Origin of the sequence: Rhodopseudomonas sp. AAP120 (assembly GCF_001295845.1) — a bacterium.
In the GTDB taxonomy this organism is placed as follows: domain Bacteria; phylum Pseudomonadota; class Alphaproteobacteria; order Rhizobiales; family Xanthobacteraceae; genus Rhodopseudomonas.
Genome location: NZ_LJIC01000126.1, coordinates 1 through 53,264, shown reverse-complemented (window position 1 = coordinate 53,264; position 53,264 = coordinate 1). Strand labels below are relative to the sequence as shown.

47 protein-coding genes are annotated in these 53,264 nt (G+C 66.1%); 17 read left to right on the top strand and 30 right to left on the bottom strand.

All coding sequences use genetic code 11. The annotated features are described in order from the left end of the window. Positions 1 to 99: 99 nt before the first annotated feature. The 4 genes from cybH to IP86_RS19475 all read right to left on the bottom strand — a co-directional run bounded on the left by cybH (position 100) and on the right by IP86_RS19475 (position 4,479). Positions 100 to 825 (bottom strand): Ni/Fe-hydrogenase, b-type cytochrome subunit, encoded by a 726-nt coding sequence (cybH, locus tag IP86_RS19490; RefSeq protein WP_054164083.1) that lies wholly within the window; start codon positions 823 to 825, stop codon positions 100 to 102. 19 nt (positions 826 to 844) lie between these two features. Next, positions 845 to 2,638 (bottom strand): nickel-dependent hydrogenase large subunit, encoded by a 1,794-nt coding sequence (locus tag IP86_RS19485; protein WP_054164082.1) that lies wholly within the window; start codon positions 2,636 to 2,638, stop codon positions 845 to 847. Between the two features lie 18 nt (positions 2,639 to 2,656). Further along, positions 2,657 to 3,781 carry a hydrogenase small subunit gene (locus IP86_RS19480; RefSeq protein ID WP_054164081.1) on the bottom strand — a complete coding sequence of 375 codons (1,125 nt, stop codon included), beginning with the start codon at positions 3,779 to 3,781 and terminating at the stop codon, positions 2,657 to 2,659. A 284-nt stretch (positions 3,782 to 4,065) separates the two neighbouring features. Next, positions 4,066 to 4,479: a hypothetical protein gene (locus IP86_RS19475; protein ID WP_054164080.1), complete on the bottom strand. Its 414-nt coding sequence runs from the start codon at positions 4,477 to 4,479 to the stop codon at positions 4,066 to 4,068. Positions 4,480 to 4,562: 83 nt separating this feature from the next. Between IP86_RS19475 and IP86_RS19470 the strand changes: the two genes are divergently transcribed. Continuing rightward, positions 4,563 to 5,120, top strand: coding sequence for a TetR/AcrR family transcriptional regulator (locus tag IP86_RS19470; protein WP_054164079.1), 558 nt, complete (start codon positions 4,563 to 4,565; stop codon positions 5,118 to 5,120). Positions 5,121 to 5,129: 9 nt separating this feature from the next. Here the strand turns inward: IP86_RS19470 and IP86_RS19465 are convergent, their stop codons facing one another. From IP86_RS19465 to IP86_RS19435, 7 genes are all read right to left on the bottom strand, one after another. Next, positions 5,130 to 6,575: a nickel-dependent hydrogenase large subunit gene (locus IP86_RS19465; RefSeq protein ID WP_054164078.1), complete on the bottom strand. Its 1,446-nt coding sequence runs from the start codon at positions 6,573 to 6,575 to the stop codon at positions 5,130 to 5,132. Continuing rightward, positions 6,572 to 7,573, bottom strand: coding sequence for an NADH-quinone oxidoreductase subunit B family protein (locus tag IP86_RS19460; RefSeq protein ID WP_054164077.1), 1,002 nt, complete (start codon positions 7,571 to 7,573; stop codon positions 6,572 to 6,574). The genes IP86_RS19465 and IP86_RS19460 overlap by 4 nt, the downstream gene beginning before the upstream one ends. 235 nt (positions 7,574 to 7,808) lie before the next feature. Continuing rightward, entirely contained in the window at positions 7,809 to 8,855 is a 1,047-nt protein-coding gene (locus tag IP86_RS19455; RefSeq protein ID WP_054164076.1) for a sulfate/molybdate ABC transporter ATP-binding protein, read from the bottom strand. Further along, positions 8,845 to 9,762, bottom strand: coding sequence for a sulfate ABC transporter permease subunit CysW (gene cysW / locus IP86_RS19450; RefSeq protein ID WP_054164075.1), 918 nt, complete (start codon positions 9,760 to 9,762; stop codon positions 8,845 to 8,847). The genes IP86_RS19455 and cysW overlap by 11 nt, the downstream gene beginning before the upstream one ends. A gap of 4 nt (positions 9,763 to 9,766) precedes the next feature. Continuing rightward, complete coding sequence (gene cysT, locus IP86_RS19445; RefSeq protein ID WP_502694007.1) at positions 9,767 to 10,630, bottom strand: sulfate ABC transporter permease subunit CysT; 864 nt, start codon at positions 10,628 to 10,630, stop codon at positions 9,767 to 9,769. A gap of 283 nt (positions 10,631 to 10,913) precedes the next feature. Further along, positions 10,914 to 11,903 carry a sulfate ABC transporter substrate-binding protein gene (locus IP86_RS19440; protein ID WP_054164073.1) on the bottom strand — a complete coding sequence of 330 codons (990 nt, stop codon included), beginning with the start codon at positions 11,901 to 11,903 and terminating at the stop codon, positions 10,914 to 10,916. 124 nt (positions 11,904 to 12,027) lie between these two features. Next, positions 12,028 to 12,768 (bottom strand): phosphoadenylyl-sulfate reductase, encoded by a 741-nt coding sequence (locus IP86_RS19435; protein WP_054164072.1) that lies wholly within the window; start codon positions 12,766 to 12,768, stop codon positions 12,028 to 12,030. A 362-nt stretch (positions 12,769 to 13,130) separates the two neighbouring features. Here IP86_RS19435 and cysD point away from each other — a divergent pair, with 362 nt between their 5' ends. From cysD to IP86_RS19405, 6 genes are all read left to right on the top strand, one after another. Next, the gene (gene cysD, locus IP86_RS19430; RefSeq protein WP_054164089.1) at positions 13,131 to 13,925 is read left to right on the top strand and encodes a sulfate adenylyltransferase subunit CysD; all 795 of its coding nucleotides are present in this window, start codon (positions 13,131 to 13,133) and stop codon (positions 13,923 to 13,925) included. Between the two features lie 26 nt (positions 13,926 to 13,951). After that, the gene (cysC, locus tag IP86_RS19425; RefSeq protein WP_054164071.1) at positions 13,952 to 15,868 is read left to right on the top strand and encodes an adenylyl-sulfate kinase; all 1,917 of its coding nucleotides are present in this window, start codon (positions 13,952 to 13,954) and stop codon (positions 15,866 to 15,868) included. A 129-nt stretch (positions 15,869 to 15,997) separates the two neighbouring features. After that, positions 15,998 to 17,614, top strand: coding sequence for an ABC transporter substrate-binding protein (locus tag IP86_RS19420; RefSeq protein WP_054164070.1), 1,617 nt, complete (start codon positions 15,998 to 16,000; stop codon positions 17,612 to 17,614). Between the two features lie 24 nt (positions 17,615 to 17,638). Then, complete coding sequence (locus IP86_RS19415; RefSeq protein ID WP_054164069.1) at positions 17,639 to 18,616, top strand: ABC transporter permease; 978 nt, start codon at positions 17,639 to 17,641, stop codon at positions 18,614 to 18,616. Between the two features lie 5 nt (positions 18,617 to 18,621). Beyond that, positions 18,622 to 19,452: an ABC transporter permease gene (locus IP86_RS19410; protein ID WP_054164068.1), complete on the top strand. Its 831-nt coding sequence runs from the start codon at positions 18,622 to 18,624 to the stop codon at positions 19,450 to 19,452. Beyond that, positions 19,449 to 21,071: an ABC transporter ATP-binding protein gene (locus tag IP86_RS19405; protein ID WP_054164067.1), complete on the top strand. Its 1,623-nt coding sequence runs from the start codon at positions 19,449 to 19,451 to the stop codon at positions 21,069 to 21,071. Before IP86_RS19410 ends, IP86_RS19405 begins: the two co-directional genes overlap by 4 nt. 66 nt (positions 21,072 to 21,137) lie before the next feature. On the opposite strand, the gene IP86_RS19400 is transcribed toward IP86_RS19405, so the two are convergent. Beyond that, positions 21,138 to 22,028 (bottom strand): LysR substrate-binding domain-containing protein, encoded by an 891-nt coding sequence (locus IP86_RS19400; RefSeq protein WP_054164066.1) that lies wholly within the window; start codon positions 22,026 to 22,028, stop codon positions 21,138 to 21,140. A 233-nt stretch (positions 22,029 to 22,261) separates the two neighbouring features. On the opposite strand from IP86_RS19400, the gene IP86_RS19395 reads away from it, so the two are divergent. Genes IP86_RS19395 through IP86_RS19385 form a run of 3 tightly spaced genes read left to right on the top strand, consistent with a single transcriptional unit; the run spans position 22,262 to position 25,061 of the window. Next, positions 22,262 to 23,860, top strand: a complete 1,599-nt coding sequence (locus IP86_RS19395) for an ABC transporter substrate-binding protein (protein ID WP_054164088.1) — start codon at positions 22,262 to 22,264, stop codon at positions 23,858 to 23,860. Further along, positions 23,857 to 24,579, top strand: a complete 723-nt coding sequence (locus IP86_RS19390; protein ID WP_054164065.1) for a cysteine hydrolase family protein — start codon at positions 23,857 to 23,859, stop codon at positions 24,577 to 24,579. Before IP86_RS19395 ends, IP86_RS19390 begins: the two co-directional genes overlap by 4 nt. Continuing rightward, the gene (locus IP86_RS19385; protein ID WP_054164064.1) at positions 24,576 to 25,061 is read left to right on the top strand and encodes an L-2-amino-thiazoline-4-carboxylic acid hydrolase; all 486 of its coding nucleotides are present in this window, start codon (positions 24,576 to 24,578) and stop codon (positions 25,059 to 25,061) included. The genes IP86_RS19390 and IP86_RS19385 overlap by 4 nt, the downstream gene beginning before the upstream one ends. Before the next feature lie 176 nt (positions 25,062 to 25,237). On the opposite strand, the gene IP86_RS19380 is transcribed toward IP86_RS19385, so the two are convergent. After that, the gene (locus tag IP86_RS19380; protein ID WP_054164063.1) at positions 25,238 to 26,539 is read right to left on the bottom strand and encodes an NAD(P)/FAD-dependent oxidoreductase; all 1,302 of its coding nucleotides are present in this window, start codon (positions 26,537 to 26,539) and stop codon (positions 25,238 to 25,240) included. Between the two features lie 117 nt (positions 26,540 to 26,656). Between IP86_RS19380 and IP86_RS19375 the strand changes: the two genes are divergently transcribed. Then, the gene (locus tag IP86_RS19375) at positions 26,657 to 27,514 is read left to right on the top strand and encodes a VOC family protein (RefSeq protein WP_054164087.1); all 858 of its coding nucleotides are present in this window, start codon (positions 26,657 to 26,659) and stop codon (positions 27,512 to 27,514) included. A 141-nt stretch (positions 27,515 to 27,655) separates the two neighbouring features. Then, positions 27,656 to 27,847 (top strand): hypothetical protein, encoded by a 192-nt coding sequence (locus tag IP86_RS19370; RefSeq protein ID WP_054164062.1) that lies wholly within the window; start codon positions 27,656 to 27,658, stop codon positions 27,845 to 27,847. A gap of 118 nt (positions 27,848 to 27,965) precedes the next feature. Here IP86_RS19370 and IP86_RS19365 read toward each other — a convergent pair whose 3' ends face one another. From IP86_RS19365 to IP86_RS19350, 4 genes are all read right to left on the bottom strand, one after another. After that, positions 27,966 to 29,201, bottom strand: a complete 1,236-nt coding sequence (locus IP86_RS19365; RefSeq protein ID WP_245290678.1) for an MFS transporter — start codon at positions 29,199 to 29,201, stop codon at positions 27,966 to 27,968. 82 nt (positions 29,202 to 29,283) lie between these two features. Then, entirely contained in the window at positions 29,284 to 29,877 is a 594-nt protein-coding gene (locus tag IP86_RS19360; protein WP_054164061.1) for a PRC-barrel domain-containing protein, read from the bottom strand. 48 nt (positions 29,878 to 29,925) lie between these two features. Beyond that, on the bottom strand, positions 29,926 to 32,124 hold the full coding sequence (locus IP86_RS19355; protein ID WP_054164060.1) for an amylo-alpha-1,6-glucosidase: 2,199 nt from the start codon (positions 32,122 to 32,124) through the stop codon (positions 29,926 to 29,928). Positions 32,125 to 32,163: 39 nt separating this feature from the next. Next, positions 32,164 to 33,921 (bottom strand): ABC transporter ATP-binding protein, encoded by a 1,758-nt coding sequence (locus IP86_RS19350; protein ID WP_054164059.1) that lies wholly within the window; start codon positions 33,919 to 33,921, stop codon positions 32,164 to 32,166. A 255-nt stretch (positions 33,922 to 34,176) separates the two neighbouring features. On the opposite strand from IP86_RS19350, the gene IP86_RS19345 reads away from it, so the two are divergent. Beyond that, positions 34,177 to 35,244 (top strand): glycosyltransferase family 4 protein, encoded by a 1,068-nt coding sequence (locus IP86_RS19345; RefSeq protein WP_054164058.1) that lies wholly within the window; start codon positions 34,177 to 34,179, stop codon positions 35,242 to 35,244. A gap of 226 nt (positions 35,245 to 35,470) precedes the next feature. On the opposite strand, the gene IP86_RS19340 is transcribed toward IP86_RS19345, so the two are convergent. The 6 genes from IP86_RS19340 to IP86_RS19315 form a co-directional block, all read right to left on the bottom strand. Beyond that, a complete protein-coding gene (locus tag IP86_RS19340) occupies positions 35,471 to 36,457 on the bottom strand; it encodes a branched-chain amino acid ABC transporter permease (RefSeq protein ID WP_054164057.1) in 987 nt (328 codons plus the stop codon). Next, positions 36,454 to 37,317, bottom strand: coding sequence for a branched-chain amino acid ABC transporter permease (locus IP86_RS19335; protein ID WP_054164056.1), 864 nt, complete (start codon positions 37,315 to 37,317; stop codon positions 36,454 to 36,456). Before IP86_RS19335 ends, IP86_RS19340 begins: the two co-directional genes overlap by 4 nt. 10 nt (positions 37,318 to 37,327) lie before the next feature. Then, on the bottom strand, positions 37,328 to 38,032 hold the full coding sequence (locus IP86_RS19330) for an ABC transporter ATP-binding protein (RefSeq protein WP_054164055.1): 705 nt from the start codon (positions 38,030 to 38,032) through the stop codon (positions 37,328 to 37,330). Continuing rightward, positions 38,025 to 38,744, bottom strand: coding sequence for an ABC transporter ATP-binding protein (locus IP86_RS19325; RefSeq protein ID WP_054164054.1), 720 nt, complete (start codon positions 38,742 to 38,744; stop codon positions 38,025 to 38,027). Before IP86_RS19325 ends, IP86_RS19330 begins: the two co-directional genes overlap by 8 nt. 3 nt (positions 38,745 to 38,747) lie before the next feature. Next, on the bottom strand, positions 38,748 to 39,947 hold the full coding sequence (locus IP86_RS19320; RefSeq protein WP_245290677.1) for an ABC transporter substrate-binding protein: 1,200 nt from the start codon (positions 39,945 to 39,947) through the stop codon (positions 38,748 to 38,750). Positions 39,948 to 40,157: 210 nt separating this feature from the next. Then, positions 40,158 to 41,024, bottom strand: a complete 867-nt coding sequence (locus tag IP86_RS19315; protein ID WP_054164052.1) for a MaoC/PaaZ C-terminal domain-containing protein — start codon at positions 41,022 to 41,024, stop codon at positions 40,158 to 40,160. Between the two features lie 127 nt (positions 41,025 to 41,151). Between IP86_RS19315 and IP86_RS19310 the strand changes: the two genes are divergently transcribed. Continuing rightward, on the top strand, positions 41,152 to 42,048 hold the full coding sequence (locus IP86_RS19310; RefSeq protein WP_082364121.1) for an IclR family transcriptional regulator: 897 nt from the start codon (positions 41,152 to 41,154) through the stop codon (positions 42,046 to 42,048). Positions 42,049 to 42,207: 159 nt separating this feature from the next. Here IP86_RS19310 and IP86_RS19305 read toward each other — a convergent pair whose 3' ends face one another. Then, positions 42,208 to 43,764: a class I adenylate-forming enzyme family protein gene (locus IP86_RS19305; RefSeq protein WP_054164051.1), complete on the bottom strand. Its 1,557-nt coding sequence runs from the start codon at positions 43,762 to 43,764 to the stop codon at positions 42,208 to 42,210. A gap of 116 nt (positions 43,765 to 43,880) precedes the next feature. On the opposite strand from IP86_RS19305, the gene IP86_RS19300 reads away from it, so the two are divergent. Further along, positions 43,881 to 44,672: an enoyl-CoA hydratase/isomerase family protein gene (locus IP86_RS19300; RefSeq protein ID WP_054164050.1), complete on the top strand. Its 792-nt coding sequence runs from the start codon at positions 43,881 to 43,883 to the stop codon at positions 44,670 to 44,672. Positions 44,673 to 44,681: 9 nt separating this feature from the next. On the opposite strand, the gene IP86_RS19295 is transcribed toward IP86_RS19300, so the two are convergent. Together IP86_RS19295 and IP86_RS19290 are read right to left on the bottom strand one after the other, a co-directional pair. Next, positions 44,682 to 45,422: a thermonuclease family protein gene (locus IP86_RS19295; RefSeq protein WP_054164049.1), complete on the bottom strand. Its 741-nt coding sequence runs from the start codon at positions 45,420 to 45,422 to the stop codon at positions 44,682 to 44,684. Positions 45,423 to 45,548: 126 nt separating this feature from the next. Continuing rightward, on the bottom strand, positions 45,549 to 45,869 hold the full coding sequence (locus tag IP86_RS19290; protein WP_054164084.1) for a hypothetical protein: 321 nt from the start codon (positions 45,867 to 45,869) through the stop codon (positions 45,549 to 45,551). A gap of 168 nt (positions 45,870 to 46,037) precedes the next feature. Between IP86_RS19290 and IP86_RS19285 the strand changes: the two genes are divergently transcribed. Both IP86_RS19285 and IP86_RS19280 read left to right on the top strand, forming a co-directional pair. Then, positions 46,038 to 46,973, top strand: a complete 936-nt coding sequence (locus IP86_RS19285) for a PaaI family thioesterase (protein ID WP_054164048.1) — start codon at positions 46,038 to 46,040, stop codon at positions 46,971 to 46,973. A gap of 168 nt (positions 46,974 to 47,141) precedes the next feature. Continuing rightward, positions 47,142 to 48,356, top strand: a complete 1,215-nt coding sequence (locus tag IP86_RS19280; RefSeq protein ID WP_082364117.1) for a GGDEF domain-containing protein — start codon at positions 47,142 to 47,144, stop codon at positions 48,354 to 48,356. On the opposite strand, the gene IP86_RS19275 is transcribed toward IP86_RS19280, so the two are convergent. The 4 genes from IP86_RS19275 to IP86_RS19260 all read right to left on the bottom strand — a co-directional run bounded on the left by IP86_RS19275 (position 48,353) and on the right by IP86_RS19260 (position 52,746). After that, entirely contained in the window at positions 48,353 to 49,555 is a 1,203-nt protein-coding gene (locus tag IP86_RS19275; RefSeq protein ID WP_054164046.1) for an acetate/propionate family kinase, read from the bottom strand. The two genes, IP86_RS19280 and IP86_RS19275, sit on opposite strands and share 4 nt — an antisense overlap. After that, positions 49,552 to 50,970, bottom strand: a complete 1,419-nt coding sequence (locus tag IP86_RS19270; RefSeq protein ID WP_054164045.1) for a bifunctional enoyl-CoA hydratase/phosphate acetyltransferase — start codon at positions 50,968 to 50,970, stop codon at positions 49,552 to 49,554. The genes IP86_RS19275 and IP86_RS19270 overlap by 4 nt, the downstream gene beginning before the upstream one ends. Positions 50,971 to 50,988: 18 nt before the next feature. Then, positions 50,989 to 51,750: an enoyl-ACP reductase FabI gene (gene fabI, locus IP86_RS19265; protein WP_054164044.1), complete on the bottom strand. Its 762-nt coding sequence runs from the start codon at positions 51,748 to 51,750 to the stop codon at positions 50,989 to 50,991. 129 nt (positions 51,751 to 51,879) lie between these two features. Next, positions 51,880 to 52,746, bottom strand: a complete 867-nt coding sequence (locus IP86_RS19260) for an ADP-polyphosphate phosphotransferase (RefSeq protein WP_054164043.1) — start codon at positions 52,744 to 52,746, stop codon at positions 51,880 to 51,882. Between the last annotated feature and the right edge of the window lie 518 nt (positions 52,747 to 53,264).

The following is a 53,264-nucleotide window of genomic DNA, read 5'->3' as shown; positions in this document are numbered from 1 at the left end:
TCGCCACCCCACCCCGCTCGCTGCGCGAGCGACCCTCCCCCTCCGGGGGAGGGTGAGGTGCTCGCGGATCGCGATGTGCCCTCATCCTCACTTCGTCACTCAATCCGGCAGATCGTCGCGGAACAGGCGTTCGCCGGAGACGATCGAGGAGATCATGCTCTGGCGGCTGAGGATGTCCTCGCGCACTGCCGCGTAGATGTGGACGATGACGAACACCACGATCGCCCACATGCCCAGATGGTGCAGCGTGTGCAGCGTCTGGCTGGTGAAGAACGAGAACATGAAGCCGAACACGGCGTACTGCCAGCTGTCGATGCCGTGGCCTTCGGAATACAGCGCCATGCCGCTGAGCATCATCAGCACCATGAACACCATGAAAGAGAACATCGCCACATGTGCCAGCGGGTTGTGGCCGATGTACTTCTTCGGGTCCTTGACCAGGAACGCGTACCATTTGAATTCATACAGCATGCCCCACCACCAGGTCTTGTTGGTGAGCGGCAGCCAGAAGATCTGGCGGGAATATTTGTTGCCGACGAACGCCCAGTACACCCGCAGCAGGAAGAACACGACCAGCAGCTGCCCGGCGGCGAAATGCACGAAGCGGATGTAGCCCATCTGGTAGCTGGCGGATGCTTCGCCCGGCACCGACGGCAGCGGCGTGCCGATGAAGTAACCGGTGACGCACAGCACCACGATCAACAGCGCGTTGACCCAGTGCCACAGCCGCACCGGCGCCTGATACACATAGACGGTCTGCAGCGACCGGGCCCGTTCGCCGGCCGAGTCGAGCGCACCCTGAACCCGTGCGATCTGTGTGTTCATGATCGTCTCCCTGGGGCGCTCAGCGCACGGTGACCCTGGTCATTTCCCGACCGTCCTCGCTGATCACATGCGTCGAGCAGGCGAGGCACGGGTCGAACGAATGCAGCGTACGGAGGATTTCCAGCGGCTTCTCCGGATCGGCCATCGGGGTATCGAGCAGCGACGCCTCGAACGCGCCGATGCCGCCCTTCGGATCGCGCGGACTGCCGTTCCAGGTGGTCGGCACCACCGCCTGATAGTTGTCGATCTTGCCGTCCTTGATCTTGACCCAGTGACCGAGCGCGCCGCGCGGCGCCTCGGTGAAGCCGACGCCCTTGACGTCCTTGGGCCAGCTCTCCGGACTCCATTTGTCGACATTGGCGGTGGCGCTGTCGCCGGCCTTCAGGGTGGCGACCAGCTTGTCCTGGAAGTAGCGCAACTGGTGCGCCGCCCATTGCGCCTCGAGGGCGCGCGCCGCGGTGCGGCCGAGTGTCGAGAACAGCGCCGGCAGCGGCAGGCCGAGATCTTTCAGGAGCTTGTCGGTCGGCTCCTTGAACTCGGCCTTGTTCTGCGCGTAGCCGATGATGTAGCGCGCCAGCGGCCCGACCTCGACGGCGTTGCCCTTCCAGCGCGGCGATTTGATCCAGGAATACTTCGCCTCCTCGTCGAGCGCCTCGATCCGGGTCTTGGTGCCCTTGGCGTTGGGGCCGAGCTTGAAATTCGGCTCGGTGACGCCGTCCCACGGATGCAGCCCCTTGGTCTCGTCGGGATATTTGTACCAGGAATGCGCGACGAACTCCTGCACCTGCGACGGATCGGTGAGATCCACCGGATAGACCTCGGCGAGATTGCCGTTCAGGATCACGCCGCAAGGCAGCTTCAGCGACGCTGCCGAGTAGTCGTTGGCATGCTCGGGGATGTCGCCGTAGCTCATCACCGACTTGCCCGACAGCCCGCCCCCATAGGTCCAGTCCTTGTAGAACGAGGCGATCGCCTGCAGGTCGGGCAGATACACCTGATCGACGAAGGTCACCATCTGGTCGATGATCGACGAGACGAGGTTGAGCCGCTCCATGTTGACGGCGCCGACCGCACCGACGCCGTCGATGTTGATGGCGCAGGGCACGCCGCCGACCAGCCAGTTCGGATGCGGATTCTTGCCACCGTAGATGGCGTGGATCTTGACCATGTCCTTCTGGAAATCGAGCGCTTCCAGATAATGCGCCACCGCCATCAGATTGGCTTCGGGCGGCAGCTTGTAGGCGGCGTGGCCCCAATAGCCGTTCTTGAACGGGCCGAGCTGACCGCTCTCGACGAACTTCTTCAGCCGGGTCTGGATTTCCTTGAAATAGCCGGGGCTCGACAGCGGCCAGGCCGAGATCGACTGCGCGAGCGTCGAGGTCGCCTTCGGATCGGCCTTCAGTGCCGACACCACGTCGACCCAGTCGAGCGCGTGCAGATGATAGAAATGCACGACGTGATCGTGCACCTGCAGCGTCAGCTGCATGATGTTGCGGATAGTGTTGGCGTTTTCGGGGATGGCGATCTTGAGCGCGTTCTCGACCGCGCGCACCGAGGTGAGCGCGTGAGTGCCGGTGCAGACGCCGCAGATGCGCTGGGTGAAGGCCCAGGCGTCCCGCGGATCGCGGCCCTTCAGGATGGTTTCGATGCCGCGCCACATCGTGCCGGTGGACACCGCGTTGCGGATGACGTTGCCGGAGTCGAGATTGACCTCGACCCGCATGTGCCCCTCGATCCGGGTCACCGGATCGACCACGATGCGGCGGCCGGCATTGTCGAGCTTGAAGCCGTTGGGTGTCGTAACGTTGGTCATGATGCTGGTATCCCGGGCTTAGGCGGAGGCGCTGGGCGAATTGCCGTTGGATTTGCCGTTGCCGTTCGGCACTTCCTTGCGCCGCGACAGGTTGCGCACGGTGGTGACCGCGGCGTGCGCGGCGATCGCCGCGCCGACCACGCCAGCCGCAGTGGCGCCGATCTTGTCGGCGTTGGCCTCGATGCCGAACTGATTGATCGTGGTGAGGCGATCGTAGAACGAGCCCTGATCCCAGAAATTGTCTTCCGAACAACCGATGCAGCCGTGGCCGGACTGGATCGGGAACGACACGCCGCCGTTCCAGCGCACGGTCGAACACGCGTTGTAGGTGGTCGGGCCCTTGCAGCCCATCTTGTACAGGCAGTAGCCCTTGCGCGCCGCGTCGTCGTCCCATTGCTCGACGAACTGGCCGGCATCGAAATGCGGCCGGCGGTAGCATTTGTCGTGAATGCGCTGCGAGTAGAACATCTTCGGCCGGCCCTGGCGGTCGAGTTCGGGCAACCGGCCGAAAGTGGTGACGTAAGTGACGACGCCGGTCATCACTTCGGCGATCGGCGGACAGCCGGGCACCTTGATGATCGGCTTGTTGCGGATCACCTTGTCGATCGGCGTCGCCTGGGTGGGATTTGGCTTCGCGGCCTGGACGCAGCCCCACGACGCGCAGGCGCCCCAGGCGATCACCGCCATCGAATCCTCGGCCATCTCCTTGAGCTTCTCGACGAACGGCCGGCCGCCGTCGATGCAGAACATGCCGTCTTCATTGAGCGGCGGATTGCCCTCGACCGCGAGGATGTACTGCCCTTTGTACTTGGCGCGTGTCTCTTCCAGGATCGCATCGGCCTGATGGCCGGCGGCCGCCATGATGGTGTCGTCGTAATCGAGCGAGATCATCGACAGCACCGCGTCCTTGGCGAGCGGATGCGCCGAGCGGATGAAACTTTCCGAGCAGCAGGTGCATTCCAGCCCGTGCATCCAGATCACTGGCACGCGCGGCTTGGTTTCGAGCGCATGCGCGATCTGGCTGGTGCCGATCGGGCCGAGGCCGAGGCTGGTGGCCGTCAGGCTGCAGAACTTGATGAAGCTGCGGCGGGTGATGCCCTGCCGCCTGATCACCTCGTAGAAGGTTTCGGTCGCTGCGCCCATGATGGCTCCTCGGTGTCCTCGCCGCGTGCGAAGTCTTTTCAGCTTCGCGTTGAGGCCGGGATCGCAAGAACCATGCCAGCGGCGCCGCAAGTCGCGCGCCGTGCCCCAAGTGATTGAAAGCAACTGGTAAAGGTGCGAGGGCGGCGGTTCGTGCTGCAGCGCCGCGCCGCCGCCGCGAGTGATAACTCCGTTGCTACGCTGCAAAGGCCGTGACCGCGGACCGATGATCCGCAATCAGGATGCGTCCGCTTATCGTGGAGCATGGGTGCAGGCGCGCACCCGGCTCACTTGCTCTTCGTCGCGAAGAATCGCCAGTTTGCGATCGCCGCCAGCCGGTGCGGCTGGGCTGTTTCCTGATAGGCTTTGGTTTCCACGATCCGCCTCAGATCGTCGAGGCTGCGATACCGGACGATCGCGATATCATCCCAATCCTCGTCGGGACCGGCCAGCAGGCCGCTGAGGCGATCGCCCGCATAGACGAGCTCCATCTCGATCCCGAGGTCCGCCGCGACGGCGCGGATCGCGCCCGCATAGCCCTGGTAGTAAGCCTCGCGTGAACTCTCTTTGGCGCCGGCAAACCCGTGGGGATAGTGCGGACGCTCGTGAAACCACAGCAGGTTGACCATGACGACAGGGCCGTCTCCGATCGTCTTGCGCGCGGCGTCCAGCGCCTGCGGCGTCAGTTCGTTCAAGATCATGGGCTCTCCGATTTCTGACGGAATGGCAATTTTTGTCAGAATGACAAGTTGACGAATTTCGATATTTTGTCAACAAGGACCCGGTGAGTGAAAAGCGAAGCAAAGAGCTGATCGCAATCGAGAGCGCGACGGACGTGTTCTCGCGATTCGGCTATGCCCGGACCACGATGGGCGACATCGCCGCGAAAGCCGGCATGTCGCGGCCGGCGCTGTATCTGCTGTTTCCCGACAAGCAGGCCGCATTCGATCGCGTCATCGCCGAGATGGACCGGCGCACGCTCAGCGAGATCGCCGCGGTGTTGCCGACGCTAAAAGGTCTGGAGGCCAAGCTGCTGCACGCCTGTGAGGCCTGGGGCCTTCACGGCGTCGAGCTCGCGGCGGTCCATCCGGATTCCGCCGATTTGTTCGACCTGCGATTCCCGGCGGTGCAGCGGGTCTATGTCAACTTCCAGACGCTGATCGCAGAGCTGATCGCCGACGCGGCGAGCTGTTCACGGGTGGGTGTCGACGCGGCGGAGATCGCGCGCGTGCTGGTCTACGGTCTGCGCGGCCTGCGCGAGGGCGCTTCCGACGTCGAGGACATGCGCCGTATGATCGCCGTCCACGTCGCGATATTCGCCCGAGCGCTGCAGGCGGACTGAGCCGCCGATTCAGTGCGCCGTGCACACCATGCAGGGATCGAACGAGCGGACGACGTGCTGCACGGCGACCGACTTGGCGCCGTCGGCGCCGACCGGCGTGCCGGCGAGCGCCTGCTCCAGCGGACCGGCGACGCCGTCGCGGTCGCGCGGCGAGAAATTCCAGGTGGTTGGCGCGATGATCTGGTAGCGGCGGATCTTGTCGTCAGACAATTCGATCCAATGGCCGAGGCTGCCGCGCGCCGCCTCGATCAGGCCGATGCCGGCGCCCTCGCCGCTCCGTGCGCCACGATCGAGGAAAGGCGCACGCAGATCGAGCCGGCGCGCCCAGTCGTGCATCGCCAGCGCGAGCTTCGCGGTCTCGCGCAGCCGTGCGATCACCCTGTTGACGACATTCGGTCCGCTGCGCGAGAGGAGATCGCGGATCAAGGGATCCCCGTCGACCGCCTGCCGCGCCAGCGCGCCGACTTCGACCGGGCGTCCGGCATAGCGCGGCGCCTTGCACCAGCTGTAGCCGGCCGGCTTGTCGGCGTCGGGATCCGTCTCGGCCTCCGCCGGCCGCAGCGCCGTGTCGCGCATCCAGGCGTGGGCGACGTCTTCTGAAATGACATCCGGATCGAGCGGTGCGAGCGTCCCCGTCGTCGGATCGTAGATGCCGCGGGCGAACAGCGGAGCGTCGCCGCCGTGATAGGCGCCGTAGCTCATCAGCGGCAGCGTCAGGCGGCCGAGCCGATCGAAGCCGAGATCGTCGGCGACGGCGAGGAAGCGGGCGAAGTCGCCGCCGCGGCCGTCGCGCCATCGCTCCAGCGCGGCGAAACTGTCGAGCGCCAGCACATTGTCGAGCGTATCGGCGAACACGACGCGTTCGAGGAAATCGCGCAGATCGCCGATGATCGAGATCAGCTGCACGCGCTCGCCGAGGTCGATCGCGCGTGTCGTGCCGCCCGGCTGAAACGCCAGCGAGTGCGGCCATTTGCCGGCGAGCAGACCCATGATCTGCAGCAGCCGCGCGCGGGCCGGCAACATTTGCTGCGCGGCGCTGCCCTGCACGGCCTTGAAGCGCGTCGCGACTTCGCCGTGCCACGGCCGCTCCGCGTAGCTGTCGCGGGCAAGGTCCGGCATGAAGAACAGATAGAAGTGCGTCAGATGATCGGCGGTGTTCTCCGCCGCGTGGGCGAGATTGGCCGCGAGGACGCCATTCTCGGCGGCGCGAATGCCGTCGACCGCGCGTAGCGCCGCCACCGCCGCGAGCGACTGCGACACCGAGCAGATGCCGCAGATCCGCGGCGCCAGCGTCAGCGCATCCAAAGCGGGACGGCCGCGCAAAATCTGCTCGAAGCCGCGATACAGCGGTGCGGTGACTTCGGCCGTCGTGACGACGCCGTCGTCGATATCGAGCCGCACTTCGAGATCGCCTTCGACGCGGTTGAACGGGCCGACCGTGACTCGCCGGGTCATTTGCGCCGCCCGCCGTCGCTACGCGGCGGCACGACGATGTGGTCGGCGGCGGCGTTGGCGCGCACGCGCTTGGGCGTCGCCGATTTCGACAGCGCCGCCAGCGCCACGAACCACGCCTTCGGCATATCGAGCGGCAGGCCGACCGGAATGCCGCCGAGCTTGGCGGTCTCCAGGAAGTTCTGCGAAGTTTCGAAACCCGGCGAGGTGCAGGCGATGCAGGCATAGCCGCCGCTGGTACACGAACCGCTGCCGTTCCAGCCGCGCTGATTGCAATCGCCCACCGCCTGGGTGGCCTTGCAGCCGAGATGCTCCATCAGGCAGCCCTGCTGCGACATCTCCTCGGCGCTGGCCTTGAATTCGTAGTACTCGTTGCGGGCGCAGCCGTGATGAGCGAGGTGGTCGGCATAGAACCGCGGCCGGCCGAAACTGTCGAGCGCATCCGCATCGACCCCGCCGAGCGCCAGCGCCGCCAGCGTTTCGGAGATCCAGCCGGGGTGCGGCGCACAGCCGGCGATGTTGATCACCGGCAGGCCGGCGCGGGAGCGAAACGCCTCGCCGAGCACACCGCCGGCTTCGGCTCCGGCGAATTGCAGCCCGCTGGCGTCGGTCGGATTGGTGCCGGCCATCGGCACGCCGCCGAACGCCGCGCAGCTGCCGGCGGCGACGACGTAGCCGGCTTGCGGCGCCAGGGCATTTACCCAATGCAGCATCGAGCGGCCAGTGCCGCCCAGCATATTGAAGCGGCCGCTGCCGTTCGGCCCGCGCAGCACTGAGCCTTCCAGCACCAACGCGTCGAGCCGCTGTGTGCCGTGGACGATCCGCTCGAGGATTGCGACCACCTCGTCCGCGGTCGCCTCGCTCAGCGACGGATGCCAGATCAGATCGATGCCGAACCGCGCCAGCTCGGCGAACCAGCCGGCATGGCCATTGTCGAGCGCCGCCATGGTGCATCCGCCACAGCTCGCGCCCTGCAGCCACAGCACGTTGAAGCGCTCCATGCCCCGCAGCCTCCCGCCCGCTGTTCTCTCTTGTTAGCGCGGGGACGGACTAAAGCGAGTTTCCCTCCGCGCCGCAAGCGAGGCCTTGGGAGAAGGACAGCCGAGAACCCACGACCTCGTCATGGCCGGGCTTGTCCCGGCCATCCACGCCTTTTCGGCGTTTCCGTCAGCAAGGCGTGGAGCCCGGCACGAGGCCGGGCATGAGGATGGGTGGTGCGTTAGAGAAGGCGAAGTGTCAGTGGTCCGCGAAGATGCGGTAGCGCTGCGGCTGCAGGCCGATGCGGTCGCCGACTTTGAGGGAGTGATCGCGCGGGGCGTCGATCTCGATCAGCGTATCGCCGGCGCCGCCGTTCAGCACGATGTCGGCGCGCTGCATCGGGCCGAAGGCGCGCACCGCCTTGACGGCGCCTTCGAGCACGCCGGTGCCGCTCGGGCCGACCGCGACGTCGTGACGGCGAACGAACAGTTTCGATGGGCCGGACACGGCGTCGGTCAATGCCAGATCGAGCACGCGGTCGCCGAGCCGGACGCGTCCGTCCAGCACCTCGACCGGCAGCACGATCGACTCGCCGATGAAGCCGTGCACGAAGGCGGAGGCCGGCCGCTCATAGACGTCGCCGGGCGAGCCGATCTGTTCGATGCGGCCCTTGTCCATCACCACCACGCGGTTGGCGACTTCGAGCGCCTCTTCCTGATCGTGGGTGACGAAGATCGAGGTGACGTGGATCTCCTCGTGCAGATTACGCAGCCAGGCGCGCAGCTCCTTGCGGACCTTGGCGTCGAGCGCGCCGAACGGCTCGTCGAGCAGCAGGATGCGCGGCTCGATCGCCAGCGCACGGGCAAGCGCGATACGCTGGCGCTGGCCGCCGGAGAGCTGGTTCGGGTAGCGGTCGGCGAGCCAGCCGAGCTGCACGAGGTCCAAGAGATCGCCGACCCGCTTCTTGATCTCCGCCTCGCTCTTGCGGATTTTGCGCGGCTGCACCCGCAGCCCGAACGCGACGTTCTCGAAAACGCTCATGTGCCGGAACAGCGCGTAGTGCTGGAACACGAAGCCGACGTGGCGCTCGGCGGCGCCGCGCGCCAGCGCATCCTCGCCGTCGAACGCGATCGAGCCGGCGTCGGGCCATTCCAGCCCGGCGATGATCCGCAGCAGCGTGGTCTTGCCGGAGCCGGACGGCCCGAGCAGCGCCATCAGTTCGCCGGTCTCGACTCGCAGGTCGACATTGTCGAGCGCGCGGAAGCTGCCGAATTCCTTGACGATGTTACGAACTTCAATGGTCATCGGGATGCAGCCCTTCCTCGATACGGCCTTCCAGCACGGTCTTGACGATCAGCGTCACCAGCGCGAGCAGCGCTAGCAGCGAGGCGATCGCGAATGCGGCGACCATCTGGTACTCGTTGTAGAGAATTTCCACCAGCAGCGGCATGGTGTTGGTTTCGCCGCGGATGTGGCCGGAGACCACCGATACCGCGCCGAATTCGCCCATCGCGCGGGCGTTGCACAGCAGCACACCGTACAGCAGACCCCATTTGATGTTCGGCAGCGTGACGCGCCAGAATGTGGTCCAGCCGCCGGCGCCGAGCGAGATCGCGGCTTCCTCTTCCAGCGAGCCCTGCTCCTGCATCAGCGGGATCAGTTCGCGCGCGACGAACGGAAAGGTCACGAAGGTGGTAGCCAGCACGATCGCCGGCACCGCGAACAGGATCTGCACGCCGTGCGCCATCAGCCACGGCCCGAACCAGCCCTGCGCGCCGAACAGCAGCACGAAGACCAGGCCGGAGATCACCGGCGACACCGAGAACGGCAGGTCGATCAGCGTGATCAGCAGCGTCTTGCCGGGGAATTCGAACTTGGCGATCGCCCATGCGGCGATCACGCCGAACACCAGATTGAGGCCGACCGAAATGCCCGCCGCAATCAGCGTCAGTTTGATCGCAGCCAGCGCCTCCTCTTCGGCCAGCGCCGCCAGATAGAAGCTGATGCCTTTCGACAGCGCTTCGGAGAACACCAGCAGCAGCGGCAACACCACGAACACCGTGAGGAACGCGACCGCGAAGCCGATCACCAGCAGCCGCACCCACGCCGGCTCGGTATGCGCGCCGCGCCGCGTTGCAGCCGCGGGGGTGGAGGCCGTATCGGCCGATTTGCGCACAGGGCGCCTCACTGGACTGGTTGCGACCAACGTCATGATATCACGCCGTGGCCAGCGACCGGGACTGTGCCCAGTGCTGGATCCGATTGAGAATGAAGATGATCACGAAGGAAAACACCAGCATGACGACGGCGATCGCGGTCGCGTCGGAATAGCGGAACTCCGACAGCCTGATCACGATCAACAAGGGCGCGATCTCCGAGACGTTGGGCAGATTGCCGGCGATGAAGATCACCGAGCCGTATTCGCCGACCGCGCGGGCAAAGGCGAGCGCGAAGCCGGTCAGCAGCGCCGGCGTCAGTGACGGCAGGATGACGCGGCGGATCGTCTGCCAGCGCGATGCTCCGAGGCACTCGGCCGCCTCTTCGAGCTCGACGTCGAGATCGATCAGCACCGGCTGCACGGTGCGGACGACGAACGGGATGCCGATGAAGATCATCGCCAGAAAGATGCCGAGCGGCGTAAACGCCACCTTGATGCCGAGTGCGGCGAGCGGCGCGCCCAGCCAGCCCTTCTGCGCGAACAGCGTGGTCAGCGCGATACCCGCCACCGCGGTCGGCAGCGCGAACGGAATGTCGACGATGGCGTCGAAGATCCGCCGGCCGGGAAAGCGATAGCGCACCAGCGCCCAGACGATCACCAGCCCGGCGACGAGGTTGACGCAGGCCGCCGCGAACGACAGGCCGAACGAAATCTTCAGAGCGTGCAGCGTGCGCTGCGACGTCACCGTCTCCCAGAACTGCGCGAGACTGAGATCCGCCGTCTTCACGAACAGCCCGGCCAGCGGAATCAGGATCATCAGCGACAGCCAGGTGATCGTGAGCCCCATGGTGAGGCCGAACCCGGGCAAAGAGCGCTTACGCGAAAGCGTGCTCACAGGGGCACCTGCGCGGTACCTTCGCATGAAGCGACATACGCCGCCACACGATCAGCGTCATTGCGAGGAGGCGTAGCCGACGAAGCAATCCAGCTCCGTGCACGGCGCTTCTGGATTGCTTCGCTTCGCTCGCAACGACGCGTGGAGAGGTCAGGGATTACGCGCAAAGGCTCGGCGGCGTTGCGACGCCCCCTCACCCCACCCCTCTCCCCGCGCGCGGGGAGAGGGAGCGCGCTGCTATCGGTGCTAAGCATACTGTCCCCAACTCTGCGGATCGCGGCCGCGCCGGACGGATCGCGACCGACGCCGCTCAGTTCTTGTAGATCTTATCGAACACGCCGCCGTCGGCGAAGTGTTCGGTTTGCGCCTTGGTCCAGCCGCCGAACACATCGTCGATGGTGAACAGCTCGACCTTGGCGAACGAGCCCTCGTGCTTCTTGGCAATCTCCGCATCGCGCGGACGATAGAAGTTCCGTGCGGCGATTTCCTGGCCGTCCTTGGAGTAGAGATACTTGAGGTAGGCCTCGGCGGCGGCACGGGTGCCCTTCTTGTCGACCACGGTGTCGACCACGGCGACCGGCGGCTCGGCCAGGATCGACACCGAGGGCGCGACGATCTCGAACTTGTCGGCGCCGAATTCCTTCACCGCCAGATAGGCCTCGTTTTCCCAGGCCAGCAGCACGTCGCCGACGCCACGCTCGACGAATGTGACGGTCGAGCCGCGCGCGCCGGTGTCGAGCACCGGAACCTGCTTGTAGAGCTTGGCGACGAAGTCACGCGCGCCCTCCTCCGATCCGGATTTCTTCAGCGCATAGCCCCACGCCGCCAGATAATTCCAGCGTGCGCCACCCGAGGTCTTCGGATTCGGCGTGATCACGCTGACGCCAGACTTCAGGAGATCGTCCCAATCCTTGATGCCCTTGGGATTGCCCTTGCGCACCAGGAACACGATCGTCGAGGTGTAGGGCGAGGAGTTCTGCGGCAGGCGCTTCTGCCAATCCTTCGACAGCAGCCCCTTGTTGGCGATCGCGTCGATGTCGTAGGCGAGCGCCAGCGTCACGACATCGGCCTGCAGCCCGTCGATCACCGAGCGCGCCTGTGCGCCGGAGCCGCCGTGCGACTGCTTGATGGTCAGCTTGTCGCCGGCCTCTTTCTGATAGGCGGCGGCGAAAGATTTGTTGAAGTCGCTGTAGAGCTCGCGGGTCGGATCGTAGGACACGTTGAGCAGCGTCACGTCCGCCGCCTGGGCGGAAGTCGCGATCACCAGGCCGGCGAACAGCGGAATCAGTCGGCGAAGCATTTCAATTCTCCATGGTCCGGACGGCGTCTGTGTCGTCTGCGGCGGAGCTGCGAAACTCAAGAATGAAGCCGCTCAAGTCAACGGAACCGAATTTCATTGTTCGATCGGGCGCGACAGCAATCTGCTACGAAGTCTTCATCGTGTGAATGCCGCATTCCGTCTTGCTGCGGCCCTGCCAGCGGCCGGAGCGCGTATCGTCGGCTGACGACGCGCGGCTGGTACACGGCATGCAGCCGACGGAGAGGAACCCGGACGCCAATAGCGGATGCGGCGGCAATTTGCCGAGCGTGTAGATCGCGTCGATCTCTTCGCGCGAGACGTCGGCGAACGGATTGAATTTCAAACGCACTCCATCGGCTTCGACCACCGGGATCTCCGCGCGCGCGCCGCCCTGAAATCGCTTGCGGCCATTGATCCAGCCATCGAACGGCGCCAATGCGCGGCGCAGCGGTTCGACCTTGCGGATGAAACAGCATTTGTCCGGATCGGAAAACCACAGATCCTGTGCCGGATCGTCGCGGTCGAGATCCGCCGGCAGCGGCTTGATCGAGCGCACGTCGGTGAGGCCGAGCTGATCGATCAGCGTATCGCGATACGCGAGGGTCTCGGCGAACAGCCAGCCGGTGTCGAGAAACACCACCGGGATCGCCGGATCGACATCCGCCATCACCTTGAGCAGCGCCGCCGACTCGGTGCCGAACGACGACACCAGCGCGACGCGGTCGCGGCCGAGCTCACGCACCGCGGCAGCGATGATCTCCGCCGGTGAGGCACCATGCAGCGCGCTGTTCAACGTGGCGGCGCGCACGGCCACCGCGTCGCGCGCCGGAGCCTGCGAAGGGGAGTGCTGGGTGAGCTCGCTCATAGCCGAATGACTTTCTGCGCCGGTCGCGTTGGCGGTTCATCAACGCGCCGCGGCGTGAAGTGACCGAAGAAGGATTGACTAGAAATATTTTCTATCTATGTATCTTACAAGCCAGATCGATAGAAAATTATTCTTTCTGTTGAGGGCTTCCATTGTAGAAATTCCATCCCTCACTTACGCGCCGCAGAGATGTTCGTTCTCCTGACGATGATGACGCCATCTTCTCCGCGCGACAACGGCGGTCCGGACCAGTCCGGACCTGCTCTGCCGGGAGCCTGTGCATGACCCTCGCTGCACCCGAACTTCGCGCCGCGCAGCCGGCGTCGCTGCCCGATCTTCCGCCGCGCGACGCGCTGCCGCCGATGGATCACCTCGACGCGCTGGAAGCGCAGAGCATCTACATCCTGCGCGAGGGCTTCGCCCGGTTGAAGAAGCTGGCGCTGCTGTGGTCGCTCGGCAAAGACTCCAACGTGATGATCTGGCTGGCGCGGAAAGCGTTCTTCGGCAAGGTGCCGTTCCCGGCGCTGCACGTCGACACCGGCAAGAAGTTTCCCGAGATGTACGCCTTCCGCGAACATTACGCGAAGGAATGGGATCTAGACCTGCGCGTCGATCCCTGCCCGCCGATCGACAGCGTCGACCCGACCTTGCCGCCGGCGGCGCGCTCCGCGGCGCGCAAGACGGAGGGCCTGAAGATGGCGCTCGCCAAATACGGCTTCGACGGATTGATCGCCGGCATCCGCCGCGACGAGGAAGCGACCCGCGCCAAGGAGCGCGTGTTCTCGCCGCGCGGCACCGAGGGTGGATGGGACGTGCGCGATCAACCGCCGGAATTCTGGGATCAGTTCAACGCCTCGCCGCCGCCCGGCGCTCACCTGCGCATCCACCCGATCCTGCATTGGACCGAGGCGGATATCTGGGCCTACACCAAGCGCGAGAACATCCCGATCATCCCGCTGTATCTGTCGCAGAACGGCAAGCGCTATCGCTCGCTCGGCGATCAGGACATCACCTTCCCGGTGGCCTCGAACGCCTCGTCGATCGACGAGATCCTGCACGAACTACAGACCACCAAGGTGCCGGAGCGCGCCGGCCGCGCGCTCGACCACGAGACCGAGGACGCGTTCGAGCGTCTGCGCGTCGCCGGCTATCTGTAAGCAAACGTCCGACCATGAGTGACGCCATGACCATTGCGGTCCCGCCCGCCTCGCTAACCACCCCGAACGGCACCACGCGGCCGCTGGTCCGCATCGTCATCGTCGGCCATGTCGACCACGGCAAGTCGACGCTGGTCGGCCGCCTGCTGCACGAAACCGGCTCGCTGCCGGACGGCAAGCTGGAAATGCTGAAGGCCGTCAGCGCCCGCCGCGGCATGCCGTTCGAATGGTCGTTCCTGCTCGACGCGCTGCAGACCGAGCGCGACCAGGGCATCACCATCGACACCACACAGATCAGCTTCCGCACGCGCTCGCGCGACGTCGTCCTGATCGACGCACCCGGCCACGCCGAATTCCTGCGCAACATGATCACCGGCGCTTCGCAGGCCGATGGCGCGGTGCTGATCATTGACGCGCTCGAAGGCGTGCGCGACCAGACGCGGCGGCACGGCTATCTGCTGCACCTGCTCGGCATCAAGCAGGTCGCGGTGGTGGTCAACAAGATGGACCGCGTCGACTTCTCGGCCGAGCGCTTCAGCGCGATCAGCGACGAGATCACCGCACATCTCACCTCACTCGGCGTCACCCCGACCGCCGTGATCCCGATCTCGGCGCGCGACGGCGACGGCGTCGCCGAGCGCACCGACAACATTCGTTGGTACCAAGGTCCGACCGTGGTCGAGGCGCTCGACGCGCTGACGCCGTCGCAGCCGCTCGATCAGCTGGCGCTGCGGCTGCCGGTGCAGGCGATCTACAAATTCGACGATCGCCGCATCGTCGCCGGCCGCATCGAATCCGGACGGCTGCAGGCGGGCGACGACATCGTCATCATGCCGGCCGGCAAGATCGCCAAGATCAAATCGGTCGAAAGCTGGCCGGTGACGCCGGTGGCCGGGCCGCAGGGCGCCGGCCGCTCGGTCGGCATCACGCTCGACCGCGAGCTGTTCGTCGAGCGCGGCGACGTCATCGCCCATGCGGGCGCGGCGCCGCGTGATACACGGCGGCTGCGCGCGCGCATCTTCTGGCTGCACGACCAGCCGCTCGAAGCCGGCGCCTCGATCCTCGTGCGGCTCGGCACCCGCGAGACCCGCGCCACCGTGGTGGCGATCGAGAAGGCGGTCGATCCCGGCGATCTCGGCAGCAGCGAAGCCAAGGCGATCGCCCGCAACCACGTGGGCGAGATCGACCTGTCGCTGGCGCAGCCGGTCGCAGCCGATCCGGCCGAGACCTTCCCGCGCACCGGACGCCTGGTGATCGAAGTCGGCGGCCGCATCGCCGGCGGCGGGCTCGTGCTGAGCGTCGATGCCGGCCAGCGCGCCGCCACCGCCGACATCGTCCCGGTGGAGTCGGCGCTGCGGCCGGAGGAGCGCGCGGCGCGCTTCCGCCACACCGGCGCGGTGCTGTGGTTCACTGGCCTGCCCGGCTCCGGCAAATCGACGCTCGCCAAGGCGATCGAGCGGCGGCTGTTCGACCGCGGCGGCTCGCCGATCCTGCTCGACGGCGACACGCTGCGCGCCGGGCTCAATAGCGATCTCGGCTTCTCGCCGGAAGACCGCAGCGAAAACATCCGCCGCCTTGCGGAGATTGCCGCGCATCTCGCCGCCAACGGCCATGTGGCGATCGTCGCCGCGGTGTCGCCGTCGCTGGAGGATCGTGCCGCCGCGCGGCGCATCGCCGGTGAGAATTTTCGCGAGATCTACGTGGCGACGCCGGCGGAAGTGTGCGAACAGCGCGACCCGAAGGGGCACTACGCCAAAGCCCGCGCTGGCGCGCTGCAGAACTTCACCGGCATCGGCACCGACTATCAGCCGCCGGTCGCCAGCGAGCTGACGATCGACACCTCGGCGCACAGCGTCGCCGAGGCCGCCGACAAGGTCGAGACCATGCTGGCGAGCAGCGGCGTCCTGGTCGGCGAACTGATCGACCTCGCGGCGCATATCTGAACAATCAGTCGCGGCGCCGCCGCGACTGCCCAACTTCCCTCCACGACGTGCGACCGAAAATGGCTTGATCAGCGGCGGCCTCGTATCGTCTTATGGGTTCCGCCCGCCTCATTCCTGCCAGGAGACCGCATGGCCTTGTCGCGCCTCGAGATCAATCGCCGCACCATTCTGCTGACGTCGGCCGCGATCGCCGCCAATGTGATCAACCCGATGCGCGCCTTCGCGCAGGAGACGCCGCGCAAGGGCGGCGTGTTCAACGTCCACTATGGCGCCGAGCAGCGCCAGCTCAACCCGAGCCTGCAGGCTTCGACCGGCGTGTACATCGTCGGCGGCAAGATCCAGGAGCCGCTGGTCGATCTCGACGCCGCGGGCAATCCGGTCGGCGTGCTGGCGGAGAGCTGGGAAGCGTCGCCCGACGGCAAGACCATCACGTTCAGGCTGCGCAAGGGCGTCGTCTGGCACGACGGCAAGCCCTTCACGTCCGAGGACGTCGCCTTCACGGCGATGAACATGTGGAAGAAGATCCTCAACTACGGATCGACGCTGCAGCTGTTCCTCACCGCGGTCGATACGCCCGACCCGCAGACCGCAATCTTTCGCTACGAGCGGCCGATGCCGCTCAATCTGCTGCTACGCGCGCTGCCGGACCTCGGCTACGTTTCGGCCAAGCACATCTACGAGACCGGCGACATCCGGCAGAACCCGGCCAACCTCGCGCCGATCGGCACCGGCCCGTTCAAGTTCAATAAATACGAGCGCGGTCAGTACATCATCGCCGACCGCAACGACAATTACTGGCGGCCGAACGCGCCGTATCTCGACCGCATCGTCTGGAAGGTGATCACCGATCGCGCCGCCGCCGCTGCTCAGCTCGAGGCCGGCGGGCTGCAGCTCAGCCCGTTCTCGGGACTGACGATCTCCGACATCGCGCGGCTCGGCAAGGACAAGCGCTTCATCGTCTCGACCAAGGGCAACGAGGGCAACGCCCGCACCAACACCATCGAGTTCAACTTCCGCCGCAAGGAACTGTCGGACATCCGCGTCCGCCGCGCCATCGCGCACGCCATCAACGTGCCGTTCTTCATCGAGAACTTCCTCGGCGATTTCGCCAAGCTCGGCACCGGCCCGATCCCCTCGACCTCGACGGACTTCTATCCGGGCCCGAACACGCCGCAGTACCCGTACGACAAGAAGAAAGCGATCGCACTGCTCGACGAGGCGGGTCTCAAGCCCGCCGCCGGCGGCACCCGGCTGTCCCTGCGGCTGCTGCCCGCGCCGTGGGGCGAGGACATTTCGCTGTGGGCGACCTTCATCCAGCAATCGCTCGGCGAAGTCGGCATCCAGGTCGAAGTGGTGCGCAACGACGGCGGCGGCTTCCTCAAGCAGGTCTATGACGAGCACGCCTTCGACCTCGCCACCGGCTGGCATCAGTATCGCAACGATCCCGCCGTCTCGACCACGGTGTGGTATCGCTCCGGCCAGCCGAAGGGCGCGCCCTGGACCAATCAGTGGGGCTGGGAAGACGCGACGATCGACAAGATCATCGACGACGCCGCCACCGAAGTCGATCCGGCCAAGCGCAAAGCGCTTTACGCCGACTTCGTTACCCGCGCCAATACCGAGCTGCCTATTTGGATGCCAATTGAGCAATTGTTCGTCACGGTGATAACGGCGAAGGCCCGAAATCACTCTAATACGCCACGCTGGGCTTCCTCCACATGGCACGATCTTTGGCTGGCCGAATAGCGCCAACTTCGCCAAGATGATCGCATGCGTATCCTGAGCCTTGCGGGGCGGCGTCTCGCCGCCTCGATCCCGACCCTGCTGCTGATCCTGATCGGCATCTTCCTGTTGCTGCAATTCGCGCCCGGCGACACCGTCGACGCGATGATGGCCCAGATGGGCGGCGGCGACGCCGCCACCGCCCGCGAGCTGCGCAAATTCTACGGCCTCGATTTGTCGATCCCGCTGCAGCTCAGCCAGTATCTGTGGCGGCTGGTGCGGTTCGACCTCGGCTTCTCGTCGATCTACGGCAAGCCGGTCGCCACCGTGATCTTCGAGCGGCTGCCGGCGACGCTGCTGCTGATGACCGCTTCGCTGTCGTTCGCGTTCTTCGCCGGCCTGATGCTCGGCGTGATTGCGGCGCGCGGCGTCAACAAGTGGCCGGATACTCTGATCTCGACGCTCGGCCTGATCTTCTACGCCACGCCGTCGTTCTGGTTCGGCCTGATGGCGATCGTGGTGTTCTCGATCTATCTGCAATGGCTGCCGGCCGGCGGCTTCGAGGACATCGGCGCGGCCGCCACCGGCCTCGCGCGAACGCTGGACATCGCCGCGCACTTGATATTGCCGACGCTGACGCTGGGGCTGATCTTCCTGGCGATCTACCTGCGCATCATGCGGGCGTCGATGCTCGAAGTCCTCAACCTCGATTTCGTTCGCACCGCCCGCGCCAAGGGCCTCGACGAGACCCGCATCGTCGTGCGCCACGTGCTGCGCAACGCGCTGCTGCCGATGGTGACGCTGATCGGGCTGCAGGCAGGCACCATGTTGGGCGGTTCGGTGGTGGTCGAGAGCGTATTCTCGCTGCCGGGTCTCGGGCGGCTGGCCTATGAATCCGTCGTGCAGCGCGATCTCAATACGCTGCTCGGCATCGTGTTCGTCTCGGCGCTGCTGGTGATCGCCGTCAACTTCCTGGTCGACTTGCTCTACGCCCGGCTCGACCCGCGCATTACGGCGGAGACTTAGGCGTGATGGACGCGATCAAGCGCTACTTCCGCAGCCCGGCCGCAATTGTCGGCCTGATCCTGCTGCTGCTGGTGATCGGCATGGCGATCAGCGCCGGCTGGCTCTATCCGCGCGATCCGCTCGCGCTCGCCGGCCGGCCACTGATCTGGCCATTCAGCAATCCGCGTTTCCTGCTCGGCACCGATAATTCCGGCCGCGACATCGCCGCGCAGGTGTTCTACGGCGCGCGGATCGCGCTCTTGATCGGCGGCGCCGCGACCGTGATCGCGATCGTCATCGGCGTCCTGATCGGCGCCTTCGCCGGTTACTTCGGCGGCTGGGTCGACACCGTGCTGATGCGGATCACCGAGGCGTTCCAGATCCTGCCGAATTTCGTGCTGCTATTGGTGCTGGTCGCGGTGTTCGGCTCGACGCTGGCTACGGTGACGATCGCGGTCGGCATCGTGTCGTGGCCTGCGCCGGCGCGGCTGACGCGCGCCGAATTCCTCAGCTTGCGTAATCGTGAGTTCGTCCAGGCCGGCCGCACGCTCGGGATGAAGGACCTGCAGCTGATCCTCGGCGAGATCCTGCCCAACGCGCTGCCGCCGGTGATCGTCTATGCCAGTGTGGTGATGGCGGTGGCGATCCTGCTGGAGAGCGCGCTGGCGTTCCTGCGGCTGTCCGATCCCAACGTCGCCTCCTGGGGCAATCTGATCGGGCTCGGCCGCGACGTGCTGCGCGTGCAGTGGTACGTCTCGGCGATCCCGGGCATCGCCATCCTGATCACCGTGCTGGCGGTGTCGCTGGTCGGCCAGGGCCTCAACGACGCGCTCAACCCGAGGCTGAAGGGCCGATGACCGCGCCCGCAGTTCTCACGCTGGACAAGCTCAGCGTCCGCCTCCCCGCCGGCGCCGACCGCTCGCACGCGGTGCAGGGCGCCTCGCTGTCGATCGCGCCCGGCGAAATCCTCTGCGTCGTCGGCGAAAGCGGCTCCGGCAAATCGATCATGGCCAACGCCGTGATGCAGCTGCTGCCCGGCGGCGTCGCGCTCGGCGGCGGCCGCGTGCTGTTCGAGGGCCGTGATCTGGCGAAGGCCAGCGCTGCCGAGATGCGCCAGGTGCGCGGCGCCGGCATCGCCATGGTGTTCCAGGAGCCGATGACCGCGCTCAATCCGCTGCGGACCATCGGCGACCAGATCGGCGAGATGTTCTCGATCCACACCGATCTGTCCAAGCGCGACATCAAGGCCAAGGTGCTGACGCTACTCACCGACGTGCGCATTCCCGATCCGGCGCGCGCCGCCGGCGCTTATCCGCACGAGCTCTCCGGCGGCCAGCGCCAGCGCGCGATGATCGCGATGGCGCTTGCGCTCGATCCGAAGCTCTTGATCGCCGACGAGCCGACCACCGCGCTCGACGTCACCACGCAGGCGCAGATCCTGCATTTGATCCGCGAGTTGCAGAGCCGGCGCAACACCGCGGTGCTGTTCATCACCCATGATTTCGGCGTCGTCGCCGAGATCGCCGACCGCGTCGTGGTGATGCAGCATGGCCAGATCGTCGAACAAGGCAAAGCCGACGACGTGCTGCAGCGGCCGCAGCATCCCTATACGCGGCAACTGATCGCCGCAGTGCCGCCGCTGACCGCGCCGCCGCCGCGGCCGTTCGGCGGCGACACCATCCTGAGCATCGACAACGTCTCGAAGACCTTCCGCACCGGCGGATTCCTCGGCCGCGGCGCGCGCGTCACCGAGGCGGTGAAGTCGGTGTCGCTGAAGCTGCCGAAGGGCGCGACGCTCGGCATCGTCGGCGAATCCGGCTCCGGCAAGTCGACGCTGGCGCGCTGCATCATCCGACTGCTCGATCCGGATTCGGGCTCGATCCTGCTCGAGGGTCGCGACTGGGCGACGATGCCGCGCGACGAGGTCCGCCGCGCCACGCGCCACATGCAGATGGTGTTTCAGGACCCGTTCGCCTCGCTCAATCCGCGCCACAAGGCCGAGGAACTCGTCGCGCAGGGCCCGATCATCCACGGCACGCCGCGCAAGCAGGCGATCGCCGAGGCACGCAAACTGTTCGAACTGGTCGGGCTCGATCCGTCAGCCGGCGACCGGCTGCCGCACGAATTTTCCGGCGGCCAGCGCCAGCGCATTGGCCTCGCCCGCGCACTGGCGCTGAAGCCGGACGTGCTGATCGCCGACGAAGCGGTGTCAGCGCTCGACGTCTCGGTGCAGGCCCAGGTGCTAAAGCTGCTCACCGGCTTGCGCGAGCAGCTCGGCCTGTCGATCATCTTCATCACCCACGATTTGCGCGTCGCCGCACAGATCTGCGACCTCGTCGCGGTGATGAAGGACGGCGCAGTCGTCGAGCACGGCCCGGCCGGCGAAGTGTTCAACGCGCCGAAGCATCCATATACTCAGGCGCTGCTCGCCTCTGTTCCCGGCGGCGACTTCGCGCGGAGTCACGTTCAGGCGTAGCTCCGATACGCTGCAACGCTCCGGACGGCGGAGCCGGGCACGATCGACACCACCCGGCGTCGCCCCCTAGCGGGAATGCCGGCAGCGATCGACGATCCAGCGAACGAGTCGTCCCTCCGCCTCGGACAACGGCTGCTCGACGAGATGACAGAGGTAGTAGTCCCGGCCGTCCTCCAGCACAGGATCGAAAAGCCGGAGCAGGCGTCCCTCGCGGGCGAACACATCGACAAGCGAGGGGCGCAGCAGCGCGATGCCCAGCCCCTCCAGCGCCGCCTGTAACGCGAGATTGCCATCCTCGACCAGCAGCCCGTTGGGCGGCTCGCCCTCGACGCTGTGCATGTCCCACCACTGCTGCCAGCCGGCGCGATCCTGATCGTGGATCAGTGCGTAGTTCTGAAGTAGCTTCGGATCCGTCGCCACGTCCGGGTGCAGGGCCAGGTACGCCGGACTGCAGAACGCAGCCATCGCGCCGGACAAAATCCGGTGAGCCTCGTATCCTTTCCAATTGCCATCGCCGAAACGAACCGAGAGATCCGCCGAGTCGCTGACGTAGTTGCGATGGTGGGTGTACGAGACGTTGAGGTCGATGCTGGGGTTCTGGTCCAGGAACTCCTGCATGTTGCGGAACAGCCAGGCGCGCGCGAACAGCGGGATCACGCCGAGCCGAACCTGCGTGCTCCGGCTGCCCTCGCGCAATTGGTCGGTCGCGCCGCGCAGCACCGCGAAAGCCGTGCGGACCGAGCGGAAGTATTCGCGTCCGGCGTCGGTCAGGATGAGGCCGCGCCCCTGCCGCCGGGTCAGAGGCTGACGCATGAAATCATCGAGCAACGCAAGCTGATGGCTGATCGCCGACGGCGATACCCCCAGCTCTCGGGCGGCGGCGGTGGCTCCGCCGAGCCGTGCGACAGCCTCGAAGGCCCGCACCGAGGTCAACGGCGGCTCGTCCCGCTCGCTCATAGTCATTCCTCATATATTGAATAATTCTCATATAAATAGCCCGTTGACGGTTTAATTCCAGCGTTTAAGCTGAATTAATGTGAGAAAAATTGAACTACGCGGGGCGCGGAGAGCAGCAAACCATTCTCCTCGCCCATTGCGCCCACCGCCCTGCGGCGGCTCGAAAATTGCCCCGGCAAGTAGCTTGCCGGCCCTCGCCCAGCCGCATTCGCCAACGGAGTCGAACCTTGAAGATGCAACCGCTCGTTTCCCGGCGCACGTTCCTGTCGTCGGTCGCATTGGCTGCGCTCGTCGCGGCGCAGCCCCGCGTCGTTCTGGCCGAGGACGCCCCCCTCCGGGGCGGGGTGGTCAACGTTCACATGAATGCGGAGCAACGCATCCTCAACCCGGCGATCCGGGCGTCGGTCGACGTGTATCTGGTCGGCAGCAAGATCGTCGAGCCGCTGGTGGATCTGGACAGCGCCGGCAAGCCCGTCGGCGTGCTGGCGACCGCCTGGAAAACGTCGGCCGACGGCAAGACGATCACCTTCACCCTGCGTGAGAACGTGAAGTGGCACGATGGCAAGCCCTTCACGTCGGCAGATGTCCAGTACACCGCGATGGAGCTCTGGAAGAAGTACTTGAACTATGGCTCGACCTTGCAGCGGAGCCTGCAGGCGGTTGAAACACCTGATGCGCACACGGCCGTGTTCCAGTATTCCGAACCGATGCCGCTGGACCTGCTGCTGCGCGCATTGCCGGACCTCGGGTATATCGCGCCGAAGCACGTCTATGAGGGCACCAACGTTCTCGACAATCCGGCGAACATCGAGCCGATCGGCACCGGCCCGTTCAAGTTCGTGAAATACGAGCGCGGTCAGTACATCATCGCCGACCGCAATCCGGACTACTGGCGCCAGGGCTTCCCCTATCTCGACCGCATCGTATGGAAGTTCATCCCCGACAAATCGGCGGCGGCGATGGCCCTGGAAAGCGGGTCGGTGGACCTCAGCGCTTATACGTCGCTGACGTTGTCGGACATCAATCGGCTTCGCGGGCACAAGGACTTCAACGTCTCCACCAAGGGCAATGAAGGCAACGCAGTGCAGAACACGGTGGAGTTCAACTTCCGCCGCAAGGAGCTGTCCGATATTCGCGTGCGGCGTGCCATCATTCACGCCATCAACACTGATTTCTTCATCGAGAACCTGCTTTACGGCTTCGGCAAACGCGGACAAGGCCCGATCCCTCAGTCTTCGGACTTCTTCGTGCCCGGCGCGCCGGATCTGAAATACGACGTCGCGCTCGCCAACAAGCTGCTGGACGAGGCCGGATATCCGCGCACCAACGGCCAGCGCTTCAAACTTCGACTGCTGCCCGCGCCGTGGGGCGAGGATGTCAGTTCTTTCGCAACCTTCATCCAGCAGTCCCTGACCGAGGTCGGCATTCAGGTCGAACTCGTGCCGCGAGATGCAGCGGGATTCCTCTCCGACGTCTACCGCGACTGGAATTTCGACCTGGCGACCGGACGTCACCAGTACAGGAGCGATCCGGCGGTCAGCACGACGGTCTGGTATCGCTCCGGTGCCACCAAAGGCGCGCCCTGGACTAACCAGTGGGGCTGGCAGGATGCCGAGATCGATCAGATCATCGACAAGGCAGCGATCGAACTCAATCCCCAAGTGCGCAAGCAGCTCTATACCGAGTTCGTGAAGCTGGCCAACACGCAGGTGCCCGTGTGGATGGCGACCGACCGCGAGTTCATCACGGTCACTAACAAAAAACTTCGCAATGACCGCAATACGCCACGTTGGCCCTCCAGCAGCTGGCATGACCTGTGGGTGCAGAAATGACCGGCGTCGCCCCGAAGCTGAACTCCACGCCCTATCCGTTTCCGCTTCACGGCGCGCTGACGACGCACAACACCGCCCTACTCGTCATCGATGTGCAGGGCGATTTCTGCGCCGAGGGTGGTTACATGCACCAGTTCGGCTTCGACCTCTCCGCCCTGCGGCGACCGATCCCGGTCATCGCTCGCGTTCTCGAAGCCTGCCGCGCGATCGGCCTGCCGGTGATCCACACCCGCGAGACGTTCAAGCCGGACCTCTCGGACGTGCAGCCGCATCGACTTTGGCGCGGCATCGACGGCAAAGGCGTAGCAGTCGGTGACGAGGGCCCGAAAGGGCGCTATCTGATCGAAGGTGCCGAGTGCTGGCAGATCATCCCGGAGCTCGCTCCGCTCGATGGAGAGCCGGTGTTCGACAAGCCCTCCTATGGCGCGTTCGGCTTCACCGATATCGAAAAGTATCTGCGTGAGCGAGCCATCACCAACCTGATCCTGACCGGGCTCACGACCGACTGCTGCATCCACACCAATGTGCGCGAGGCGCTCGACCGTGGCTTTGACTGCCTGACGCTGTCGGACGGCACCGGGGCCTGCTTCGAAGCCGTGCATGAGGCAGCCATTCAGCTGCTGATCAAGAAGAGCGGCGTGTTTGGTGCGGTGGCCGAGAGTGCGGCACTGCTCGAGGTCCTGGAACGACTCCCCGCTGCGGAATTGGCTTCATCATGAGCGCGGAAGAAGAACTCGGCATCCTCGCCCGCCGGCGGATCGAAGCCGGCATCATCAAGCCGATCTACGAAACGCTGTGCGCGCATCTGGGCAAGGACCGGGCTCAATCGCTGATCGGCGAGGCGATTGCCAAGACCGCCGTCGAGGCGGGCCGCGAATGCGCGGCGCGCGAGCCGGGCGGAGCGGATATCCGCAGCTTCGTGGAGTTGCAGAAGCTGTGGACGCAGGACGACGCCCTGGAGGTCGAGGTCCTGCGCGCGGACGATACCGGCTTCAGTTACGACGTCCATCGTTGTCGCTACGCCGAAATGTATCGCGACATGGGGCTGGGGGAGATCGGACACCTGCTCTCGTGCAACCGGGACCACGGTTTCATCGAAGGCTACGATCCCCGCGTCGAGCTGACCCGCACGCGTACGCTGATGTCGGACGGCCAATGCTGCGACTTCCGCTACCAGGTCAAAGCGGCCGCTAAGAAGTAAGCGGGCGTGGCATTGGCGGGACCTGCCGGGCACGTGAGAGCCTGCCGTATATTCGATCCCTGAAATGACACCGTGAACCTCGTCATTGCGAGGAGCGAAGCGACGAAGCAATCCAGCTTCCGGTGCGTGGCCCTGGATTGCTTCGCTTCGCTCGCAATGACGGAGAGGCAGCGTGACTACGCGATCTCCTTGCTGTCGCGATGCCGGTACAGCACCATCATCAGCGGCGCGAACGGGCGGAGCAGTTCGTTGGCCGGGATCGGCGTCGGCTCGGTGAAGGGCAACGCCAGCTCGCCGTCCGGCACGCCCTGCACCGCTTTCGACAACTGATCGCCCAGCGCGATCGACAGCGCGACGCCGCGGCCGTTGCAGCCGGTCCAGCCGTAGGCGTTGGGGCCGAGGCGGTGGATGTGCGGCAGGTAGTCGGTGGTCATGCCGATGAAGCCGTTCCAGACGTAGTCGAACTTCACCTCGCCGATCTGCGGCCACAGGCTCTGCAGCCGCCTGCCGACGCGCGCCTTCAACGTCGCGACCTGGTTGAACGGCCGGATGATCGCGCCGCCGGTGACGAAGCGGTTGCGGGCGTCGAAGCGGCCGAAGATCAGTTCGCCGTGGGTGTCCGACATCGCCTGCCGGCCCGGGATCATGCTTTTGCGCACGTTGTCGCCGAGCGGCTGCGTCGCCATCTGCCACGACCGCACCGGCATCACCTCGCTGGCGATCGCCGGCGCCAGCGTCTTGGCGAATTCGCCGGTGTAGGCGTTGCTGGCGACCACCAGCGCGCGGCCGCTGATCTCGCCCTGCGCGGTCCGGACGATCCAGCGACCGCCGCGGCGCTCGATGCTTGTCGCCGGCGAGCGCGCGAAGATTTTTCCGCCTTGCGCGACGACGGCACGGGCGAGCCCGCGCGCCAGCGCCAGCGGATTGATGTGGCCGCCGGTCCTGTTCCAGAAGCCACCGAACCACGCGTCCGAGCCGAGCATGTCCCGCACCTGGTCGCGCGACAGCAGCTCGACCGGCGCGCCGACCTTCGACCATTGCCGAACCCGGCGCTCGGCGATCTTGATGCGGCCGGGCGAATGCACCGGCTGCACCCAGCCGTTCTGCTCCTGCTCGGCGTCGATGCCGTGGCGCCGCGCCACGTCGAACAGGATCGACGCACTGTCGCGGATCAGTCCGACCAGCCGCTCGCCGGCGGCGCCGTGTTTGGCGACGATGTCGTCCGGGTCGGGCCGGGACAGCGTCGGGATCACCTGGCCGTTGTTGCGGCCGGACGCGCCCCAGCCCGGCTCGGCGGCCTCGACCACCGCGACGTCGACGCCGGCCTCTCGCAGATGCAGCGCCGTCGACAGCCCGCTGAAGCCGCCGCCGATCACCACGACGTCGGCGGCTTCAGTGCCGCGCAATTCCGGCAGATCGGGTCCCGGCGGCGTTACCGCGGCCCACAGCGAATCCGGCCAGCGCACGTCGGCAGTCATTCTCGGTCCTTCCATCGATTTCAATCGCGCCCGCTTCGCCTCCGACCTGCGTCGGGTTGCGGCGGCGGAACGATCTGGCTAGCCTACTCTGCAAGAGTTTTGGGGAGCAAAGCCAGCGTGTCACTGCAATACGTCGTCGGAATCGATCACGCCGTGGTCATGGTCAAGGATCTGGACGCCGCCGCGGCCAATTGGCAGCGGCTCGGCTTCACGCTGTCGCCGCGGGGCACCCACAGCCCGGCGCTCGGCTCCGGCAATTACACCATCATGTTCGGGCACGATTACATCGAGCTGCTAGGCATCCTGAACCCGACCGAGCACAACGCGCCGAGCCGCGCCTTCCTCGCCGCCCGCGGCGACGGCATCGAGCGGATTGCTTTCACCACCACCGACGCCGCCAAGGGCGCTGACGAGCTGCGTGACCTCGGCCTCGACGCGGTCGGGCCGATCGATTTCGGCCGGCCGGTGCCGCTGCCGGGCGGCGGCGAAGACGAAGCGCGCTTCAGCATCTTCCAGTGGCCGGTGACCGAGGCGCCCGCCGGGCTGCGCATCTTCGCCTGTCAGCACCACACCCGCGGCACCGTGTGGATTCCCGAGCTGCAGAGCCACGCCAACGGCGCCACCGGGCTGGTGCGCGTGCTGATCGCCGCGCCGCGGCCGGAGAGCGACGCCCGGCACATGCTGCGGCTGATCGACGGCGAGCAATATTCCGAGCCAGATGGCAGCGTCGTGGTGCCGTCGGGATCCGATCGCGCCGAATTCGTCTTCCTGTCGCGCGACACGCTGGCGCAGCAGTATCCGGGCATCGCGCTCGACACCGTGCCGGAGCGCGGCGGCGCCGGCCTCATCATTGCGGTCAGCGACCTCGCCGCCACTGCGCAGGCCGTGGGGGCGGCCGGCAAGACGCTGGGCAACAGCGTGGTGGTGCCGCCGAGCGCGGCCAACGGCGTGCTGCTGGTGTTTGTGCAACGCTAAGATTTTAACGAAGGGCCACAGGAACAATTTCCCGGTCGCTGGCGTTTCTGCGCCGTCGAGCCTGCTCGACGGTCTGAAGCGTGCGGGCGCCTGAGAAAGCGCCCGATTTCCGGGAGCGCTGGCAGTTGCCGGCGAGGGTTGATGTCCGACGCCTATGTGATCGAAGTGAGCTCGCGCACCGCCGGCATCGTCGTGCGCGACGGACGCAACTTCTGCTTCCACGCCGCCCATCACGACTTCCACAGCCTCGAACGCCGCACCTTCGCGTCGCTGCTCGCCGCGCAGAAGGCCGCGAAATCCTGCGCCGAGCAGATTCGGAAATTGATGGGCTGACGAGCCTCTCCACCGTCATTGCGAGCGAAGCGAAGCAATCCAAAGGCGCCGAGCACTGCGTCTCTGGATTGCTTCGTCGCTGCGCTCCTCGCAATGACGAGAGACTGAGTCTTGACGCTCAACTCTTCTCCGGCTCCACCTTCCGCGTTTCCGGCATCAGCAGCCACACCAGCGTCAGGCCGAGCGCGGCGACGCTGGCGAGGCCGAGGAAGGCTGCGTGGCTGCCGAACTTGTCGGCCACCAGTCCGGCCACGACGTTGCTGAGCGATGCGCCGATGCCGCCGGCCGTCCCAACCACGCCTTGGGCGAAGCTGAAATGTCCGCTGCCGAACGCGACGTCGGCGATGATCAGCGGCACCAGCACGGCGAACACCGCCGCGGTGACGCCGTCGAACACCTGCACTGCGACCAGCAGATACGGGTCGGTGACGGTCGAGAACAGCACACCGCGGATCGCCAGCGCACCGAAGCCGGCGAACAGCAGCGGCTTGCGGCCGATCACTTGCGCCCATCTGCCCACACGCGGCGAAAACAGCGCCACGATCGCCTGCGGCACGACGATACAGAACGCAATCAGCGCCGGCGCGGAGTCACTGGAGCGCGCCGTGACGGCGCTGGCCATCAGCGGCAGCATCGCCGCATTGGCGAGTTGCAGCATCAGCATCGCTCCGGCGAACACCAGCAGCGGCCGCTGCTGCAGCAACTTCGCGAGATCGGAAAACCGGAAGCCCGGCGCAGCGTCGGCGCGTGCCGCACCGTGCGCCTGGGCAGAGTCGATCTCGCTGCCGCGAATGCGCGACAACGCGATCAGCGTCGGAATCACCAGCAGGCAGGTGACGAGAAACACCGAGCGGCTCGACAGCAGATAGCCGGCGGTGCCCATCACGGCGGCGGCCACGCCGTTGCCGAGCGAGGCACAGCGGGCGTTGCGGCCGAGCCGTTCGCCGATCGCGTAGCGCCCGACCAAGCCGAGGCTGATCGCAGCGATCGACGGGCCGAGCACGCAGCTCGCCGCCGCGTGCAGCGTCGCCGCCGCCATCACGACGGGGAAGATCGGCAGCAGCGCATAGGCCAGCGCTGCAAGGCCAATGGCCGCCACGGCGGCGCCAGCGACTTTGCGCTCGTCTTTCGCTGCGTCGACGAGCGCGCCACCCGGCATCTGGCCGATCAACCCGATGATGCCGCCGACCGACAGAACCAGGCCGATCTCGACCTGGGTCCATTTCTGGGTGGTGAGATACACCGCGATGAACGGGCCGAACCCGGTCTGCACGTCGGCGAGAAAGAAGATGAACCAGTCGAGCCCGCGCTGGCTCTGCTGCGACGGAGCACGCGGCGGCTCCGGTGCCCGCACCGGATCGTCGCCCGGCGGCTCGGCCGGCGCGGAATGGTGCGGGCCGAATCCGGCTCCGCGCTCGGGGAGCGGCGCGCTCAGACTACTTCTCCGGGCCGAACTCGAGCGGCGACAGCTTACCGGAAGCCCCGAGCACGACCACGGTCTGGTCGTCCTTGTACTCCGGCGCAGCGCGCACCTGGTCACGCGTCAGCGCGAGCGTGACCTTGTCCTCCTTCTTGGCGATGGTGCTGAACTTCAGCGCGGTCCAATCCACTGCGATCTTGCGGCTGCCGACGCCGAGGAAGCCGCCGAAATCGATGATCGCGGCGCGGGTCTTGCCTTCCTTATCGACCACGATGTCGACGATGCGGCCCATATCTTCGTCGGCCGCGCTGCGCACTTCACGACCAAGTACACCGCGCGCATCATCGGGACTAATCACTGTCACGGTCGGCGGATCGCTTTTCGCGGTCGCGGACGACTTTGCGGGGGGCTTGGCAGGCTCGGCCTGTTTGGCGGGTTCAGCCTGCTTGGCCGGCTCAGCAGGTTTCGCCGGTTCCGCCGGCTTGGCGGGTTCGGCCTGATTGGCCGGCTCCGCAGGTTTTGCGGGATCGGCCGGATCGGCGCGCAGTCCGGCCGAGACGACGCTGGTGATCACCACCAGGGCGAACGCAGTACTAAACCGGATGTGCATCGAGCCTCCCTCACGGCGACGGCGTCGCCGTGCTCCTCATCGGAGCGTCTATCGAGCCAACACGATCGAAACCTGAATGCGCCCGTCGGTGCGCAGCACTTCCATCGACACGCCGTCACCATGTCGGCGTACCCGCAGATCGATGCTGGCGGCGCCGATCCGCAGATCGCGCAACACCACCTCGTTCAGGAACGCCGGCAGCCGCGGATTAACCAGGCGGATCTCGTGCCGGTCGGCATCGAATTGAATGCCGAGCGCGGCTTCGAGCAGGGTGAACGGCGTCGCGCTGGCCCAGGCCTGCGGCGCGCAGGCGACCGGATACAGCGTCGGACCGCGGCGTCGCTCGCGCTGGAAGCCGCAGAACAACTCCGGCAACCGGCGCAGCTCCATATAGGTCGCGGCGTCGAACAGGCCCTTGAACACGTTCTCCACCGCAGCCTTGAAGCCGTAGCGGGCAAAGCCGAGCGTGATCAGCGCGTTGTCGTGCGGCCAGATCGATCCGTCGTGATACGACATCGGATTGTAGCGCGGCTCGCCGCAGGCGATGGTGCGGATGCCCCAGCCGGAGAAGAAGTGCGGCCGCATCAGGTCCGTCGCGACCAGCCGGGCGCGATCCGCCCGCACCATCCCGGTGAACAGCACCTGCCCCGCGTTGGAGCTGCGCACCTTGCAGGGCCGCTTGGCGCCGTCGAGCGCCAGTGCGTAGGTGCCGAGTTCCTCGCACCAGAACGCGCGCTCGAATTGGGCCGCGAGCTTGTCGGCCTGCTGCTCGAGTTCGGCAGCGCGCTCGGTGTGCCCGAGCCTGCGCGCGCATAGCGCGGCGAGCCGTTTGGCGGCGAACACATAGCCCTGCACTTCAGCGAGCGCGATATTGCCCTCCGCGAGCTTGCCGTCGGCATGGAAAATCGCGTCGTACGAATCCTTCCAGCCCTGGTTCTGCAGGCCCTGGTCGGTGGCGCGCTGATACTCGACGAAGCCGTCGCGGTCCGGATCGCCCGGGCCATCGATCCAGCCCAGCCCCTTCTCGATCGCCGGCCACAACACTTTCAGTGTTTCGTCGTCACCGGTGCGCTGGACGTACAGACCCGCCAGCATCACGAACAGCGGCGTCGAGTCGACGCTGCCGTAATATTGCGCGAACGGCACTTCACGCAGCGCCGCCATCTCGCCGCCGCGCATTTCGTGCAGGATCTTGCCGGGCGCCGCATCATTGAGCGGATCGACGCTGGTTGCCTGGAACGCCGCGAGCCGGCGCAGCACGCCGCGGGCGATGCGCGGATCGATCCACAGCATCTGCAGCGCGGTGATCAGTCCGTCGCGGCCGAACGTCGTCGAGTACCAAGGAATGCCCGCATAAGGATAGCGGCCCTGCGGCGTTTCGGTGATCAGGATGTTGAGGTCGGCCATCGCCTGGCACAGCACCTCGTTGAAGATGTCGTTCGAGGTCTCGACCGTGGTGGCGCCGCGCGTCGACTCGCGCATCTCGCGGCGATGCGCCAGCAGGCTGCGGAAGAACGGCATCGGCTTCTGCGACGCCGGCTTGTTGCAGCTCACCGCGACGAAGACCGAGGCGGTCTGCCCCGGCGCCAGCTTGATCTGGTACATTGCGCGGCCGGCCTTGAGCTGCCTCGGAGCCGGATCGAAGTGCAGCGCCGTGCTGCGTGTGACATCGTCGAGCCCGCGATAATCGAACACGACGCTCGTGTCTGAGACTCGCCGGCTGCTCGCGGTGCCGCGCCGCGGCCGCACGCTGCCGCGGACCTCGAACAGATCGGCGAAGTCGCTGTCGAAATCCAGCGTCAGCTCGAAGCTCGCGTCGGCATCACCATGGTTTTGACAGCCGATGCGCTGAAACGCGGTGTCGCGCCACAAGAAGATGGTGCGGACGATGTGCAGCAGATCTTTGGCGAGGACCAGCCGGCCTTCGCGATAGATATCGGGATTGGTGAGATCGACCGTCAACGCCGAATTGTCGTCGCGCAGATTGGAGCCGAGCAGCAGCGGCTGCACGTCGGCGAGGCGCAGCTGCAACCGTGCCAGATAGCGCGTGTCGGCGTTGAACAGGCCGTCGCTGGCGCCACCGGGCGCGCCGAGATCGCCGTGGCTGTCGAGCACCATGAAAGTGTCGTCGTGCTTCAGCACGGTCCGCGGCCGCGCCGGTCCGGTCATCGGGATGTAGAACGGCGACTCCGCAGACGGCGTCGATTCAGGCGCCGCTGCAGGTTGGGTCATCACGTCAGAAAGCATCGATCATCCTATCGCTGCTGGAACGTCGCAACCGCCGCGTCAGGCCGCGTGAGCAGCCAGGCGGCTGATCTCGCGCGAAACCAGGTCGCGGTAAGGCCCCTCGCCCTGCATCAGGCGATCGGGCGGACCGTCCTCGATGATACGACCATTCTGCAGCACCACCACCCGGTCGAAATTTCGCAGCGTCGCGAGACGATGCGCGATCGCAATCACGGTCCGGCCATGCATCAACCGCGCCAACGCTTCGCGGATGGCTTCTTCCGAATCGGAGTCGAGCGCGGCGGTGGCCTCGTCGAGTAGCAGGATCGGCGCATCCTTCAGGAAGGCGCGCGCGATCGCCAAGCGTTGACGCTGCCCGCCGGACAGTTTGAAGCCGCGGTCGCCCACCATGGTGTCGAGCCCTTCCGGCAACGTTTCGACGAAATCGCAACGTGCCGCAATCGCTGCCTGCAGCACTTCCTCGTCGGTCGCGCCCGGCCGGCCATAGCGGATGTTGTCGCGAATCGAACGCTGGAACAGCGAGATGTCCTGCGGCACGACGGAGATCGCTTCGCGCAGACTATGCTGGGTGACACGCGAGATGTCCTGGCCGTCGATGGTGATGCTGCCGTCCTGCACGTCGTAGAAGCGCTGCAGCAGCGTGAACAAGGTCGACTTGCCGCCGCCGGAGGTGCCGACCAGGCCGACCCGCTCGCCGGCGTTCAGCCGCAGCGTGAAGCGATCGAACACCTTGGAGCCGCCCGGATACTGGAACGACACGTTGTTGAACGTGATCGCAGCACCGGCGCGAATCAGCGGCTCGGCCTCGGGATGATCGCTGAGTTCGTGCGGCGTCAGCAGCGTCGCGATCGCCTCGCCGAGGCGGGCGACGTGCTGGGTGACGTCGACCAGCGCCACCGCGAGGTCGCGGGTGGCGTGCAGAATCGACAGGCCGAGCGTGCAGATCAGCACGACGTCGCCGGTCGAGGCACCGCCGCGCTGCCACAGCATGATGGCCCAGGCGAGCAGCGCCACGGTCAGCACGATGGTGATCACAGCGTGCAACAGGCGCAGCCGCTCCAAGTAACGTAAGCTGCGGCCGCGCGCGTTCACTTCGAGATTGACCGTGTTCTCGAACCGCGCGTGCTCGTAGCCGAGGCCGCAGAACGCGCGCACCAGCGGCATATTATTAATGACATCGACCATCTCGCCGTCGACCGTCGCGGCCTTGTCGGCGAACTCGTCGTGCAGCGGCTTGCCGTCGGCGGCGAGCTTGAACACCAGCGCCAGCAGCAGCGCGGCCGCGAGGCCGAGCGCCAGCGCCATGGTTCCGCTCACCGTCGCGATCAGCGTGATCGCCAGGAAGGTCGCGATGCACGGCGGCAGCACGTTCCAGACGAACATGTTTTCGATGGTGAACACCGCATTGGAGGTGGCGGTGATGCGGCTGGACAACATGCCGGGCAGGCGATCGGAGAAGTAGCTCGGCGCATGTCCGGTCAGATGCCGGAACATGTCGCGACGCAGATCCGCGGTGACGGCGGGGAACGTGAAACTCCCGATCCAACTGGCGACGCGCCACAGCAGATTGTCGGCGGCGATGAGGGCGACGAGAAACAGAAAGCCGAGCCAGACCACGCCGGACTGGCCGCCACTCAATCCGTCGACCAGATACTTGACGCCGTACTGAGTGCCGACCGAACAGGCAACTGCCAACAAAACACACCCGAGAATGATCGCATGTGTGCCCGGTCTTTGACGAACGTAGCGCAAAATGAAGGCAAACGGCCGACGCGAGTAGCCTGAAAGAGAGTCCATAAAAGTCCGCCTCCGCAACGCATCTTCGCCAAGGTCGCTAGCGATACAGCTTTACGCCGGGATCACTGCCCTGTTCCATTCTCGGCAACCGCAAGAGGGCATCGGGAAGTGGCATCAACAAGACAGCAACGTGGAAGAAGTGAGCGCATGCAAGGAACCTCGCAGGTGCAAAAACGTTCCCGCAGCTGGCAATGCCGGTGCCATTCGATCCAAGCCCATGTTCAACGTTCTCACGTACCAACAGGAGACTAGTCGATGCGCATCGCGCAGGTCGCTCCTCTCACCGAAGCTATCCCCCCGAAGCTCTACGGCGGCACCGAACGTGTGGTGCACTGGTTGACGGAAGAACTCGTGGCGCTCGGCCACGACGTGACGTTGTTCGCCAGCGGTGATTCAATCACCTCTGCCAAGCTCGAAGCGCCATGGCCCCGCGCGCTCCGACTCGACGGCGCAGTGCGAGATCCCAACGCGCTGCATATGATGATGCTGGAACAAGTACGACGGCGCTGTGACAACGAGGAGTTCGATCTCCTCCACTTCCATCTCGACTACTATCCGTGGTCGCTGTTTCACCGCCAGCCGACGCCTTTTCTGACCACGCTGCACGGCCGTCTCGACCTTCCCGAACACCAGCCGGTGTTCTCCACGTTCTCCGAAGTCCCTGTGGTGTCGATTTCGGATTCGCAGCGCCGGCCGGTGCCGAACGCCAACTGGATCCGCACCATCCATCACGGCCTGCCCGCGGATCTGCTTTCGCCGATCGCCACCAAGCCCGGCTATCTCGCCGTGCTCGGCCGCATCGCTCCGGAGAAGGGAGTCGACCGCGCCATCCGCATCGCCATCCGCGCCGACATTCCGCTGAAGATTGCCGCCAAGGTCGACCGCGCCGATCAGGACTATTTCGAGCAGGTGATCGAGCCGATGCTGCATCACCCGCTGATCGAGTTCATCGGCGAGATCGGCGATCAGCAGAAGTCGGAATTCCTGTCAGGCGCGCTCGGCCTGCTGCTGCCGCTGGACTGGCCGGAGCCATTCGGCCTGGTGATGATCGAATCGATGGCCTGCGGCGCGCCGGTGATCGCCTATAATCGCGGCTCGGTGCCGGAGATCATCGAATCCGGACTGACCGGCTTTATCGTCGAGGACGAGACCAGCGCGGTCGCCGCCGTGCATCAGCTCGAAGAGCTCGACCGCTCGGCGATCCGCGCCCGCTTCGAAGAGCGCTTCACCGCGCGGCGGATGGCGCTGGATTATCTGGCGGCGTATCGCAGCCTGATGGCCAAGGCCGAGCCGAGGTTCCGGCTGGTGTCGAGCGCGGAGTAGGCTCGCCGGCAGAACTGGCGACTCAAACGAGAACGGCGCGGATGACCGCGCCGTTTTCCTTTGCTTCTGACGTCGCTGCATCGAAACCTCATGGTGAGGTGGCGCGAAGCGCCGTCTCGAACCATGGCCACGGGCACCCCGTCGCCTTCATCCTTCGAGACGCCCGGCTTCGCCGAGCTCCTCAGCATGAGGGCAGTGCAAGTGGAAGCGCCTGAACGCTTCGACCCTAGCGCGCCGGCGCGCGGCGGCGCAGCAGCAGCTTTTCGAACAGCGGCAGCAGGCCGCGCGGCGTCACCATGATGACGGCGATCACCACCACGCCGTAGATGAAGTAGTGCAGGCCGGGAATTGCGCCGCCCAGCTGGCCGCGCAGCACTTCGCCGAGCGGCACCAACAGCAGCGCGCCGAGCGCCGGCCCGAAGGCGCGGCCGAGGCCGCCGACGGTGGCGAACAGCACGATCTCGATGGTGATGGTCGGCGACGCCAGCTGATACGGATCGGCGAAGGTGAGATAACGGACGTAGCAGGTGCCGACGATCGAGGTCAGCACTGCCGAGATCGTCATCGCGACGATCTTGTGACGAAGCACGTTGACGCCGATCGCCTGCGCAGCCTTCTCATTGTCGCGGATGGTGCGCAGATAATAACCGAGCGGCGCATTGAGGATGGCGACGTTGATCAGCACGATCACCGCCGACAGCCCGAGCATCACCCAATAGGCGCCTTGCACGCCGCCGAATTGGAACGCCGTCACGTCGCCGGTGTCGCGCGGCAGCAGCAGGCCGGAGGCGCCGCCGAGGAACTCCCAGCCCTCGACCACGATTGCCGCCATCTCGGCGAACGCCAGCGTGATCAGCACGAACGACAGATGCCCGAGCTGAAACCGGAAGTCGATCCAGGCGATGATCGCGCCGAGCGCGCCGGCGACCGCCGCGGAGATCACCAAGCCGGCCCACATGTTGATGCCGAGCTTGACCTGCAGCGCTGCCGCCAGCATCGCGCCGGTGCCGATGAACAGGCTGTGCGCCAGCGAGATCTGTCCGGCCATGCCGCCGACGATATTCCACGCCGACGCCAGCGCCACATAGACCAGCGCGATGGTGAGGATGTGCAGATAATAGCTGTTCAGCGCCAGCGGCAGCGATGCCGCCAGCAGCAGGATCACCCACAGCGCCGGCGACGCCAGCGTCTTGTAGAAGCCGTCGTTGATCATGACGTCCTCCAGGTCAACCCTTGCGGGCGGAACAGCATGATCAGCACGAAGATCGCATAGGGCACCAGCCGGCCGAGCGCATCCGAGATGTAGACGGTGCCAAAGGCTTCGGCGATGCCGATGACGAGGCCGCTGAGCATGATACTGACGAAATTGGTCATGCCGCCGAGCACCACGATCAGCAGCGTGATGACGGTGTATTGCAGACCCTGCGTCGGCTGGATCGGCGTCCCGGGCAGCAGCAGCGCGGCCGCGACCGCCAGGATGGCGACGCCGATCGCAAACGTGACGACCTGGACGCGGCCGACGTCGACGCCCATCAGCGCCGCGGCGCGCGCGTTCTGATGCACGGCGCGGATCGAGCGGCCGAAATCGGTCGAGCGCAGCATGATGTAGAGCCCGATCGCCATCGCGAAGGCGACCACGCAGGCGATCACGTTAGGCATCCGCAGCACGACTTCGCCCAAAATGATCAGCTTGGACTCGACGGCCGACGGCACGCGGGCTGGCTGACCGCCGAACACCATCAGGATGCCGTTCTGCAGCAGCAGGCTGAGGCCGAGCGTGAGCTGCACGATCATCAGGAATTGGTGCCCGGCCATTGGCCGCAGCAGGAAGCGATAGACCAGCGCGCCGATCGCCGCCATCACCGGAATGGTGATGATGGCTGAGACGTAAGGGTCCATCGCGAAGGCGGAGAACAACGCCAGCGACATGAACATCGCCAGCGAGATAAAGTCGCCATGGGCGAAGTTGACGATGCCGCTGACGCCGTAGACCAGTCCCATGCCGAGCGCGAGCAGCCCGTAGGTGCTGCCGATCAGTACGCCTTGCGCCAAGGCCTGCCAGAACTCGCTCACTTGATCCTCCTCACAGCCCCAGATAGGCCTGCCGCGTGCGCGGGTCGTTCTTGACGATATCGGCGTCGCCCTCGACCGCGACCTGGCCGCGCTCCAGCACGTAGCAGCGCTGAGCGTGGCGCAGCGTCAGATTGAGATTCTGCTCGACCAGCAGCATGGTCAGCCCGTCCTTGTGCAGCCGGTCGATGATCTCGAAGATGTACTGCACGAACAGCGGCGACAGGCCGAGCGACGGCTCGTCCAGCATCAGGATGCGCGCTTCGGCCATCAGCCCGCGGCCGATCGCCAGCATCTGCTGTTCGCCGCCGGACAGCGTGCCGGCCGCCTGGGTCAGCCGCTCCTTCAGCCGCGGAAACAGCTCGAGCACCTTGTCCATCTGCGCCGGCCGATGCGGCCGCGCGCGATCGCAGAAGCCGCCGAGCAGCAGGTTCTCGCGAATGCTCATCTCGGGAAACACCAGTCGCCCCTCGGGCACCTGGATGATGCCGAGCTCCACGCGTTCACGCGCGGTGGCGCGGGTGATGTCCTTGCCTTCGAACAGGATGCGGCCGGACATCGGCTGCACGATGCCCGACAGGCAATTGATCAGCGTGGTCTTTCCGGCATTGTTGGCGCCGAGCAGGCCGACGAGCTCGCCGGCCGCGAGCCGCACCGAGACGTCGCGCAGCATTGGCGTGCCGCCATAGCCGGCGACCAGCCCTTCGACCTCAAGCATCGAGGTGCTCCCCGAAATACGCGTCGATGACCTTCTGATCCTTGATGATCGCGTCCGGCGTGCCTTCGCCGATCTTCTCGCCGAAATTGATCACCACCATCCGGGTCGCCATCCGCATGATCACCGGCATCACGTGCTCGACCATCACGATGGTGACGCCCGACTGGTTGAGCTCGCGGATGATCTGCATCGGCGCCTCGGTTTCGGCCATGGTGAGGCCGGCCATCACCTCGTCGAGCAGGATACACTGCGGATCGGTGGCGACGCATTTGGCGACTTCGAGCAGCTTCTTGTCCTGCAGTGACAGAGTCGCCGGCGTCTCGCCGAGCTTGCCGCCGAGGCCGACGCGGGTCAGCACCGCGGCGGCGTAGTCGGTCGCCTCGCGGATCGGCCGCCGCGTGAGCGCCGCCGTGGTGACGACCTCGAGGGTCGTCATGTCTGCGAAGGTCTGGACGATCTGGAAGCTGCGCACCAGACCGCGGCGCGTCAGCCGATCCGGCGAGATGCCGGTGATGCGCTGGCCGTCGAACCGCACCTCGCCACTGGTCGGCGGCGCGAAGCCGGAGATGACGCTGAACAGCGTCGTCTTGCCGGCGCCGTTCGGGCCGATGATGCCGAGGATCTCGCCGCGCTCGACGGCGAAGCTGACGTCGTTGAGCGCGAGCAGGCCGCCGAACCGCTTACTGACGTTGTCGACTTCGAGCAGCGCCACGGCTCAGCTCTTCGGCCGCGGAGCGGCCTGCGCGAACTCCTTCGGGAATACGACTTCCTGCGACTGATCGGGCATCCACTGCACCATCATGGCCGAGCCGTCCTTCAGCAGCCGGTCCTCAGCAAACTGCAGGCCCTTCGGCTTGGCGACGTAGAGATCCGGATCGCCGAACGGAATGTCGAAGGTCTTGAAAGACTCCAAAATAGCCGCCGGCTCGAGCGACGACGCTTTCTCCAGCACGCGCTGCAGCACGCGCGCGCCCTGCGCGTATTGAATTGCGCCCTGGCCGATGCGATCGATCTTGGCGACGTCACGCAGCTCGGCGATGATCTTCTGCATCGAGTCGATCTTGGCGCCGGCGCTGAAGCCGGTCATCGCGAACAGATTGCGCGTCAGCACCGCCTTGCCGATCTCGGGGCCGAGGTCCTTCCACAGCGACAGGTCCGAATAGCCGCCGGTGCCGCCGACGAACAGGCTGTTGTGATAGTTGAGGTTGTAGCGCGCCTGATGCAGCAGGATGCCGTCGCGCGGCGTCACCAGGCCGGTGACGATGTCGGGCTTCAGCGAGCGGATGCGGATCATCGCCGAGGTCTGATCCTGCGCCTTGGTATCGAGCGGCGCCTCGCCGATCACCTCGAAGCCGCTGGCCTTCAGCTTCTCGACCAGGAACTTGTTGACCTGCTGGCCGGCCTCGTAGTTCGAGTAGCTCATCACCGCGGTCTTGATCGGGAATTTGCTGTCGTCGCGCAGCGACTTGATGAAGTCGTGCATCGACTGGGCGTAGCCGCGGTCGTAGGGATAGCCGAGCGAGAACATGTAGCTGGAATGCGCGCCACCGGCCCAGATCGACAGCGTCGGCACCTTCAGTTCGTCCAGCACCGGCGTCAGCGCCAGCATCTGCGCGCTGAGGATGGTGCCGGTGAGCAGCTGCACCTTCTCCTCGGTGATCAGCCGCCGCGCCTCGGTGGCGGTGCGCGCCGGCTGACTGGTGTCGTCGGCCTGGATCAGCTGGATCTTGGCGCCGTCCTTGTTCTTGATGCCGCCAGCGTCGTTGATCTTCTTGATGATGTATTCGAACGCCGGCTGGCCTTCCTGCGCATAGGCGGCGAGGCCGCCGCTCATCGAATTGATGACGCCGACCTTGATCGGCGGCGGCGCGGCGTTGGCATTGCGAATCCACGGCGCGGCGACGGTGCCGAGCATCACACCAGTGGCGCCTATTCCGAATGAGCGACGGGAAATGGACAAAGCGCGTTCCTCCTGGTTGTTGTTAGTCGCGGCAAGCGCCGCGGGCTTATAGCGATGTGCGGGCGCCGCCCCAAGTGAATGTTTTCAAACTCGCGCGATCGTCACACACCCAAGCTGCACATGACTCACGATCTCCGCCGTTTTCCTGCCGCACGGAATTTGGCCTCAACCCGGCGTGACCGTCGCGGCGCCGTTGTTGATCACCACGACTTCGCGCTCCGCCACCTTGGCTCTGAACGACAGCGTACAATCGCCCTCCTTCCAGACTTCGGTGACGATGGTTTCGCCGGGATACACGGGGGAGCTGAAGCGCACCTGCATCTTCACCAGCCGCTTCGCATCGCCGTCGCAGCACAGTTCGACCAGTGCGCGGCAGACCACGCCGAAGGTGCACAGGCCGTGCAGGATCGGCTTGTCGAAGCCGGCCTTGCGCGCGACTTCGGGATCGGCATGCAGCGGGTTGTAGTCGCCGGACAGGCGGTAGATCAGCGCGGCGCTCGGCGCGGTGGCGATGCGTGACTGCAGATCGGGCGCGCGTTCGGGCAGCGGATGTGGCGCCGGCAGCGGGCCGGAGGGACCGCCGAAGCCGCCGTCGCCGCGCAGCATGGTGGTCGAAGTCAGCCGGCACAGCAATTCGCCGCTGGCCTTGTCGACGACGTCGCGCTCGGACAGCAGCACCGCGCCTTTGCCGGCGCCCTTGTCGAACAGGCCGGTGACGCGCGATCGGCCGACCACCGTGCCTTTCGGCGGCAGCGGCTTGAAAATCTCGAAACCCTGCTCGCCGTGCAGCACCTTGCGCCAGTCCGCGCCGGTCGCCTCGTTGCCGAGCCAGAAGCCGGGATAACCGAGCACGACCGACATCGACGGCAGCACCTGCAGATCCTGCTCGTAGACGTAGCGCAGCTGCTTGGCGTCGAGCGGATCGGCGCCGAGGCCGAGCCCCAGCGCATACAGCATGGTGTCGCGCTCGGTGTAGGTCTGCTCGATCTCGGGAATGGGCCAGTCGCGCAGCCGGGCCGGGTCGATCGCCATCGGGAGCTTCCTCGTCACATTTTTGCGGCAACTTGCCACCCGGGCGGGGCTCACACAATATGCGAAATCGAATTTCGCAAATGTTTTGATCCCGCCGCAGCTTGCGGCCGAGTTTCCGGAGCCGTCGATGACCACCGGCAGATCGCGTCGTCCCTCCAAGCCGGGCCCGGCTCCGGCCCCACCGGCGAAGAAGACGCTGGCGCGTAAGAATCCCGCCCTGCAGCGCGCCTCGCGGCGACCGCGCGCCGAGGGAGCCGACGACGACGCCGGGCGGATGTTCGTGTCAGCGCTGGCGCGTGGCCTCGACGTGCTCGGCGCCTTCCGCGCCGGTGACCGCGCGCTCGGCAACCTCGAACTCGCCGAGCGCACGGGGCTGCCGAAGCCGACGATCTCGCGCATGACGCACACGCTGATCCAGCTCGGCTATCTGACTTACGAGCCGCGCTCGGCGACTTATCAGCTGGGCGCGCGGGCGCTGGCGCTGAGTTACGCGGCACTGGCCAATCTTGACGTCCGCAAGGCGGCGCTCCCCATCATGACCAGGCTGGCCGAGGACAGCCAATTGCATGTCGGGCTCGGCACCCGCGAGCGGCTGATGATGCTGAACATCGAGAGCTGCGAGAGCGACGCGCTGATCGGGTTGCGGCTGCCGCCGGGCTCGCGCGTGCCGATCGCCACCACCTCGCTCGGCCGGGCCTATCTGGCGGCGATCGGCGACGAAGAACGCAGTGCGCTGCTCGCCGAGCTGCGCGCGCATCACGGCAACGACTGGCCGAAGCTCGAAAAGGCGATCGCCCGCTCCACGCGCGAGATGGCAAAGCGCGGCTTCTGCATCTCGATCGGCGAATGGCGGAACGACATCAACGCCGTTGGCGCCGCGATCGTGCCGCCGAACGGCGGCCCGGTCTACACGCTGAGCTTCGGCGGCCCGGCCTATCTGGTGTCGCAGCAGCAGCTGATCGAGAAGCATGGCCCGGCGCTGGCCCATGCCGCGAGAGCGATCAGCGCGGCGCTGGGCGGGTGATCACTCACAACTGGCTACTGGTCTAACATCGGCACGAGGCCCCTCCCCGTCATTGCGAGCGTAGCGAAGCAATCCAGAAGCCCAGTGCATGCGGCTGGATTGCTTCGTCGCTGCGCTCCTCGCAATGACGCTGGGGTGGGCGCCTCTCAATAACTATACTCAATTCACGCGCCGATCCTTGTCGCTCCAATAAGGCGCGCGCAGGGCCGCCTTGTTGACCTTATTGACGCTCGACAGCGGCAGCGGGTCGTCGCGGAAGTCGATGCTGCGCGGGACCTTGTAGTCGGCGATCGCGGCCCGGCAGAACGCGATCAACTCGTCGGCGGTGAGCGATGCGCCTGATTTACGCACCACCACCGCATGCACCGTCTCGCCCCATTTCGGATGCGGGATGCCGATCACGGCGCATTGCGCCACCTCCGGATGCGCCGCGATCGCATTTTCGACCTCGATCGAATACACGTTCTCGCCGCCCGAGATGATCATGTCCTTGATGCGGTCGGAAATATACAGATAGCCGTCGGCATCGAACGAGCCGGAATCGCCGGTGTGCATCCAGCCGCCGCGCAGCGTCTGCGCCGTCAGCTCCGGCTGGCGCCAATAGCCCATCATCACCATCGGACCACGCACCAGGATCTCGCCGACTTCGCCATGCCGCAACTCGCGATCGGCGGCATCGGCGATCTTCACCTCGGCCGACACGATCGGACGGCCGGCCGAGCGCAGCCGGCGCCGCGGCGCGGAGGGCAGGTGATCGTCGGGCGTCAGGATGGTGGCGACCGGGGACAGTTCGGTCATGCCGTAGGACTGGCCGAACCGGATGTTGGGAAAGCGGCGCAGGCATTCCTGCAGCACCGGCTCCGGCATCGGCGAAGCACCGTAAGTGATCAGCTTGAGGCTGGACAGATCGTAGCGGTCGAGATCGGGCGATTGCAGGATCATGCCCAGCATGGTCGGCACGAAGGTCGCAACCGTCACCTTGTGGCGACTGATCGCCGCCAGCACGTCGGCAGGCGTGAAGCGCGGGATCACGACGTGGCGGCCGCCCATGATCGATGTCGTGTAGACGCGCGCGCCGGCGCCGAGATGAAACAGTGGCCCGGCATGCAGCGCCACGGTGTGCTCGTCGAAGCCGAACGCCATCGCGGTCACGACGGCGTTGACCCAGAGATTGCGGTGGCTGAGCATCACGCCCTTGGCGCGGCCGGTCGTGCCGCCGGTGTAGAACAGGCAGGCGAGGTCCTCGCCGCCGCGCCCGGCATCGGCGCAAGGCGGCGTGCTGGCGATCAGGTCCTCGTAAGCATGAACACGCGGCAGTCCGGAGCGCGGCGCATCGGCGATGACACAACGTAGCGACGGGCAAGCCTTGGCGAGTTGCACGGCGGTGTCGAGAAAGCTGGCGTCGCTGATCAGCAGTGACGGCTCGGCGTCGGTGATCTGCTCGATCATCTCCGGCAACGCGAAGCGCGAATTGACCGGCACCACCACGCCGCCGGCCCACAGCACCGAAAAGTAACTCTCGACATAGGCGGCGCCAGTGGCGGCGAGGATCGCCACGCGGTCGTCGGGCGCGACACCGAGCCGCTGCAACGCCGCGGCAAAGCGCGCGATGCGATCCAGCACTTCGCCGTGCGTGAAGCTGCGCTCCGGCGTCACCAGCGCGGTGTCGTGCGCGCGAAAGGCGGCAGCCTTGCGAAGGCCCGCGGTGATCTGCATGAGTTTCCGTCCCGTGGAAGTCTTGTGTTGGGCGCAATCCTAGCATTGCGAAAATCGATTTCGCAAATACCGACGCGATGCGCTAGGCTGCGGAAAACAACAGCAGGGGTGGGAACATGTCAGCCGATGCCGCAAGCGATGCCGTGATCTTCGACCGCCGTGACGACGTGATGATCGTCCGGCTCAACAGCCCGGCGACCCGGAATGCGCTGCAGCCCGCCGTCAAACATCAGCTGGAAACCCGCATCCCGGAATTACTCGCCGACGCGTCAGTGCGCTGCCTGGTGATTACTGGTACCGGGCAGTCGTTCTGCGCCGGCGGTGATATCAGCAACATGGCCGATCGCGGCGCGCCGCAGGTGCGGCAGCGCATGCAGGTGACGCACAATTGGGCGCAGCGACTGCTGACCGCCGAGAAGCCGGTGATCGCCGCGGTCAACGGCTCCGCAGCCGGCGCTGGCTTCTCGATGGCGCTGCTGTGCGACATCGTGCTGATGTCGGATCAGGCCTACTTCCGGGCTGCGTTCCCCGGGCTCGGCGCCGCGCCGGATCTCGGCCTGGCTTTAACATTGCCACGTGCGATCGGCGCGATGCGGGCCAAGGACATTCTGCTCACCAATCGCCGTGTCGACGCGGCGGAGGCGCAGGCGCTGGGCATCGCCAAGTGCGTGGTGCCGGCCGATCAGTTGCTCGATGCCGCGGTGGCGCTCGCGGCCGAACTCGCCGCCGGACCGGCGACGTCGCTGGGGCTGACCAAGATGCTGGTCAACGGAGCGTTCCAGCCGATCGAACAATTCTTCGCGCTGGAAGCCTTCGCCCAGGGCGTCGCGTTCGGCAGCGACGAATTCGCCGAGGGTGTCGCGGCGTTCCTCGGCAAGCGCAAACCGGACTTCAAGGCGCAGCGCTGACAGCCAGTATCAGCGTTTCGCGCCGATCCGGCAGTTATAGGCTTTGCGGAAGCCGGCGGCGCGGGCATCGTCCTCGGAGCAGAACCAGCGGTTCGGCTTGATCAGACTGGCGTAACTGGGGCAGCCCTGCAGCTGATAGACGCCGACATTGCCGGTGAGGCGCGCACGCTTGGCGAGCTTGCCCTTGATGGCGCAGCCCTCCGGCATCGGCGGCATCTCGGGGAACATCAGGTCCAGCATCGCGGTCTTGCGATCGTCGCGGCAGGCCGCGCCAATCAGGGGCGCGGTCTTGTCCCAGCGGCGGAAGCTCGCTGGAGCGACGAAGCATCCCCGCCACAACGCCAGCCGCGCCTCTTTGGCCTTGGTCTCGTCGGCCGCGAAACGACCCTTCGGATCGGCGTTCAGCGCCAGCCCGGCCTGGACCAGGCGCTGGCTCAGATTGCTGCCGTCGCCCGCGATCGTGCAGGCGCCGACCCGGCGCCCACTGAACGCCGGGTCCGGCCCGAGATCGCGGCAAGTCACGGCCCGGCCGGCGATCAGCTTCACCGCCGCGTCACGGGCTTCGAGCCCGCAGGCCGATGGATCGGCGAATTCGTTGATGCAGCGCTGGTCGAGCTCCGGCGCGTCGATTCCCTCGAGCCGGTAGGTGACGCCGCCGAGTTGCAGCGTCGCCGCGTCCTTGACCACGACATCGGCGGCCGAAGCGGGCCCGCCGACCAGCAACGCCAGCACCACAATGACCGCAAACATTCCAGCCCTCTCGCCTCAGCCATGCCTACGCGGCGTTTGCGACGCCGCCAGGCAGCTATAGCGCGATTCCGGGCGGGTGCAGCAGCAAACGCAGCCGCGCAGAGGGTTGAGCCGAACGACAGGACGTCAGTAGTCGTAGTCGCGGATGACCGAGTCCCAGAACGACGGCGGCGGGGTCCGGCGCCATTCGCCGACGGGAGCGTAGCGCGGCCCACAACCGCCACAGCCTCCGGTCGGCACCAGATGCTGCATATATTGCGGCGGAGCTTCGACCCAGATCACCGGCGGCGCCTGCGGAATGCCGATCGGGCGCGGCGCATAGACGACGTGCGGGCGAGGAGCCTGTCGGTAGGCGGGCCGATAGGGCGCCGCATAGTCGGCCGCCATCGCCCAGGAAGAAGTCATGACACTCGCCAGCAGCGGCAACAGCAGTTTGACAGGACGCACGACGCAACTCCACACCGACCACGACGTCAGCGTCGCATGAGATGGTAAACAAAGCCTGCAGCGGCGCTCCGCCCGTCCTGCCCTCCCTCGCGGCCCCGCCATCAACGCATGGGCAAGGCCGCAGCCCAGCGCTTCCCGCCATCCGAGCGCCTTGCTAGAACGTCGCCCATGCCCGACACGTCCTCCCAAGATCCCGCGCTGGCCGTCGACCAGAAAGCGGAGTTGATCAAGCTCCGCCGCTCGGTCCATGGCGCCCTCATCGGCCTGCAGCTCGAGCGCTATGCGCCGGGCGAGGCCTGGACCAGCCTGCCCTATCATCCGGTGTTCGTCGGCGACACCCGCACCGGTGTGATCCACGGCGGCGTGGTCACGCTGATGCTGGATGAGAGCTGCGGCATGGCGGTGCAGTTCGCGCTGCGGAGCACGCAGGCGATCGCGACGCTCGATCTGCGGATCGATTACCTGCGGCCGGCGACGCCCGGCCAGGCGATCCGTGCGCACGCGCATTGCTATCACGTCACCCGCTCGATCGCCTTCGTCCGGGCGACGGCTTATCAGGACGCCGAATCCGATCCGATCGCCAGCGCCACCGCGATGTTCATGATCGGCGCCAACCGCACCGACATGCTGCGGCAGGAGCCGAAGGTGAAGTTCGACACGCCGCCGCCGCTGGTGGCGCCGGACGACGACGGCGGTCCGCTGGCGATCAGCCCCTATGCGCGCTTCCTCGGCATCCGGGTCGACGATCAGGCCAACACGGTGATGCCGTATGATCCGAAGCAGATCGGCAATCCAATCCTGCCGGCGCTGCATGGCGGCGTCATCGGTGCCTTTCTCGAAACCGCGTCGATCTTCAAGGTGCATCGCGAGATCGGCCTCGCCGCCGCGCCGAAGCCGATCGGACTGACCGTCAACTATCTGCGCTCCGGCCGGCCGATCGACACTTTCTCCAGAGTGTCGATCGTCAAGCAGGGCCGCCGCGTCGTCGCGTTCGAGGCCCAGGCCTATCAGTCCGATCCCGACAAGCCGATCGCTTCCTGCTACGGCCATTTCAAGCTTCGCCCGCATGGCGACGGCACCTCGGCCGAGTCTGCCGGGTCCTGACAGCATTTGCCCTCTTGCCTTAAGGGCCGATTCACCAATGCTCGGAACCTGCCCCGGTGTTTCACCGGGGATTCAGTTTTGGTCGAATAGGTCTCGTTCTCAACAGGTATCAATCGACCGCCTGCATGGTTCGGGCGGCGAATCGAGACGGCCTCGAGTCCTTCAAAGATGACGTCGGAAAGCAAAGTCGCGAACACCGTCTATATCGAGTTCGTGCGCTTGCTCTACACCGCGCGCTGGCCGATCGTCGTCGTCGGTACCGCCATCCTGATGGTCGGCGCTGCGGTCGGCTACCAGACGGGCGACCTGATCAGTCCGGCGATCGGCGTGGCGGGCATGCTGGTGACGCTGGCGAGGCTGACGCTCTGCATCGCCTTCGACCGCACCTTCGACCGGCGACCGCTCGACCTCGCGTCGGCCAAAGTGTGGGAGCGCCGGCTCGCCGTCGGCGTGATCTCGACCGGCATTTGCGTCGGCGGTTTCGCGCTGCGTTGCTTCCTGCTGCCCGATCTCACCGCTCACATGGTCGCAAGCGGCCTGGTGTTCGGCTATTGCGCCGGCACCACCACGCGGTTTTCAATCCGGCCCTGGATCGTCAAAGCCAGCCTCGCCGTTTCAGTGATCCCGGCGGTCGGCGCGGCGCTGTGGAATTTCGACCTGATGCACGCCGCGCAGGCGCTGCTGTTCCTGATCTTCTTCTTCGGCGGCTTCGAGCTGATCGTCTACATTCACGACACCACCAAAGAGCAGCTCACGCTGCGCGCCGAGGCGGCGCATCTGGCGCGTGCCGACGTCCTCACCAAGCTGCCAAACCGGCTGCGCCTGTCGGAGCATTTCGACGAAGCCGCCGCGCGGCTGCAGCGTCACGGCGAAGGCTTCGCGGTGATCTGTATCGACCTCGACTTCTTCAAGGAAGCCAACGACCGCTTCGGCCACGCGGCCGGCGACGAAATCCTGCAGATCGTCGCGATGCGACTGACCGGACTGCTGCGCCCCAGCGATCTCGCCGCCCGCGTCGGCGGCGACGAGTTCATCGTGATCCAGGCGGATGTCGACAGCCGGGACGAGATCCAGGCGCTGTGCGGCCGCATCGTTTCGACCGTGTCGGCCCCTTATATCATCGACGGCAATGTCGTCGTGCTCGGTGCCTGTGTGGGCACCGCGCTGGCGCCGGCCGACGGCACCACGCTCGACGCGCTGCTCGGCAAGGCGGACGCTGCGCTGTATGCCGCCAAGCGTAGCCGCGGCGGCCAGCAGCAGCAGCCGGCCGCGGTGACCGAAAACATTCCCTTGGCGCCGGAGCTGTGCCAGTCGCGCGGCGCCGGCGAGGCGACCAACAGCGCCGCGCGCCGATCCGCCCCGACGCTCGGGGAGCCGCGCTAGGCCGCCCGCCCCCCGTCGACCAGCCGCCAGACCTGACAGGCGATCATCAGATCCTCGTCGGTCGGGATCACCCAGACCGAAACCTTGCTCTCGTCGGTACTGATGCGCCGGGCGCCGGAGAGATTTGCGTTGGCGTGGCCGTCGAGCACGACGCCGAGCCAGGCGGCCTGCGCGCAGACCCGCCGCCGGATCTCCGCAGCGCGCTCGCCGATGCCGGCGGTGAACACCAGCGCGTCGAGCCCGCCGAGCGCCGCGGTGAGCGAGCCGAGTTCGCGGCCGATGCGATAGACGAACAGCGCGATCGCTTCTTCGGCGCGCGGATCGGCACTCGCCAGCAACGTGCGCATGTCGTCGCTGATGCCGGAGACGCCGAGCAGGCCGGACTGGCGATACAAGAGATCGCTGATCGCGGCTGGCGTCATGCCCTTCTGCTCCAGCAAATACAGCACCACGCCGGGGTCGAGCACGCCGGTGCGGCTGCCCATCATCAGGCCGTCGAGCGCGGTGAAGCCCATCGAGGTGGCAATGCTGCGGCCGGCACGCATCGCGCACATGCTGGCGCCGGCGCCGAGATGCCCGACCACGACGCGGCCGTCGGCGATCTCCTGCCCCGCTACCGCGGGCAGCTGGCCGGCGATGTATTCGTAGGAGATGCCGTGAAAGCCGTAGCGCCGCACGCCCTGGGCGGTGAGCTCGCGCGGCAGCGCGAACCAGGTCGCGACCGGCGGCAGATGGTGATGGAACGCGGTGTCAAAACAGGCGACCTGGGGCAGCTTCGGATGCAGCTTCGCCAGCGCCTCGATTGCCGCGACGCTGTGCGGCTGGTGCAGCGGCGCCAGCGGAATGAAGCTGCGGAGCTGCTCGATCACCCCCGAATCGATCCGGGCCGGCGCGTCGAATTTGTCACCGCCGTGCACCACGCGATGCCCCGCCGCGGCGATCCGCCGGTCGGGGAAGTTCTGTTCGATCCAGCCGATCAGCGTCGCGATCGCGTCGTCATGGCCGGCGCCGTCCGGCAGATAGGCGTCGTGGACCGTCGCACCGTCGCGGTCCACCACCTTGTGATGCGGGCGGTGACCGAGGCTGCCGATGCCGCCCTCGCAGATCAGATGGTCCTGCGTCGGCTCGGTATGCGCTTCATACAGCGCGAATTTGATGCTGGAGGAGCCGGCATTGAGCACGAGCAGCGTTTCGCTCATGCGGCATCTCCGGACGACAGGCTCGGCAGCGCAGCCGTCCTGTGCCGCGCCATCAGCAGGCCGATCGCGCAGGAGCCGAGCCGGGCCAGCGTCTTGTCGGCGCGGCTGGTGAGGATGATCGGCACGCGGGCGCCGAGCACGATGCCGGCGACATGCGCGCGCGCCAGATATTCGAGCTGCTTGGCCAGCATGTTGCCCGCCTCGAGATCCGGCACCACGAAAATGTCGGCGCGGCCGGCGACCGGCGAGACGATACCCTTGGTCTTGGCCGCCTCGGCCGACACCGCATTGTCGAACGCCAGCGGCCCGTCGAGGATGCCGCCGGTGATCTGGCCGCGCTCCGCCATCTTGCACAGCGCCGCCGCATCCAGCGTCGAGCGGATGCTTTCGGTGACGGTCTCGACCGCGGAGAGGATAGCGACGCGCGGCTGCTCGATGCCGAGCGCATGCGCCAGCTCGATCGCGTTCTGGATGATGTCGCGCTTGTCGGTCAGCGTCGGATAGATGTTGATCGCCGCGTCGGTGACCAGCAGCGCCCGCGGATAGTCCGGCGCGTCGACCGCATAGACGTGGCTGATCCGCCGCGCGGTGCGCAGGCCGAGCGCCGGATCGACCACAGCCCGCATCAGTTCGTCGGTGTGCAGCGCGCCTTTCATCAGCGCCTCGACCTGGCCGGCGCGGGCCATCGCGACCGCCGCGGCCGCCGCCGCGTCGCTGTGCTCGGCGCCGACGATCTCATAGGCCGACAGATCGACCGAAGCCTGCGCGGCGGCGGCGCGGATCTTCGCCTCCGGACCGACCAGCACCGGCACGATCAGCCCGGCGCGCTGCGCTTCGACGGCGCCGAGCAGCGACGGCGTATCGACCGGATGCACCACCGCGACGCGCAGCGGCTCCAGGCCCTGCGTCATCTCGATCAGCCGCTCGTAGCGCCGCGCCGCCGGATGGAGGTCGATCTCCGGCAGTTGCACGCGCGAGCGCCGGATCTTCTCCACCGGCGCGATCACTTCGGCGAGGCCGACGATGACGTCGTCGCCGTTCTGGTTGGTGGCGCGGCAATCCAGCAGCAGGCGCTTCTTGGCCTCGTTTTTCTCCTTCACCGTCACCGACACGGTCACCGTGTCGCCGAGCAGCACCGGACGGACGAAGCGCAGCGACTGGTCGAGATAGATCGTGCCGGGGCCGGGCAGCTGCGTACCGAGCAGCGTCGAGATCAGCGAGCCGCCCCACATGCCGTGCGCCACCACCTGGTGGAAGTGATCGCTCTTGGCGAAGGCGGCGTCGACATGCATCGGATTGACGTCGCCGGACATCACCGCGAACACCTCGATGTCGCGATAGGTCAGCGTGCGCACCAGACTCGCGGTGTCGCCCACCGCGATCTCGTCGAAGGTGCGGTTCTGGATCTGCTCCATGCCATTCTCCAGCCGGCGTCAGCCGACGACGTGATATCCGGCGTCGATGTATTCGATGTTGCCGGTCAAAGAGCGGGCACCATCGCCGACCAGAAAGGCGGCGACGTGGCCGACATCCTCGATGCTGACGAGCTGATGCGCCGGGGCGCGAGCGCGGGCGCGCTCCAGAAGTTCGTCGAAATGGCCGATGCCGGACGCCGCGCGGGTCTTCAGCGGCCCCGGCGACAGCGCGTGAACACGAATACGCTTCTGCGCGAGCTCGGCCGCCATATAGCGCACCGAACTCTCCAGCGCAGCTTTGACAGGGCCCATCAGATTGTAGTCTTCGACCACCTTCTCGGAGCCGTAGAACGACACGGTGAGCAGGCAGCCACCGTCCGGCATCAGCGGCTCGGCGAGCCGCGCCATGCGGATGAAGGAATGGCAGGAGACGTCCATCGCGGTCGCGAAGCCCTCCTGCGAACAATCGACCACACGGCCGTGCAGATCGTCCTTCGGCGCGAAGGCGATCGAATGCAGCAGGAAGTCGAGCCGCCCCCAACGCTCGGCGATGCGCGCGAACACCGCTTCGAGCTGACCGGGCTCACGCACGTCGCAAGGCAGCACGATCTCGCTCGCGAGCTGCTCGGCCAGCGGCGCCACATAGGGCCTGGCCTTCTCGTTGAGATAAGTGACGGCGAGCTCGGCACTGGCGTCGCGAAAAACACGGGCGCAGCCGAACGCGATGCTGTCCGCGTTGGCGATGCCGACCACCAGCCCCTTTTTTCCCTGCAGCGTCATGACATACCCCTGAACCGGCCGAAGATGCATCCCTAGCCTGTCCGATGTGTCATGCCCATGACCGCGGCCGTTCGACCATCGGCGAATGCACGCGGGCCACACCGCGGTCGCGCGGCATTGTCGAGCGCACTACTTCGCGAGCTGGCGACGCAGTTTCAGCAGCTCTTTCCGCCGCGCCGGCGAGGTTTCGGGATAGGACATTTTCAGATCCTCGATGGTCTCCAGAATGACCTGCGAGACGATCAGCCGGGTGTTCTGCTTGTCGTCGGCGGGGACGACGTACCACGGCGAGTCGTCGGAGCTGGTCTCGGTGAGACAGTGCTCGTAGGCCTCCATGTAGTCGTCCCAGTATTTGCGCTCCTCGATGTCGGCGGCGCTGAACTTCCAGTTCTTGTCGGGCTCGTCGATCCGCGCCAGAAAGCGCTTGCGCTGCTCTTCCTTGGACAAATGCAGGAAGAACTTGACGATCCGCGTGCCGTTGGCGTGCAGATGCTGCTCGGCATTGCGGATCGAACGATAGCGCTTGTGCCAGAACTGCTTGCCGGCCGGCCCGTTCGGCACTGCTTCGCTCGCGAGGATGTCCGGATGGACCCGGACGATCAGCACCTCCTCGTAGTAGGAGCGGTTGAAGATGCCGATGCGGCCACGTTCCGGCAGGTCGCGGGTGGTCCGCCAGAGAAAGTCGTGCTTCAGCTCGGTGGCGCTGGGGTGCTTGAAACTGAAGACCTGACAACCCTGCGGGTTGACGCCCGACATCACGTGCTGAATCACGCCGTCCTTGCCGGCCGCGTCCATCGCCTGGAAGATCAGCAGGATCGCGTGGCGGTTGCTGGCGTAGAGCAACTTCTGCTGCTCGGCCAGCCTTGCGACATGGCCGCGGAGCATTTCCTGGTAGTTTTCCTTGGACTCGTAGAACGGGTCGACCAGCGTGGGCCATTTGTCGAGGTCGACCTTGCTGCCTTCCTCGACGCGAAACTGCTTGGTCTTGATCTTCATCCGGTCTTTCCATTCCGCGTCTGAACCCGGATGACCGGGCCATCCAGCGGAATATAGCCCTCTCTGGCTTGAAGAGCACCACCTTACCCCGTCATTCCGGGGCGCCCGCCCTTGCGGGCGAACCCGGAATCCCGACGGTGTGGCAAAAGCCGGTCGCAGAACGCTTGGAGATTCCGGGTTCGCGAGCTGCGCTCGCGCCCCGGAATGACGGTGCTGGTAGAGAGAAGCCCGGCCGGAGCGAGCACCCCCGGCATTGCCAGGGTCCAATTAGTCAGCCTTCGTTCATGATCGTCCGCTTATGGTCCTCCGTCCAGCTCCGACGCCTCCCCGAGTTCTCGGCAGGCGCCCAGGGCGGACACAAAGCGACCGTAATTCCAAGCAATTAGACCCCGTAATCACCCTTCAAAGAAGGATGCCGGCCGGACGGCTAGACCGCTGATCAGATCCAACTTGTGAGATCGGCGGGAAAAAGTATGGTGCTGCACGTGAGGAGCCCGCGTCCGCGCGGCGACGAGCTG

Coding starts and splice junctions, on each gene's coding strand:
- cybH (WP_054164083.1), bottom strand. CDS start 825: ATGAACACACAGATCGCACGGGTTCAGGGTGCGCTCGACTCGGCCGGC.
- IP86_RS19485 (WP_054164082.1), bottom strand. CDS start 2,638: ATGACCAACGTTACGACACCCAACGGCTTCAAGCTCGACAATGCCGGC.
- IP86_RS19480 (WP_054164081.1), bottom strand. CDS start 3,781: ATGGGCGCAGCGACCGAAACCTTCTACGAGGTGATCAGGCGGCAGGGC.
- IP86_RS19475 (WP_054164080.1), bottom strand. CDS start 4,479: ATGATCTTGAACGAACTGACGCCGCAGGCGCTGGACGCCGCGCGCAAG.
- IP86_RS19465 (WP_054164078.1), bottom strand. CDS start 6,575: ATGACCCGGCGAGTCACGGTCGGCCCGTTCAACCGCGTCGAAGGCGAT.
- IP86_RS19460 (WP_054164077.1), bottom strand. CDS start 7,573: ATGGAGCGCTTCAACGTGCTGTGGCTGCAGGGCGCGAGCTGTGGCGGA.
- IP86_RS19455 (WP_054164076.1), bottom strand. CDS start 8,855: ATGACCATTGAAGTTCGTAACATCGTCAAGGAATTCGGCAGCTTCCGC.
- cysW (WP_054164075.1), bottom strand. CDS start 9,762: ATGACGTTGGTCGCAACCAGTCCAGTGAGGCGCCCTGTGCGCAAATCG.
- cysT (WP_502694007.1), bottom strand. CDS start 10,630: ATGCGAAGGTACCGCGCAGGTGCCCCTGTGAGCACGCTTTCGCGTAAG.
- IP86_RS19440 (WP_054164073.1), bottom strand. CDS start 11,903: ATGCTTCGCCGACTGATTCCGCTGTTCGCCGGCCTGGTGATCGCGACT.
- IP86_RS19435 (WP_054164072.1), bottom strand. CDS start 12,768: ATGAGCGAGCTCACCCAGCACTCCCCTTCGCAGGCTCCGGCGCGCGAC.
- cysD (WP_054164089.1), top strand. CDS start 13,131: ATGGATCACCTCGACGCGCTGGAAGCGCAGAGCATCTACATCCTGCGC.
- cysC (WP_054164071.1), top strand. CDS start 13,952: ATGACCATTGCGGTCCCGCCCGCCTCGCTAACCACCCCGAACGGCACC.
- IP86_RS19420 (WP_054164070.1), top strand. CDS start 15,998: ATGGCCTTGTCGCGCCTCGAGATCAATCGCCGCACCATTCTGCTGACG.
- IP86_RS19415 (WP_054164069.1), top strand. CDS start 17,639: ATGCGTATCCTGAGCCTTGCGGGGCGGCGTCTCGCCGCCTCGATCCCG.
- IP86_RS19410 (WP_054164068.1), top strand. CDS start 18,622: ATGGACGCGATCAAGCGCTACTTCCGCAGCCCGGCCGCAATTGTCGGC.
- IP86_RS19405 (WP_054164067.1), top strand. CDS start 19,449: ATGACCGCGCCCGCAGTTCTCACGCTGGACAAGCTCAGCGTCCGCCTC.
- IP86_RS19400 (WP_054164066.1), bottom strand. CDS start 22,028: ATGAGCGAGCGGGACGAGCCGCCGTTGACCTCGGTGCGGGCCTTCGAG.
- IP86_RS19395 (WP_054164088.1), top strand. CDS start 22,262: ATGCAACCGCTCGTTTCCCGGCGCACGTTCCTGTCGTCGGTCGCATTG.
- IP86_RS19390 (WP_054164065.1), top strand. CDS start 23,857: ATGACCGGCGTCGCCCCGAAGCTGAACTCCACGCCCTATCCGTTTCCG.
- IP86_RS19385 (WP_054164064.1), top strand. CDS start 24,576: ATGAGCGCGGAAGAAGAACTCGGCATCCTCGCCCGCCGGCGGATCGAA.
- IP86_RS19380 (WP_054164063.1), bottom strand. CDS start 26,539: ATGACTGCCGACGTGCGCTGGCCGGATTCGCTGTGGGCCGCGGTAACG.
- IP86_RS19370 (WP_054164062.1), top strand. CDS start 27,656: ATGTCCGACGCCTATGTGATCGAAGTGAGCTCGCGCACCGCCGGCATC.
- IP86_RS19360 (WP_054164061.1), bottom strand. CDS start 29,877: ATGCACATCCGGTTTAGTACTGCGTTCGCCCTGGTGGTGATCACCAGC.
- IP86_RS19355 (WP_054164060.1), bottom strand. CDS start 32,124: ATGCTTTCTGACGTGATGACCCAACCTGCAGCGGCGCCTGAATCGACG.
- IP86_RS19350 (WP_054164059.1), bottom strand. CDS start 33,921: ATGGACTCTCTTTCAGGCTACTCGCGTCGGCCGTTTGCCTTCATTTTG.
- IP86_RS19345 (WP_054164058.1), top strand. CDS start 34,177: ATGCGCATCGCGCAGGTCGCTCCTCTCACCGAAGCTATCCCCCCGAAG.
- IP86_RS19340 (WP_054164057.1), bottom strand. CDS start 36,457: ATGATCAACGACGGCTTCTACAAGACGCTGGCGTCGCCGGCGCTGTGG.
- IP86_RS19330 (WP_054164055.1), bottom strand. CDS start 38,032: ATGCTTGAGGTCGAAGGGCTGGTCGCCGGCTATGGCGGCACGCCAATG.
- IP86_RS19320 (WP_245290677.1), bottom strand. CDS start 39,947: ATGCTCGGCACCGTCGCCGCGCCGTGGATTCGCAATGCCAACGCCGCG.
- IP86_RS19315 (WP_054164052.1), bottom strand. CDS start 41,024: ATGGCGATCGACCCGGCCCGGCTGCGCGACTGGCCCATTCCCGAGATC.
- IP86_RS19310 (WP_082364121.1), top strand. CDS start 41,152: ATGACCACCGGCAGATCGCGTCGTCCCTCCAAGCCGGGCCCGGCTCCG.
- IP86_RS19305 (WP_054164051.1), bottom strand. CDS start 43,764: ATGCAGATCACCGCGGGCCTTCGCAAGGCTGCCGCCTTTCGCGCGCAC.
- IP86_RS19300 (WP_054164050.1), top strand. CDS start 43,881: ATGTCAGCCGATGCCGCAAGCGATGCCGTGATCTTCGACCGCCGTGAC.
- IP86_RS19295 (WP_054164049.1), bottom strand. CDS start 45,422: ATGTTTGCGGTCATTGTGGTGCTGGCGTTGCTGGTCGGCGGGCCCGCT.
- IP86_RS19285 (WP_054164048.1), top strand. CDS start 46,038: ATGCCCGACACGTCCTCCCAAGATCCCGCGCTGGCCGTCGACCAGAAA.
- IP86_RS19280 (WP_082364117.1), top strand. CDS start 47,142: ATGACGTCGGAAAGCAAAGTCGCGAACACCGTCTATATCGAGTTCGTG.
- IP86_RS19275 (WP_054164046.1), bottom strand. CDS start 49,555: ATGAGCGAAACGCTGCTCGTGCTCAATGCCGGCTCCTCCAGCATCAAA.
- IP86_RS19270 (WP_054164045.1), bottom strand. CDS start 50,970: ATGGAGCAGATCCAGAACCGCACCTTCGACGAGATCGCGGTGGGCGAC.
- fabI (WP_054164044.1), bottom strand. CDS start 51,750: ATGACGCTGCAGGGAAAAAAGGGGCTGGTGGTCGGCATCGCCAACGCG.
- IP86_RS19260 (WP_054164043.1), bottom strand. CDS start 52,746: ATGAAGATCAAGACCAAGCAGTTTCGCGTCGAGGAAGGCAGCAAGGTC.